This window comes from Flavobacterium sp. MFBS3-15, assembly GCF_026107645.2.
GTDB lineage: Bacteria > Bacteroidota > Bacteroidia > Flavobacteriales > Flavobacteriaceae > Flavobacterium.
In genome coordinates this window covers 1-57671 of record NZ_JAPCHV010000011.1, presented here as the reverse complement: position 1 = coordinate 57671, position 57671 = coordinate 1, and the positions used below count along the sequence as shown (strand labels likewise).

The following is a 57671-nucleotide window of genomic DNA, read 5'->3' as shown; positions in this document are numbered from 1 at the left end:
ATACGCTCCTGCTTTTTGTCGCGCTCAAAGGTCAGTACGCCTTTACCCACACCCTGCCAGATCAGTTCCTTTTTGGAAGCGTCAATAAGGTCAATGAAAAGCGTCCCTTCGGTAGAGGTGCTCACTGAGTTGTAGTTGCCGCCCCAGCCCCAGGGTCCGCCCCAGCCCCAGCCGGGACCCCAGCCCCAATAACCGCCACCCCATTGGTTCACGTTTACTTCCTTATTGGCTTTGGTAAAGATATTTACCAGCAATGCAGGCTTGTCGCTTTTGGTAAAGCCTTTTTCCTGCATTTCGGTCTCAATGGCACGCATGATCCGTTTCTTGTCGAGGTCGGATATTTCAGCCTTATCGATCCCGTCTTTCAAGAAGCCATAGGTTTTGTATTGATCGAAGTTTACGGCCTCGTCATAATCCGACGAAACCCGCACCGAGCTGCACGATACCGTCATCGCGGTAATAAATAGCAACGATAGGAATTTTACTGTTTTCATGATTGAAAGGAGTTAATGATTCATAGCAATGCATCGTAACGCCGTAACCCGCTTTCCTTAGGAATACCGTTTAGAGTAAGGTATCGTCCACTTTATTCGGGAGAGTGACTTTTAGCAGCGGCTGCGCTTCCATGGCACGTTTTATGGCGAAAATCGCCTCGTCGTTCCTCGCCCAACTGCGCCTTGCAATACCGTTGTTCACATCCCAGAAAAGCATTGATTCCAAGCGCCTTGATGCATCTGATGAACCATCAAGAACCATACCAAAGCCCCCATTGATAACCTCACCCCAGCCTACGCCTCCGCCGTTGTGGATACTCACCCACGTAGCGCCACGGAAGCTGTCGCCAATAACATTGTGTATCGCCATGTCGGCTGTAAAGCGCGAACCGTCGTAAATGTTGGACGTCTCGCGGTACGGCGAGTCGGTACCTGAAACGTCGTGGTGGTCACGCCCCAATACTACCGGGCCTATTTCACCTTTGGCAATGGCCTCATTGAACGCCCTTGCAATGTTGATGCGCCCTTCGGCATCGGCATAAAGTATGCGCGCCTGCGAACCTACCACCAACCTGTTTTCCTGCGCGCCGCGTATCCATTTTATATTATCCTGCATTTGCTGCTTAATCTCATCAGGTGCGGTTTTGGCCATTTCTTCCAGAATATTTGCTGCAATAGCATCGGTCTTTGCTAAGTCTTCCGGCTTGCCGGAAGCGCATACCCATCGGAACGGCCCAAACCCATAGTCGAAGCACATCGGACCCATGATGTCCTGCACGTAGCTCGGATATTTGAAGTCGATGCCGTTGGCCGCCATTACATCAGCGCCGGCACGGGAGGCTTCCAAAAGGAAGGCGTTGCCGTAATCGAAGAAATAGGTTCCTTTAGCCGTATGCCTGTTGATGGCATCGGCCTGCCTGCGCAGCGATGCGTGTACTTTTTCCTTAAACAGTTCCGGGTTCTCGGCCATCATTGTGTTGGATTCCTCCAAAGACAATCCCACAGGATAGTAGCCACCCGCCCACGGGTTGTGTAGCGAAGTCTGGTCACTACCCAGGTCGATATAAATATTTTGCTTGTCGAATTCTTCCCAAACGTCCACCACGTTGCCCTGGTAGGCGATGGACACCACTTCCTTATTGGCTTTCGCCGAACGGACGCGCTTTACGAGTTCGTTGATGTCGGTTACCACTTCATCTACCCATCCCTGCGAATGGCGCGTGTGTACGGCTTTGGGATTCACCTCGGCACACACGGTAATGCAGCCCGCAATATTGCCCGCCTTGGGCTGTGCGCCACTCATCCCGCCAAGTCCGGAGGTTACGAACACCTTGCCATCCAGCCCTTCGCCGTTTTTGGATATTTTGCGGCCACCATTTAGTACCGTAATTGTTGTACCGTGCACAATACCCTGCGGCCCGATGTACATATAGCTTCCCGCGGTCATCTGCCCGTACTGCGTTACACCGAGTGCGTTAAATTTCTCCCAGTCATCCGGTTTTGAGTAGTTGGGTATCATCATGCCGTTGGTCACCACTACCCTTGGCGCATCCTTGTGTGACGGGAACAGCCCCATAGGGTGTCCGGAGTACATTACCAATGTTTGCTCATCGGTCATTTCACTCAGATATTTCATAGTAAGACGGTACTGTGCCCAGTTGGAGAACACCGCGCCGTTGCCACCGTAGGTTATAAGTTCGTGTGGGTGTTGCGCCACTGCATAGTCCAGATTGTTTTGGATCATGAGCATGATGGCTTTGGCCTGCTCGCTTTTTCCGGGATATTCGGAAATTGGCCTTGCGTACATCCTGTAATCCGGGCGTAGACGGTACATATAAATGCGTCCGTAGGTTTCCAGTTCGTGGCTGAATTCCTTTACCAGTTGGGCATGGTGCTGTGGCTCGAAGTAACGCAACGCATTACGGAGCGCGAGTTTCTTTTCTTCGGCAGAAAGTATCTCTTTGCGCTTGGGCGCGTGGTTGATGTCCGCTTCGTAAAGCTTAGGCTGTGGCAGAACGGAAGGGATGCCTTCCTGTATTTGTTCGTGAAATGTCATGATTTGTTGTTTGTCGTTTGGTCGTTATTTTGTGTCACCCTGAGCGCAGTCGAAGGGCATTGTACTTCTCGACAGCGCTCGAAGTGACATGCCATACATAAACTTGAAACTGCAACTATGACTGAAAACTATTTTCTATTAGTTCCTGTTCGTTTGTCAAATCCGTAAGGGCAATGGCGGCACCCGCTTTTGCAGCAGTAGCCGCGTTTGAGGTGGTAGGCCTCGGTAAACACTTTGTAACCTTCGGGGGTTAGGTAGTAATCTTCGCCTTCGGTTAATTTATTTCCAAAATTTTGCCCTGTCATACGCGCAAATTTAGGAACTTTAGATTTATGGCTGGCTTAAATCTAAGGTAACTATACTAATTTATACAAATTCCCGGGTGTGCTCAAAAAAGGAGATTTTCTTAAAACCCAAAGTACGATTTGAATTTATTATAAACAATGCTTTTTTTATCAAAAAAATCGCCAAGTTCCTCAAAAGAACTAAATTTATGTACTTCATCTTTTATATATAAAGATTCATCATATTGTGACCCTTTCGGACATTCCTCGTGGGTTAAAATAATATTACTGTCATGCAACCATACCTTTATCATGCCTGTTGTTTCATTTGATTCATTCTCATAAATATACTCGCATGTATGACCAGAAAGAATTTGTGCTATAAATTTTTCTTTATTCATTTCCTATGTTACGTTAGATCTTTTCAAACGTTTTACCAAAATTCAGTAACTTATTTAAGACGGGATTAATAAACATCATTCTAGAACAATAATTTCCCCCTTTAATTAAATTATTCAAAATTTGACCCTGTCACATGTGTAAATTTAAGAACTTTACATTAATGATCGTCGTCACCACCAAATATTTAATCCCGAAAGGTTACGCTGCTATGGCGCTGTTCCCCTTCATTTTGGTTCATGACCAAAAGATGAAAGAAAACAAAGTGCTAATTAACCACGAGCGCATCCATCTCCGACAACAGGTCGAACTGCTCATCCTTCCTTTTTACCTTTGGTATGTAACAGAATACCTTATCAATCGTCTACGGTATAAAGATGCAAAATCCGCCTACCGCAACATCAGTTTCGAGCGGGAGGCATACAGCAACGAAGGAAACAGCAACTACTTAACCAACAGGACATTGTGGCATTTCGCGAAATACCTATACAGGAAATAATTATTCATTATAAAATCGAATGGTTTAAAGCAAATAATATAAATTTGTTGTAACAAACCATAAAACAAAGCAATCATGATGAATTTTCCGGCCATTCTGGTGGCAACAATTGTAACCCTGCCAATAGGCTTTATATGGTATAATAAAAATGTTTTCGGTACCATATGGATGCGCGAAACAGGAATTACAGAAGAAAGCGCACGCAAAGCCAATATGCTCAAAGTATTTGGGCTCACACTCATTTTTTCGTTCATGCTGGCGTTTATATTGCCTACACTCGTTATCCACCAGATAGGTGCATTGCAGCTTACCGGCGGTGACCTTGCAAAAGTTAAACCCTCATATACCGCTTTCATGGCTGATTACGCCCATAATTTCCGCACCTTTAAGCATGGTGCCCTGCACGGGTTTATGGCAGGGCTGTTTATCATACTGCCGTCAATTGGAATCAATGCCCAATTTGAGGGCAAAAGCTGGAAATACATTTTAATCAACGCCGGATACTTTATCGTATGCCTGACAATAATGGGCGGCATACTTTGCGCATGGGAATAAACATATCATTATGTAAAAGCAACACGGCTCCCCGAGGTTTCAGCATTTTTGGGGGCTTTTGTGAAACTACAATTTTGGATCAAAACTTTTCTTTTACCATTTTTAGTACTGCGGCAGCACTCCCCGCAACATGGGATACAATTGCCGAAGAAAATGCGTTTCTTAAGCGCAATTACCTGTGCGTACTTGAAAAGTCGGCTCCCGAAAACATGGAGTGCCACTTCGTTGGGCTCTTGAAGGATGGCAAACTCTGCGGCATTGCCCTGGTACAATACATCAATCTTAGCCGTGTAAATACGTTTGTGGAGGAAAAGAAAAGTTTCTGCCTGAAAGATTATATTTTCAGGCAATTCTCCTCACACATACTGGTCATCGGCAACAATACGCTGACAGGACAAAATGCCTACCTGCTTACTGATGCCATTCCTGAAACAGCAGCGTTATCCCTATTACAGAGGTCACTGCAGCATATCGCCCGCGACTATCGCAAAAAGTGCGTGTACATGCACGTGCTTGCCATAAAGGATTTCAACCGTGAAGAGTTGCCCGATTTCAAAGCCGCAGGATTTAAGGGGTATTACCAGTTCTGCACACAGCCTAATATGATCTTTTCCATAAAGGAAAATTGGGGCAGCATTGAGGACTACCTCGCCGACCTGAATACCAAATATCGCACCCAGTACAACCGCGCCCGCAAAAAAGCGGAGGGCATCGAAAAGCGGAAACTGACTTTAGAAAATATCCGTGAGCAGCAGGACCGCATCCACGAGCTGTACCTTACCGTTGCCGGGAATGCCTCTTTCAATACTTTCCACTTGCCGAAAGACCACTTTGAAGCTTTTAAAGAACATTTGAAAGATGATTTTCTATTCTACGGGTACTTTCTTGACGGCAAACTGGTAGGGTTTAACACGCTCATCAAAAACGGCCCTGACATGGACACCTATTTTTTGGGTTACGATGACGCTATCCAAAAGGAGAAAATGCTGTACCTGAACATGCTGTACGACATGGTGAGCTATGCCATCAAAAAAGGATTTAAGCAAGTTGTTTTTGCCCGATCGGCCATGGAGATTAAGAGTTCGGTTGGAGCCAAAGCCGAGGAAGTATACGGCATGATAAAGCACACTAACCCATTATTGAACGCGTTCATGTCGAAACTATTCCCGTACTTCGACCCAAAAGTGGAATGGAAAGAACGAAGCCCGTTTAAATAACGTAAGATAGACGCTTTACCTGCATAATATAATTCTATGTCAGCAACCAGACGGGGGCAATCCGTCTCTACAAAAAAGCTGTCTGACACACTTACCATAATTACGGCACCGCCACCTTCATCTGCCTGTGAAGCATTTTTATTTCCAGCCGCTCTTCCTCGCCGCAGTATTCGCCGTCAATCTGGAAACATACGGGAACGTTGGTTGTAATAAGCGCTTCTTCGGTTGAGATAATTTCCACATCTTCCTCGCTGTCCAAAGGTATGTTGCCGGTAATTATTTTGCCTATAAGGAAAACATCCATGCTTTTTAGAATAACGATCTCAAATTTGCCATCGTCCATTTTCCCGACAGGGTTAATAGTCACCCCGGTGCCGTATCGTTGCGTATTGGCAATCACCACCATACGCGCTTCGGTTTCTATTGTTTTACCATTAGCCTGTATCTTTGCATGAAAGGGCGGTTCAAGTCCTGTAAGTGTGTTGATAGCCTGTAATGCGTAGCCAAGCTTCCCCCGAATGTTGCTTCCCTCATAATTGCGTATCAATTCAGCATTTACACCAATATCACTTAAGTGCAGGCTTTTTTTGCCATTAATACATACCATATCCATTTCCATAACATTACCGTGAAATGCGATCCTGAGTGTTTCCTGGATATCGCTGGGCAACTCTAAATCCACGGAAAGTCCATTAGCCGATCCGGCAGGCAGCACTCCAATTATTACGTTAAGATTCTCTACTGCCTCAGCAACCATTTTTATGGTGCCATCGCCTCCCACTACAAGAATACGCTCCGGTTTATGCTCCTTATACAGCGAACGGATGGCACTTTCATCCTCTTTTCCCGTAGTTTCAAATTCAATCAGCTTAATACCTTCACCTGCAGCATATTCTAGTGATGCATTGACTATTTCGGCCTTATCATTTCCACCTGCAATGGGATTAACAATCAATAAACATTTCTTTAGGGCATCCATCCTGAATTTTTGATTAAATTTAAAGAAATGGAATCGGTAAACTCTTATCAAACTTATAAATTTTCATGAAGCCAGTTTTAAAACTCTACAGAGGCTATGCCAATGAGCAGGAACTCATCGTTTTTGGACATATTTTCCGGCCAAATACGGCAGGCAACTATGAATTTGAGAAGAAACGTTTTAAGAATGCGAAATCAATTATCCGGATGTTCCGCATCAAGACAATACCTAATGCCGATGTATACCTGGACCACAATGGGATGAAAATTCATACGAAAGCTTTGGACGATGGCTATTTTAAATTCTGTATTCCCCTTAATAAGGAATTAAGCCACGGATGGACAGACTATTATGTAAGCATTTTCCATGATGGGGAAGAAATAAGGGAGAAAGGTACTTACATCCGGCCTTTTGAGGGCAATTTGGGCTTCATTTCAGACATAGATGATACTTTCCTTGTTTCGCATACCCGAAATGCCTTTAAGAAGCTATATATCCTTTTATGGAAAAACATCAACAAGCGCAAAATATACGATGACGTTGTACCGCACTATCAGGCACTGAGTACTGCCGGACGAAATACCAAAGAAGAGACCAATGCATTTTTCTATGTGTCCAGCAGCGAATGGAACCTGTACAGCTTCATTGTCAAGTTTACCGAAAAGCACGAGTTGCCCCGCGGTGTCCTTTTGCTGAAAGACATCAAAACCAGCCTCATGGATTTTTTTGTTACCGGGCGTGGCAACCACAACCATAAATTCGACAAGATAAAGCATATACTTGAGTTTTATCCACACCTGCAGTACACCCTGCTAGGAGATGACTCACAACATGATCCTTACCTTTATGAGGCCGTATGCAAGATTTTTCCCGTTACTTTAAAGGCTGTATATATCCGGCAGACGGGCAGGCATAAAAAGGGTAAAGCACTGAAGGCCCTCAAAAATATCGAGTCCATGGGAGTTGCAGTCTGTTATTTTAAAGACAGCAGCGAGGCAATTGAACATTCTAAAAGCATTGGTTTGATAGCATAATAGGTGCAAAACGTTAACTTTAAGATAGTTTTATATATAATACCTTACAGAATGGTTAATTTTAAGCTGCATTAATAACCACAAAGTAAATAACATGAAGAAAGTAATTATTATGGCAGGATTGTCAATCGTACTTTTGGCCTCCTGCAAAAAGAAAGAAGAGACGGTTCCTGTAACTCCTCCGCCTGTTGAAAACCCGGCTCCGGAACCTACGCCGCAACCACAAACCAACAACACTACAACCACAACAACCACGACAGTTGAAAAGGAACCGGATGGAACCTCAATCAGCGTTGGCCAGGATGGGGTAAGCATTAAAAGCAAGGATGGTGAAAAACAAAATAATGTGACTATCACCAACAAAAAGAAAGAAGTAGAGATTAAGACTCAGAATTAAACAAAAAGTCTCCGCCGCGGCGGAGACTTTTATTTTATGCATTTTCCATTTCTTCCTGTACTATTTCCCATTCTTCCATCAGGGCGTCGAGGTCTTTCTTTTTCTTTTCATAAGCAGAAAAGAATGAAGCATCTCCCATAAGCTTTTCAGGATGCTCTGCCAGTGCGCGGTCGTCCTTTTGTATTTCCTTTTCAAGTTCCTGTATCTGGCCTTCTATTTTTGAAAGGCGGTTTTGCAGGGTCTTGTTCTTTTTTTGGTCTTCGTAGGATACCGGTTGCTTTGGCGCAACCTTAGTAGTCTCCTTTACTACCGGATCCTTTTTCTCCACCTCGCGCATATTTTGCAGGTTGCGCTGCTCCAGATAAAAATTGATATCACCCAAATACTCCCTTATCTTTTGGTCCTTAAATTCATAAACCGTGTTGGCCATGCCCTGAAGAAAATCCCTGTCGTGCGATACAAGCAGCAACGTGCCTTCAAACTTTTGCAGGGCGACTTTCAGAACATTCTTAGACTTGATGTCGAGGTGGTTGGTAGGTTCGTCCATTACCAGCACATTTATCGGTTGCAGTAGGAGTTTACATAATGCAAGCCTGTTTCTCTCACCCCCGGAAAGCACCTTTACCTTTTTCTCTACATCATCCCCACGGAATAGGAAAGCACCCAACATGTCACGCACTTTCATGCGGTTAGTATCTGTAGCGGCATTCTCCATGGTTTCGAGCAGGGTAATTTCGCCATTCAGGTATTCTGCCTGGTTTTGTGCAAAGTAGCCCAGCTGGACGTTATGGCCCAATTTTATAGTCCCTTCATAGTCGATATCTTTGGTAATTGCTTTTATCAGAGTCGATTTACCCTGACCATTCTGCCCAACGAAAGCGATCTTACTGCCGCGCTCTACGAGCAGGTTTATGTCTTTCAGGATGGTTTTATCACCATATTTTTTCGTCACGTGTTCAGCTTCAACAACAACACGGCCCGGTGTTATGGAAACAGGAAATGAAATGCTCATCACCGAATTATCGTCCTCATCCACCTCAATGCGCTCCACTTTATCAAGCTTTTTGATGAGCGACTGCGCCATAGAGGCCTTGGATGCTTTGGCCCTGAATTTTTCAATGAGCTTCTCAGTCTGTTCTATTTTCTTCTCCTGGTTTTTTTGGGTAGCCAGCTGTTTCTCCCTTATCTCGTGACGAAGGTCGAGGTATTGCGTGTAAGGTTTGTTGAAATCGTATATTTTGCCGAGCGAAATTTCAATTGTACGGTTGGTCACATTGTCCAGGAACATTTTGTCGTGCGAAACGATAATCACTACACCCGGATAGTTCCTCAGGAAAGATTCGAGCCAGATGATACTTTCGATGTCAAGGTGGTTGGTAGGCTCATCCAGCAGCAACACATCATTGTTTTGAAGCAGAAGCTTAGCCAGCTCTATGCGCATGCGCCATCCGCCCGAAAAGGTATCGGTTAGCTTAATAAAATCCTCCCGTTTGAAGCCCAGGCCTAACAATATCTTTTCGGTATCTCCTACATAGTTGTAACCGCCCAGGATTTCATAATGATGCGTATGGTCGCTTAGGTCTTCTATGAGCTTTGAGTATGATTCACTCTCATAGTCGGTACGCGTCGCCAATTGATGGTTGATGTCGTCGATTTTCTTCTCGGAAGCTTTAATCTCCTCGAATGCCTGATAGGCTTCATCAAGCACAGTACGCCCTTTTACAAAATCGATATCCTGTCGAAGGAAGCCAATCCTAACTTCCTTCTCGGTGGCTATAACTCCTGAATCAGGTGCAATGTCTCCGGAAAGGATCTTCAGCATGGTCGACTTACCCGCGCCATTCTTGCCTACAAGGCCTACCCTGTCGCCGGCACCGAGCCTGAAAGTTACTTCCTCAAACAAATAAGTCCCGCCAAAGGACACCGATAAATTATGTATGTTCAGCATTATATGTCTGCAATTTTGCGCAAAGGTAGCATTTAGAAACCGGATTACATAAACCGCTCCAGATTTACTTCCTTCCTCACAGGATTCCCGGAAATAATAGAGTCAAATAATTCTTTTGCCATAGGCGGACCCAGCATTACACCGCGTGTACCAAGCCCATTAAGCAGATGTACATTCTTATGATTCGGATGTGTGCCTAGGAGGGGTTTGCGGTCTTTCGTAGTTGGCCTAATGCCTGCCAATTGGTTTACTACTTGGTAATCGCAGGTTATAATCTCCTCCAGCCTGGAGCAAAGTTCAGTACGAGCCGCTTCGGTAGGTATATTGGTTTTGTCTTCCCATTCATAAGTGGCCCCTACCTTGAAAAGGGTATTGCCTAATGGCAGGATAAAGACATCCGCTTTGATGATGACGTCCAGTTCGAGTCCCGGCGCTTCAATAATGAGCATTTCGCCCTTTGTGCCGTTGAGTGGCAAATTAGTGAAGAAGGGATTTTTCTTTATACCGAAACCTTCGGCAAAAATGATGTTCGTGGCCATTACACCTTTATACTCTAAGTAATCATCATGAAGCACTAGGGCATCATGATTGAATTTTTCCTCAATAAGGCTGTCGCTCTGCCTAAGGAAGTTATGGTAACCCGAAACTAACGCTGCCGTATCCAGGTAGCCGGTATGCATCACCTCGCCAAAGCCATATGGAGAAGGCAGGCACGGATAATTTTTGTGAATGATGTTAAGCGAAAGGAACTGATCCAATCCCGGCTTATCTGCTGCGGCAAACCAGTTGTTTTGCTCTTCTACAGAGGCAAACTTCCTGTAGATTGGCATATGCACATCAAACCTGATTTTCAATCGCTCTTCAATAGATTTATAAAACGGCTTGATGAATGCCATGTGAGCGACTGCATCCTGGGGCATATTGAGCCTTTTCAGGATAACAGGATTGTACAATCCACCGGCTACAAGCGAGGAATTCTGCGAATCATCAGAAACCACAGTAAAGGTCTTGCCTGCCCGGAAAGCTGTCTCCGCAAAACTTATCCCCGCGATGCCGCCACCTACAATAATAAAATCTTTCATGGGGTAAAAATAAAAAACTCTTACCACAAGGGTAAGAGTTTTTGTTATTTTGGACGAATGAGATTAGTAATTCCACATATCCTGCTCGAAGTTACGTATCTTATCCTTGATACGCTCTGCTTCAAGAAGCTGCATTTGGGAGTTATCTTTCTGATAATCTTCAACAAGCCTGTCACCGTAAACATTCTCCTCTTTATAGATCACACCACTAAAGCGACGTGAATTCAAAAGGTGGTCGAAGGTGATTGGCATAGCCGAGTTCCTTTCGTTGAACGCTTTAGCTTTGTGAAGTACATCGCGTGCCGCAGGGAAATACACCCATGTGTTAGCGAAATATTCAGGCTCAACATCAGGCTTGCCTACAGTAAATACATCCGGAAGCATTGGTGAAATACCAAGCATCCTGTACTTCAATTCGCCCTGGCGCTTGTCAAAATACCACAAGCCTACAACTTCATAACCGGCAACGTGGTACGCTTTAAGGTCAGTCCTTGTAATGTACTGCTCAGAAATTGTCTTCTTTCCTGACCTGTAAGCGGCCATGTCAGTACTCATTTCTTCCTTACCGGCATCTGTGGTGTCGATTGAAGAAAGTGAAGCTTCGATATCCTTGAAGGTTTTTTTGGTAGTAAAATAGCTGTCGTCATAAACTTCAGTAATCTTACCATCACGTATAGCCTCGATCAGCACATCATAAAGTGGTTTCCTGTCCGGGCCTAAATTGCCTTCAACAGGGAAATACATTGGGAAGTTCACCCTTTGGTCAAGGTCAATGCGTTCCCAAACCTTCCTTGCAAGCAACACATCCCTGTCACCTACATAGCCATAGGGAAGCGGATTGTCATTATCCAACGAATCCTGTGCAGCTGTTTTTTTACCAATCTCTGCCGGAGTTTTTGCATTCAGAATATTAGACTGTGCAAAAGCTGCCGTAGATACCATGGTAAAGAAAACCATTAATGATAAAATCCTCCTACTCATTGTCTATACTTTTAGTATGTTATTTTGTAAATTACTGAACTTCGTAAGTACAAGTTGAAACTCTTTTCACAGGAAGGTCAATACCTACGAACCTTGCCTTGATTTCAGAGATAACAACTACATCACCCCTGCTTGCCTTTGCGATGGCAGCTTTTGCCTTCGCATCCATTTTGTTACCTGAAACAACGATGGTTGGTGATCCAGGAACTTTAAGGTTGAATTGTGTAACGTTTACTGTTACAGGGAAATCGAAATCTTCCATCTCAGCAGAAATTGTACACACTTCAAGGTTCGATTTAGGACCTTTTGCAGCAACCTCATTCCTGATTTTACCTGTTGGTGCAGGAAGGCCTTTGATACGAAATACTTTCTTATCGCTGACATTCTTACCATCAGGAAGTTTACCAGTTACGTTAACCACTACTTCATTTCCTGATTGTGGACTTAGCATGTATTGACCCGGCTTACCGGCAGACCTCATGCCCGGAGCAGAAGCAGTAACGTTATTAGCAGCAATACCTGCAAATGAAACTGAAATAGGGTTATCTACTCCACGGTACACAACATTCATCTTGTCAGCTGAGATAGTCGCAGAGTTTGGTCTCGGTACTACTACATATTTTCCTTCAAATTGTAACGGCACTTTTTTACCATCTTCAAGGAAAACGAATTCACCTTTAATTGCCTGTTCTCCAATAGCACCGGCAGTCATGTTGATTGTTGCCTGACCATTCTCAATTTTACCAGGACCTTTAAAGTCAACGGGCTGTGTATTTGAGTCATAACGTCCTAAAACAACTTTACCTGTAACTGTTTCGCCCTGGAAGTAAGCGTTCTTGTCAAGAACTACTAACGCAGTGTAGTTTTTCATTGACATTGATTCCACCGCAGCTTTACCAAGAGCGATGTTGTACACGTTAGCTTCAATTGTTTTGATGTTATTCTGCATTGCAGAAAGTTTAGTCAAAGATGCGATTGAAGGGAAACCTTTGTAGTGATAATCAAGATATTTCTTTTTAACACCTTCTCCATCAGTAACATCAGCAGTATTGAACCTTGAATCAAGCTCCTTATTAATAGCAACGTATTTAACATCATTACCAATAACAGCCTTCATATCAGCTTTATACTTCTCAATCCTGGCCACAATTTCCTTACCTTTTGGTGAATAACCATCACCTTCAAACCAGCCTTCGTCAATTTTATCACCTTTATCCATTGCTTCGTAAGGAAGCTTTCCATTCTCTTCCTTTTCAATATCCTTAGTGATGTCGCCTTTAAGGCCTTCAATATAAGTGAAAAATTCAGCAGAAATACCTTTTACCTTATCAGACAGCTGTTTCGCTGCTGTAAAAGTAGGGTTCTCTGCAGCCTTTGCAGAAAGCGCTTGGTATAGCATATCATTGCTTGCCGTAGCATCTTTATTTGAAGACTCAAATTGCTCGTTCATAAGGCCGAAGGCCGATAGTACCTCTTTTGACATATTCAATGCCAACATTGCGATGAAAACCAGGTACATGAGGTTAATCATCTTCTGCCTTGGGGTTAATTTTCCTCCTGCCATTTCTAATTAGTCTGTTTTCTTTTAGTTAAAATAAAATTGATTGCTAATTAGATTAGCCCCTGTTACCCATTGCAGAAAGCATACCACCGTAAACATTGTTTAGTGAAGCAATGTTTTGTGTCATGGCGCTCATCTGCTCTTTTAGTTTAGCAGCGTTATCAGCGATTTCCTTGTTAGCTTCAGCATTACGTGAAGCACTTTCAAGCTGTACTTTGTAAAGGCTGTTTAGTGATTCCATCTGTGCAGCAGCCTGAGACATTTCTTCGCTGTATTTTTTCTGAGAAGCGATAGAGTCAACAGTTGGAGAGATACCTTTAGCAGCTGATTCAAAGTTCTTAATGCTGTTTCCAAGGCTTTCCATAAGCGCTCCGTCAATTTTAGCTTCTTTCAAAAGGTTGTCAAGTTTCTGAGAAAGTAGTCCCTGAGCTTCTTTAGGATCTTCTTTCTTTAGCTCTTTTTTCTTGGCTTCGCCACCTGCAAGCTCAGGATAAACCAGAGACCAGTCCAACTCCTTCTCAACAGGATCGAAAGCAGAAAGACCAAAAATCAAAGCTTCAGTCGTAAGACCAACGATAAGCATCAGACTTGCTCCCGGCCAGTGCATCAGCTTGAAAAGAGCTCCGATGATTACAACTGCCGCTCCCATACCATAGGCAAAATTCATAACTTTTTTAGGTAGTGCCATAATAAAAATAATTTTTAGTTTTTAGTTAAGTTAAATTTAAAATATTCGAAAAGAAAATGTTGGTTACTTATTGATTCGCTGTACTCTCCGTACCCATATAATCCTGACAAGTCCTGAATCCTATGTAGCTCCTCGCAGAGTCGGCATATTCCCAGTCCCTTGTACTCACCTGAAGGAAGTAGCCTACATCCTTCCATGACCCTCCACGGATTACTTTACGATTATTTGTCTGGTCAGGAACGTTAGGGTTCATTGTAGACACATACTCATAGGATGCAGCGTCATATGATGAATCCGTCCACTCAGAAACGTTACCCGCCATATTATAGAGATTAAAGTCATTTGGCTCGAATGATTGTGCCTCTACCGTATAAAGAGCACCGTCTGCTGCATAGTCACCCCTGTTAGGCTTAAAGTTAGCAAGGAAACACCCTGTATCATTTTTAGCATACGGACCACCCCATGGGAATGTCGCAGACTCAAGGCCACCCCTAGCGGCATATTCCCATTCAGCCTCAGTAGGAAGACGGAACTTGTTTACAAACTGCCTGCCTTTTTGCTTTTGATAAGCATTCTTATTTAGATGCCTCCACGCACAGAAAGCTTTCGCTTTTTTCCATGAAACACCCACTACAGGATATTCACCATATGCATCATGCCAAAAATAATCATTGTGCATTGGCTCATTATACGAGTAAGCAAAATCTTTGATCCAAGCCGTAGTATCCGGATAGATCGCTATCGGCTCCGACTTGATATACTGCCTCCTTTTTTCCCTTGAACTAACCGAAGTCGACCTGTCATTAGCGGCTTTCTCAATATCCATCCACTTGTAACGGAAAACAAGCTTAGACACATCTATAGTCCTTACACCATTATACGATTCAGATTCAGGAAGATACATAGAATCCATCACCTCTACATAATCCGCATCCGGATATTTGTATGGATCCTGGATCAGTTTTGGCTTATGGTTAAGCCTCCTGCCTGCATAAAGGTCATCAGGATTTGTTGGGTCCGGAAGGTCCCAATAGTTCTCTTTCATGTATGTCTCGTAAGGAGTCAGTTCCTCCCCTTCGTCAGCACCTTTAAATGCATATTCGCCTATACCGCCGCTACCGGGAGTAGCGCCCATCTCGTCTGCTTGAATAGCAAGCCTGGTCCTGATAGTCGAATCTTTAACCCATTCTACGAACTGACGGTATTCACTGTTTGTAATCTCTGTTTCGTCCATGTAAAAAGAACGCACAGTTACAGTTTTAGTCGGCGCATCCTGCACATTCGCCAAGTCATCATCCGACTTACCCATAATGAAAGCGCCGCCAGGAACCAAAGTCATACCATAAGGCTTTTCCGGCCTCCACTTCTTTCCTCTAACACCTACCAGTTCCCCCCGGTCACTGGAACCACAGCTGATTAAAAATGATAAAGTTGCTGTTAATGCAATGAACTTCTTCATAGATTTGGGTTGTTTTTGTAATTCTATTTTTAAGGGCGTAAACCTATTTATTTATTTTCAAAAAAACAATTTTTTTAATAAAAAAACCGTGTCAAAAAGCAAACATTTCAATTGTTAGCGATAAAGCAGTCTTTTTTGTAACAAAAACGTTAAATTATGTTTTTTCTTTGAGCTTTCCATAATCTTTCAGGAAACTCGTTATTGCAGGCACTAATGTAATCATTATAGCTACATGGTAATAACGTATTCCTTTTTAATTTATTGTCAACACCCGATACAAATGGGACATCAATCCACCATCGGTCAGTTTTGTCACTCTTATAAAACACGAGCTCCTCGCCTTCCATCGGCACTATATATTTCAGGTATTGCTCCTTGCTCCCAAACGGATATTCGTTCGAACGATAATGCATGCCCTCAATAAAGTACCATACCACCTGCGCTATAAGCGCTGCCTCCTGCCGGGTGTCCTCCTGATTGAAAATACCAAAGGAACTTACCTTGTCACTTATCCCGGCGTAGCGCGCTAAAGTACAAATTTCTTTGCCATCAAAACCATTTGGTATAAATTTAACAATATTGCCTGAATCTGCTGATTTAACTGCCGTCATATCAACACAAACCACATCAGCATCCCTGAAGACAGGCTCTGCGATTGATGGATCTTTACTAATCTCGCCCAGCCTGTAGGCATCAAAATAGAGCTTTTCAATAAGATCAATCTCTTCTTGAGAATTATAATAGGTCTGGAAACCAATATTACTATAGTTGAACAGGTTATTAGGCTCATCCACGATGATTTTTGTAAGGTATGACCTTGCCGACATCGGCTCATCTTCTTTCCCAAAATCAAACCTGCTGTCAATAGCTACCAGGTTCACCATCTGCTCCAGCTTGTCGTAAGCACGGTACATACCGTAAGCCAAATCCTGCGAGCCACCTATAACGATTGGGACCACCTTGTCTTTAATGAGCACTTCTAAAATGCTTTTCACAGCATAATAGGTATCCTGTGGGGTCTCGCCCGAAGGAATATTTCCAAAGTCGATAATTGCCTTGTCCCAATTGCCCGGAAAAAGACTGTACAGTTCTTTCCTTATATAATTAAGGTGTACATGGCCTTTTTTATCATTCATACCCCTGTTATCCGGCACGCCAATAATCGCAATGGCGGCATTTTCCGTTTCGGGAAAAACCTCTTCGGTATGCATCACAACTTTCCTACCCAACGACTGCGAAGGCAATTCACCTACAAACTCGACAAGTGCATGATCCAGTGGTTCTAAATATTCAAAAGGCATGGTTGGTTATTTCTTTTTTGCGGTTGTCTTTTTTGCCGGTGCTTTCTTTGGGGCAGTTTTCTTCGCAGGGGCTTTGGCCTCGATCATTGCTTTTACCTGGTCGAGTGTCAGTGCGGCCGCATCAACATCTTTGCCCAACTCTATCTTGGTTTTTCCTTTAAGGATAACTGAACGGCCCCAGCGCGCCTTCTCTACTTTTATACCTTCTGCTTCCCAGTTGTGAAGCACTTTATCCTGGTCTTTCTGGATTTTATCTTCAATCAGGTTAACGATATCATCCTGCGAAAGGCGGTCAAAATTATATTTTTTGTTTACGTTGATAAACATCCCGTTCCATTTGATGAATGGCCCAAAGCGACCAACACCTTTTTGAACCGGCTGGCCTTCATATACACCTATAGGAGCGTCGGCCTGCTCTTTTTCAGAAATGAGCTCCTGTGCCCTTTCGAAAGTAACATCCAACGGATCCTCTCCTTTTGGCAATGAAATAAATGTTTTGCCAAAGCGCACATACGGACCAAAACGCCCGTTATTCACTTCAACCTCTTCTCCTTTGTAAGTACCAAGGCTCTTTGGCAGCATGAAAAGCGCCAATGCCTGGTCTAAAGTAATCGTAGTAATGTTTTGGTCAGGCATCAGGCTGGCGAACTGCTTGTTCTCATCCTCAGCATCACCTATCTGCGCCATAGCACCAAACCTTCCGAGGCGCACACTTACCGGTTTACCTGTTTTAGGATCGGTACCCAATATCCTTTCGCCCGATTCTCTTTCGGCATTTTTTTCCACGTCCTGTACTGTCGGATGGAAATGTCCGTAGAAATCATTCATCATTTTCGTCCAGTCCTCATTGCCCGAAGCGATCTCGTCAAAATCCTGCTCTACCTTAGCGGTAAAATTATAGTCGAGAATCGTTTCAAAATGGTTTACAAGAAAGTCATTTACAATGATTCCAATATCTGTAGGGACTAACTTCCCTTTATCCGAACCGTAGTTTTCTGTCAGTTCCTGGCTTGAAACCTGCGAACCTTTCAGCATCATTTGCGTATATTTACGCTCCTGCCCTTCAAAACTCCCTTTTTCAACATAATTCCTGTTGATGATGGTAGAAATGGTCGGCGCATATGTAGATGGACGGCCGATACCAAGCTCCTCCAGCTTCTTAACCAATGCCGCCTCAGTATAGCGCGCCGGTGGACGGGAGAAACGCTCGGTAGCGGTTATGTAATTGTTATTTAACCTTTCGTTTACTTTTAGTGCAGGTAGCATTCCTTCCTGTTCTGCATCTTCATCATCACTGCCTTCAAGGTACACTTTGAGAAAACCTTCAAACAAAAGCACCTCTCCTGACGCTGTAAATAATTCTTTATGGTTATTGGCCTCAATCTTTACATTGGTACGCTCCAATTCGGCATCGCTCATTTGTGAAGCAACGGTACGTTTCCAGATCAGGTCATACAGCCTTGCCTGGTCGCGGTCGATGTTTACCGTGTGACGCGACATATCGGTCGGCCGGATTGCTTCGTGTGCTTCCTGCGCCCCCTTGCTCTTAGTTGCGTAGGTTCGCGGCTTGCTGAACTCCTTGCCATAAGACCTGGTTATTTCATCCTGCGCTGCCGCCATGGCTTCCTGCGAAAGGTTCACACTGTCGGTCCTCATGTAGGTTATAAGCCCTGCTTCATATAGGCGCTGCGCCAGCATCATGGTAACACCCACCGGGAAGTACAATTTCCTCGATGCTTCCTGTTGCAGCGTAGACGTAGTAAACGGCGCTGCGGGCGATTTTTTTGCCGGTTTTGTTTCAAGGTCCGACACCTTATATATAGTACCTATATTTTTATTCAAAAAGTCCTGAGCCTCCTGCTTAGTCGAAAAGTTCTTCGGAAGCCTTGCCTTAAAAGATTTTCCGGCTTCGTTCACGAATTCAGCAGTCACGCTGTACGTACCTTCCGAATTGAAATTCTGTATTTCACGCTCCCGCTCTACGATAAGACGCACCGATACCGACTGCACCCTTCCGGCTGACAGCCCGCTTTTCACCTTCTTCCAAAGTACCGGCGAAAGCTCGTAGCCCACCAGCCTGTCCAACACGCGTCGTGCCTGCTGGGCATTTACCAAATCATAGTTGATTCCCCTTGGGTTCTCGATCGCCTTTTGGATTGCTGTCTTGGTGATCTCATGGAAAACGATGCGCTTGGTCTTGGCCTTGTCCAGTTTAAGTTCTTCCGCAAGGTGCCATGCGATCGCCTCACCCTCGCGGTCCTCATCGGAAGCCAGCCAAACCATTTCGGCCGACTTAGACAGATCCCTGAGCTTTTTAACCAAAGCCTTCTTGTCGGAAGATACTTCATATTTCGGCTTGAAGCCATTCGCTACGTCCACCCCTATCTCCTTGCTGGGAAGGTCGGCGATGTGCCCGTAACTGGACTCTACCTGAAAGTCTTTTCCTAAAAATTTCTCTATGGTTTTTGCCTTTGCAGGCGACTCAACGATCACTAAATTCTTTGCCATACCATGTTTCTTTGGGGGCAAAAGTATTGGTTTTTTTTAAATAGTAAGATTTTTAGGGAATTTAAAGGTGTTTTTTTATGATAACACACCTGATTTTTAATGACCCCCTTGAGGATAAAAAGTGCCACACGTGAGTAAAGTCAGGGAAAGAGTTTAATTTTTCTAATCTTGATTTTTAAATAACCTGTCCGGTAATTTTAACTTTCGGCTTAAACCCAAAATCAATCTGCCAACTTGTCATAATAATTAATAAAGTGCTATCTTTGCCCTTCTAAAAAGCACTACAGGAGTGATGGAAAAGATAATTGAAGAAAATAAGCAGGGCCAAAGCCTTGTTTTGGAGCAGAAGGAAGGAAACACCAAAAAGCTTTTCATAGAGAGCTATGGCTGCCAGATGAACTTCTCGGACAGCGAGATCGTAGCCTCAATCCTTGCCAATGAAGGATTTAACACCACCCAGAATATAGAGGAGGCCGACCTTGTATTGGTCAATACCTGCTCGATTCGCGACAAGGCGGAGCAGACTGTGCGCAAAAGGCTCGAAAAATACAATGCCGTAAAAAAGATCAACCCCGGAATGAAGGTGGGTGTACTGGGCTGTATGGCCGAACGCCTCAAAAGCCAGTTCCTGGAAGAAGAAAAAATAGTAGACATGGTGGTAGGCCCGGATGCCTACAAGGACATCCCCAACCTGCTGAAGGAAGTTGACGAAGGCCGCGATGCCATCAACGTTATTCTTTCCAAAGAGGAGACGTATGGCGATATTGCTCCGGTACGCCTCAACAGCAACGGCGTTACCGCATTCGTATCGATAACCCGTGGGTGCGACAATATGTGTACCTTCTGCGTGGTGCCTTTCACCCGTGGGCGCGAGCGCAGCCGCGAGCCGCAAAGCATCATGGAGGAGATACAGGACCTCTGGAACAGGGGCTTTAAGGAAATAACGCTCCTTGGGCAGAATGTAGACAGCTACCTTTGGTATGGCGGCGGCCTGAAGAAGGATTTCGTAAAGGCATCTGAAATGCAGAAGGTCACTGCGGTCGATTTTGCACAGCTGCTCGACATGGCTGCCACTGCCTTCCCGAAAATGCGTTTCCGTTTCTCGACCTCCAATCCGCAGGACATGCACCTGGAGGTGATTGAGGTAATGGCGAAACACCATAATATATGTAAGTACATCCACCTGCCGGTACAAAGCGGCAGCACACGCATACTAAAGGAAATGAACCGCCAGCACACCCGCGAGGAATACATGGAACTGGTGGACAACATTTACCGCATCATACCGGAAATATCACTGTCGCAGGACATGATTGCCGGCTTCCCTACCGAAACCGAAGAAGACCACCGGGATACGCTGAGCCTCATGGAGCACTGCAAGTACGACTTCGGGTTCATGTTCGCCTACTCTGAACGCCCGGGTACACTGGCCGCACGCAAAATGGAAGACGACGTGCCTGACGAAGTAAAAAACCGCAGGCTGGTAGAGATCATCAACCTGCAGCAGTCGATGGCGTTGGGACGCACACAGCGTTTTGTAGGCCAGATCGTGGAAGTACTCGTTGAGAAAGAATCGAAGCGTTCCGACCAGCACTGGAGCGGGCGCAACTCGCAAAACACCGTAGTGGTATTCCCGAAAGGCGACTACAAGCCCGGCGACTTTGTGAATGTGTTGGTAAGCGAGTGTACCTCGGCGACCCTTATTGGTGAGGCAGTGGGATATTCAATGATGCAGTAATTTTTTGCCACGAATTTCATAGATTGCTAAAGCAATTAATAGCGAGATGAAAGTTTTTTGCCACGAATTACACGAATTTTCACTAATTTTTAGTTGAATGCTGAATAACGAAATTACAGTCATACAGAAAGAAGAGTATTATAAAATAATAGGGATTTGTATGGAAGTCCACAGGCATCTTCGTGGCGGATTGCTTGAGGTGGTTTATAAGGATGCTCTTGAATATGAATTCACAAAGAACAACATTCCTTTTGAAAGGGAAAAAGAATATTTTATTGAATATAAAGATGTCATTTTACCTCATAAATTTTATGCAGATTTCGTGGTCTATGATGACATAATTTTAGAGGTGAAAGCTGTTACAACGATAGTCGACGCTCATGTAGCCCAAACATTAAATTATATTAGGCTGATAAATGGATGTCTTGGCATTATTGTCAACTTTAATGGCAAATCCCTTGAACATAAAAGAATAGTCCGATAAACGCGATCACTAATTTGTGAAAATTCGTGTAATTCGTGGCAGAAAGAAAGCGGCAAAGAAAAATGGAAAGCGTACAAGCGATAAAACAACGATTTGAAATTATAGGGAATGACCCCAGGCTGAACCGTGCGGTGGAGAAAGCGATACAGGTGGCCCCTACCGACATATCGGTACTGGTAACAGGTGAGAGCGGTGTGGGTAAGGAAAGCATCCCTAAAATAATACATGCACTGTCGCACAGGAAGCATGGCAAATACATAGCCGTAAACTGCGGCGCGATACCGGAAGGCACCATCGACAGCGAACTTTTCGGGCACGAAAAAGGAGCGTTTACAGGCGCGACGGCCACGCGTGAGGGCTATTTTGAAGTAGCCGACGGCGGCACCATCTTTCTTGATGAAGTGGGCGAACTGCCGCTCACCACACAGGTAAGGCTGCTGCGTGTGCTGGAAAACGGCGAATTCATTAAGGTAGGTTCGTCACAGGTGCAGAAGACCAATGTGCGCATTGTGGCGGCAACCAACGTGAACATGTTCGATGCCATTGCGAAAGGCAGGTTCCGTGAGGACCTGTACTACCGCCTCAGCACCGTAGAGATACTGCTGCCGCCATTGCGCGACAGGCAGGAAGACATCCACCTGCTGTTCCGCAAGTTCTCATCGGACTTTGCACACAAATACAAGATGCCGCCCATCAAGCTGGACGATAATGCTGTACAATTGCTGCAAAATTACCGCTGGAGCGGAAATATCCGGCAGCTGCGCAATGTGGCGGAGCAAATCTCCGTTTTAGAGACAAACCGTAACATCTCATTAAGCACGCTGCGACACTACTTACCTGAAGCCGGCACCAACCTGCCTGCTGTAGTAAAGGGGCAAAAGGCCGAAAGCGACTTTAGCAATGAAAGGGAGATATTATATAAGGTGCTGTTTGACATGAAGAGCGACCTGAACGACCTGAAGAAGCTTACAATGGAGCTGATGCAGAACGGCAATACCAACAAGGTGCACGAATCGAATAAAGGGCTGATACAAAAGATATACGGCAACGGTTCTGAAACCCACAGCGACTTTGAAGAACTGTCGAGGCCGGAAGTATTTGCGCCGCAAAAGCCCCAAAGGCCGGAACCTGTAGTGGAACACCACGAGGATGAAGAAGACAATTACCTGTTTGCCGAAACCGTAGAGGAAGAAGAAACCCTGCGCCTCGACGAGAAGGAGATAGAACTCATCAAAAAAGCGCTGGAACGCAACAAAGGCAAGCGCAAGGCCGCTGCCGATGAGCTGGGCATATCCGAAAGGACGCTGTACCGCAAAATAAAACAATTTGACCTATAAGCCGATCAAATGAAAAAGATACAATTACTGCTTGCATTTGCCTTTATTTTTACCCTGAGCGGATGCAGTATTTATAATTTTACCGGCACCGGCCAAATTGATGCCAAGACATTCCAGGTGAATTATTTCCAGAACAATGCCGACCTTGTTGAGCCGGGCATTGAGCGCGACTTTACCCAAAGATTGCAGAACCTGATACAGAACCAGACCAACCTGAGCCTGACCAACACCGGCGGCGACCTGGTGTATGAAGGCGAGATTGTAGAATACCGCGTTACCCCAATGACGGCTACAGCCAACCAGAGGGCATCGCAAAACAGGCTGACCATATCGGTAATGGTGCGTTTTACCAATAAGAAAAAAGAGGCTGACGACTTTGAGAAGCGCTTCAGTTTTTATTATGATTATTCCGGAGACGGGCTGCCTACCGGACAGATAAAGTCAGCCGCCCTTGAGGAAATATTTGAGCGGATTACGCAGGACATATTTAACGAGTCATTGGCGAAATGGTAATTTTGGCGCATGGTTGTTGGTTGTCAGTTGACAGACTGCTCTTTATGACGACCAACAACCATCAACCGAAAACCATCAACCGACAACTATAAATTGAACACGAAAGACTACATACACCTTTTAAACAGGCCTTACTCGCTTAACGAAAAGCAGACGGGTGAGCTGGAGCGGATACTGAGTGAGTTCCCGTTCCTGCAGAGCGCACGTGCCATTTATTTAAAAGGCCTGTATAACCAGGACAGCTTTCGTTATAATACCGAACTGAAGAAAACGGCGGCCTATACCACTGACCGGTCGGTGCTGTTTGATTTCATCACCTCGGAACAGTTCCAGAGCGTGCAGAAAAAATTGTACGACGAGCAGCGGGAGGCAGTTTCACAAATAAGCGTGACTGACACTGAAGTAGTGGCGGTGCCTGCTGTTGCCGACAAGCTGGAAGAATCGATAAAAAAGCTGGTTGCGGAAGCGGAACCTGAAATTATTCCTGAGCCTGAAATCCCGGACGAACTGCTTCCCGAAATGAGCATTGTAAAAGATGCCGAACCCATCGCCCCGACAGGGTCACCAGAACAGCATGAGGCTGCTGTAGATATTGTCGAAGCCGGAACACAGCTTAATATAGGAAAACCACTTGAGTTTGATGAGGGTGAAAAGCACTCTTTTGCCGAATGGCTGCAACTATCAAAGCTTACTCCTATTAAACGGGAAGATATACCTTCGGTGTCGGAAAACTCCGGGACCGGAGATACTCCGCTGGCAAAAAAACTGGACCTTATTGATAAATTCATAGAGAACAATCCTAAAATTGCCCCTGCAAAGGCAATCCCTGCACCCGTTAATATTGAGCGCAGCGTAGAGGACAACTCAAGCCTGATGACCGAAACGCTTGCAAGGGTTTACCTGGAACAAAAAAAATATGCAAAAGCGATACAGGCTTATGAAATTTTAATTTTGAAATATCCGGAAAAAAGTGTTTTCTTTGCAGACCGTATTTCGGACATAAAGACATTACAACAAAATAACAATTAATAAAGATGGTTAACTTTTCAATTTTTCTGGTACTTATCACAATTGTGAGCTTCCTTTTGGTAGTAGTGATCATGGTACAAAATCCAAAAGGCGGCGGCCTTTCTTCTACACTTGGCGGAACTCAGATGATGGGTGGCGTACAGAAAACTACTGATTTCCTTGACAAAAGCACCTGGACATTGGGCACGATCCTTATCGCGCTTATATTGCTTTCCAGCCTTAGCTTCTCTTCAGGGTTTTCAGGTGATGAGCAATTGATCGACGAGAGCGCTGTACCAGCCAAAACTGCCGCTCCTGCTACAGGAACTCCGGCAGCGCCTGCCGCACAGCCACAGGGAACTACAGCCCCGGCTACACAACCTGCGAATTAATTTCATAATAAAACCATAAAAAATGCCGGCACCTTTACGCCGGCATTTTTTGTATCTGCAAATTTGTCAGCCTTAATGCGACTGGCACAATTTCTGAAAAAAACAAGTCAAATTTTAATAACAAACATAAAAACAGAGAATAATATGGCTTTAAACATCAAACCTCTTCATGACCGGGTTCTGGTAGAACCGGTTGCTGCAGAAACGCAAACTGCTTCCGGAATTTTTATTCCTGATACCGCAAAAGAAAAACCGCAAAAAGGTATCGTAGTGGCCGTGGGCAATGGTACTAAAGACCATGACATGACCGTAAAAGTTGGCGATACCGTACTGTATGGCAAATATGCCGGTACGGAATTGAAATTTGAAGGTAAAGATTACCTTATCATGAAAGAAGAAGAAATTTTCGCAGTGATCTAAGAGTTTATTATTTAAACACATATTCAAATTCAAAACAAAATGGCAAAAGAAATAAAATTCGATATTGAAGCACGCGACGGTTTAAAACGTGGTGTTGATGCATTGGCAAATGCAGTAAAAGTAACGCTTGGGCCTAAAGGCCGTAATGTAATCATCAGCAAATCATTTGGCGGGCCTACTGTAACCAAAGACGGTGTATCGGTAGCCAAAGAGATTGAGCTGGCTGACACCCTTGAGAACATGGGTGCGCAAATGGTTAAAGAGGTGGCCTCCAAAACCAACGACCTGGCCGGTGACGGTACTACAACTGCAACGGTATTGGCCCAGGCCATCGTAAAAGAAGGCCTTAAGAACGTAGCGGCAGGCGCCAACCCAATGGACCTGAAACGAGGCATTGACAAAGCGGTTGAGGCTATTGTTGGCGATTTGTCACAACAGGCTAAAGTTGTTGGCTCTGATAGCGAAAAGATCAAGCAGATCGCTTCAATATCAGCAAATAACGATGAAACCATAGGCGAACTTATCGCAACTGCTTTTGATAAAGTAGGCAAGGAAGGCGTTATCACTGTGGAAGAAGCCAAAGGGACTGACACATATGTTGATGTTGTGGAAGGCATGCAGTTTGACCGCGGTTACCTGTCTCCATATTTTGTGACTAATTCTGAGAAAATGGAAGCCGAACTTGACAGGCCATACATTTTACTATATGACAAGAAAGTATCGTCGATGAAGGAGCTTCTTCCTGTACTGGAGCCGGTGGCACAGTCAGGCAAGCCCCTATTGATCATCGCCGAGGATGTGGACGGCGAGGCCCTTGCTACCCTTGTGGTAAACAAGCTTCGCGGTGCGCTTAAGATTGCTGCTGTTAAGGCCCCGGGCTTTGGTGACAGGAGGAAAGCGCTTTTGGAAGACATCGCTATCCTTACAGGCGGTACCGTAATTGCTGAAGAGCGCGGCTACACACTTGAGAACGCTACCCTTGACATGCTGGGAACTTGCGAAAAAGTAGTTATCGACAAAGACAACACTACAATAGTGAATGGTGCAGGCGAACCGGACATGATCAAGAACCGCGTAAACCAGATAAAAGCACAGATAGAAACTACAACTTCTGACTATGACAGGGAGAAGCTTCAGGAGCGCCTTGCCAAACTGGCCGGCGGTGTTGCCGTACTATACGTTGGTGCAGCATCTGAAGTAGAAATGAAAGAGAAGAAAGACCGTGTGGATGACGCACTGCACGCAACAAGGGCCGCCGTTGAAGAAGGCATCGTGGCCGGTGGTGGTGTGGCGCTGCTAAGGGCCAAATCTGTCCTGGCAGGCATCAACGCTGAAAATGCGGATGAAGCTACGGGAATCCAGATCGTATCCCGTGCTATTGAGTCTCCACTAAGGACCATTGTTGAGAATGCCGGCCTTGAAGGATCGGTAGTAGTGGCAAAAGTTGCTGAAGGTTCAGGCGATTTTGGCTACAACGCCAAGACTGATGAGTATGTAGACATGCTTGCGGCAGGTATCATCGACCCTAAGAAAGTGACCCGCGTGGCGCTTGAGAATGCAGCTTCGGTTGCGGGGATGATCCTAACGACCGAGTGTGCGCTTATCGACATTAAAGAAGAAGGAGCCGGCGGCGGAATGCCAATGGGCGGCGGAATGCCGGGAATGATGTAATAATCATTTACCTGACATAACCTAAAAGGAGCGTTTTATGACGCTCCTTTTTTTATGTTAATTTTCACATAATCAGTAAATAATTTTTACTAATCTTGCGTTTAAGGAGTAGCATTTTATGCCAATTCCACAACCAACAACCAACACTTATGACACGAATACTACCTGCCTTAATCTGCCTGCTTGTTTTCGGCTACAGCCAAAAAACCACAGCCCAGCAAAACAAAAAAGAACAGATTGCAAAATACCTCACTGATTATTTTTTCCTTGAAAGGGAGAATATCCACGTGCACCTGAACAAAAATGTATTCATGACCAATGAGCAGGTATGGTTCAAGGGGTATGTTTTCCACCGCAAGAAAAACATCCCTTTTTTTTCTACAGTAAACATTTATGCATCTTTGATTGATTCGGAAGGAAAGATTTTGGAAACGCAGCTTGTATATGGCAACATCGGCAGCTTTTCAGGAAGCTTTAAGCTGGGGAACCAGTTTAAATCCGGGAAATACTACCTGCAATTCTACACCAACTGGATGAATAACTTCCTTGAGGACGAATCGTCGGTGTATGAGATTGCTGTGATTAATGAGAACCAGGGCGCCGGTACTGCCCTGGCCAAAGCCGACCCGTCAAAAATAAACATTATTTTAAAGCCCGAAGGAGGCATACTGGTGAGCGGTATCCAAAACACCATAGGCATCAGCATAACCAATTGTAACAATGGCCTGCTTCCTGTTTCTGTTGCTGACATTACGGACACATCAGGCAAGCCCGTCATGAAAGTCCAGATAAACAAAAAAGGGTACGGAAAATTTGTCCTGCCTGCAAACGCAACGGGTTATAAAGCTGTCGTATCCGTTGATGGCATAAAACATGAGCAGGCATTGCCTCTGCCATCGCCTACTGGTATCGCGCTGGATGTAAACAATATGCCCGATAAAACCCTCATAAAGTTACGTACCAACGCTGCTACAGCCGGCGCTTTGGCAGGCAGGCCGGTATTTATAACAGTACACCAGGATGATAATGCAACCATATATGAAATTGTTTTTAAAGACGGAACCACCGAACAAAGCATCGTTATTCCCACGAGTGAGTTGTTTGAAGGCTTAAATACCATCCGAATATTGGATAGCGAACTGAAGCAAATGGCTGAACGCCTCATTTACAAATACCCTACACAGGGCATTTCGGCTTCATTGACACTATCGAAAAACAGCACCGACAATCTGGAGTTTACAGGAAATGCCGGCTACCCTAACATGAGCCTAAGCATCTCGGCCCTTCCTGAAAATACAATGAGCCTGGATGAGTCCAATGACATTTACAGCTCCTTACGCCTAATGCCTTACATAAAGGGCCACAAAGGTGCCTCCGGGCGTTATTATTTTGAAAATATCTCTAAAATAAAAATGTATGAGCTGGATTTGTACCTGATGAACCAGGGAAGCAAATATGACTGGAATATCATAAAGACAAATCCTCCGGGGAGCAGCTTTTCGTTTGATATGGGGCTTGCCCTGAAAGGTACTGTACCCAAAAGTGCAGGCGACACCAAATCTTCAAATGTACGCTTATATTCACTCACTTCAGGCATCGATGAGATGACTGAGGTAGACGACAAACGGGATTTTCATTTCAACAATATTATAATTTCCGATTCTTCATACGTAAATTTTACTTTGGTTAAAAAAGGACAGAAACCAAAAGAACTCACTCTTGCCCCACAAATACTTAATGGAAATAAAATGTATAACAAACCCTTCAGGCCGGATCCGAAATATTATCTGTCGGATGAGGGCCAAAACCGCGCTGCCATTCCCGGATTTTACGGAGAAACCACTGTACTCAAGGAAGTAACCATTGAAGCTTCCTCATTGAAATATGCCAAAAACCTTGGCAACTCAAATTTGCGGGCTTACAAAATTTCAGACACCCAGGCTGCTATGTACCAAAACCTGCTTAACTATATTAAAACCTTCGGTGGCTTTAATGTAAGCGACAATAATGGACAGATACGCATTACAACACGCACCGTAAACACTATAAACGGTGCAGCCAGCGGCCCGATATTTTATATCGACAATATGCAGCAAATGGATTACAGTCTGATGAGCATGATACAAATGAGCGAGGTAGATGAAATTTATATGAGTCCGCATGCCATTGTGCCTTCAGTAAGAAACTACATAGGTGTTATTAAAGTTTACCTGAAAAAAGGAGCTAAGGGAGTCGCCAGGAATACAACTCCGGATATAATCATTAAAAATGGCTTCAGCAAGGTTGAGCCATTTGAAAATGTACGTTATGTATCTACATCTGATGCCGGCTTTGAAAACTTTGGTGTCATTGGCTGGGAACCATTGTTAATGGCTGATGAGAAAGGAAGCTTCAGCTTTTCTGTTGCCAAAACAGGAATAAAGGAAATGAAAGTTATTATAGAAGGCTTTAGCGCTGACGGCAAACTTATCTCTGAAACCAAAACAATACCAGCACACTAATTGAAGGATACCTGGTATTGCGCTACTACTGCGCCCCTGCTGCTTATTTTATCTCCGGCAGTGTTATAGACTGGCCTGTCCTGATAAGAAATCGTTAGTTTCGATGTATGCCCTGCCAGGAGCCAGTTGACCCCGGCATCCAGATACGCCATGCCATCATTCAGGCGCTCATAATTGGCATACTGCAACGATGCATAAGGCATGAGCGTAGTATTCCCGATAAGATTGTCCCTGAATTTATAACCTGCCTGCAGGCATACTATTTCACCTGTACCAAACATAGGGAAAGCAGTTCCCCCGCCATTGAGTATACCCGGATTGTCATTACCGTTGGCTGGGTTCATGGGGCCACCGTTCCTAAGGTAGTTTTTCCCATAGTCAGAATAGGTAAAGCTGCCGTAAAGGCTAATCGCCTGTCCTTTATCACCCATCGGGGCATCATAATACACGTCAGCCGCAAGGTGAAGCATAGTACTGTAAACAGTATCCGTAACCACCTCATCCAGCCTCCACATGGCATCTTTCTGATAAATGAATCCTGCGCCTATATTAAACACTTTCTTCTTACCGTGATAGGTACCAGTTGCATAAGGTGTCTGGTTCGATTCCTGGTCCCTGAACTGGTAAGAGAAGTAGCCGCTATATTGCATCTCCGGCGGCTTTGCAGAAAACATTGCATTCTGGCCGATAGCTGTATCAGGATCATAACCTGCCGACTCCTGAATCGCCATAGGCTGCACCATCTGAATTCGATAGTCCAGCTTACCCAGTTTTCCTTTGGCAAATACCGAAAGCTTACGCAGGAACTGGTCAGTGGCATCGGCAGTTGTTTGTTGGTAAATGGGTGCATCCAATCCTAAAATACTTCCGGCAGAAGGCGATGCAAAACGTGTAAGCCCGCTCCATCCTGAAAGCCCCGCACCTAATGAGAGCCTTGTCCTGTCTATGGCATATTCGCCATAAGCGTCGTGAACAAAAAAGCCCTGCTTCCTGTCGGAGATATTACTGAAGTTGTTTTCCCCAAACTGGCTGTACGCAAACACCCTGTCAGTCAATTGCCCGTACAGCTGCACGCGGTACCGACGGATACCGATATCGGTGCCTCCGCTTTTTTCCGTACCGTAAATTGTAGTCCCCGGATTATAATTGGCATTCCTGAGCCATAATTGTGCAAGGAAGGTAAGCTTAACATAATTGCTGCCGTCATCATTCAGGTATAGCTTGCGGTCCTTAAAAAAACTATTTTCAGGTTTTGCGGTCTGTTCCTGCGCAATAGCTATATTGGACAATGTTAATACAGATAATACGGCAACGAAATTCGTTAGCAATTTGGCCATTATGATAGTTTGAAGGTGATTCTTGCAAATTTACCTTTCTAAGTCACAAACAACAACTTTAGCCAATACATTAACGAAAAAAAATACCCCGAACTATCGTCCGGGGTACATTTATACTGCAGGGTATTATCCTTTGTCATATTTACAGCAATGATGCAGCTTGTTATAATCTTCATCGGTTGCCTTTACCTTATCGGTATCGTGGCCTGACTTTGCAACGGCCGCGCGCACATCGTCGAGGCTGCATTTTGTTTCGTCGATAATAAGGTGAAGGTCCTGGTGGTCTTGGTGCCAAACCGCTGATTTTACACCCTTAACGGTGTACGCGGCCTTCTCGATGCGTTTTTTACATTGGTCGCAATTGCCCTTGACTTCAATTTCGGCCTTGGCATTTTTGTTCTTTTTTTCCTGTGCCTGAAGGGATACACCCATGAAAAGCACCAGCATTACTAAAACGAGTTTTTTCATATAAATAGTTGTTAGAGGTTCTTACATTATAATTAATTGATCTTGAAACGCAATCCGGCATAGTACATCTGCCCGAATATCGGCGCATAGATAATGGAACTGTCAAAATACGGGCCAAAAGGGTCATCATTACCGATAATTGCTTTTTTCTGCTGGTAATTACCAAGATTTTCGGCACCTACATACATCTCAAATACGCTCGAGAAGCTGCGCGTAACCTGTGCATTCATCAGCGAGAAGGACGGCGAATAGTATCCCATCCGGTACTCTCCAGGGTTAGATGCTGTATTCGGTAAGCGCTGTTTGCCCATCCAGTTGTAGGTAAAGTCGAACTTCCATTGGCGGCCGCCTTCTTTCACGTGGGTCTCATAGGCAACGTTGGTAAAGAACCTGTGCTTGGCCTGCAATGGCCTTTCCTGTGTCCCGACTGAAGCATAATCGGTCTGGATGTCGTAATATTTGTAAGCCGTACGGATGTTGAAGTGGTGCGTGATTTCGTAGTTTAGTTCCACCTGAAGGCTGTTGGCGAACGACTTGCCATCAAGATTGTAGAAATTTACTTCCTGCGGCGAACCGAATACATCTACTACCACCTGGTTTTGGAAATCGGTACGGTAGAAGTCTACCACAAATTCCGCATTTTTATTGAATAACGGGAAGCTCTGGATGAAGCTTACACCATAGTTCCATGCAATTTCAGGGTCAAGGCCGTACAGCTTGCCTCCTGTACCCAAAATATTCATTGAACGGGAACTGCCAAAGAACGCCTGGTTTTCGGCAAAAATGTTCGCCGCCCTTTTACCCCTTCCGGCAGACGCCCTGAAGGTACCTCCCTCCCATGGATTGTAACGCAGGTGCATACGCGGCGTGAAGAACGAGCCGAGGCGGTTATGAACATCAAAACGCCCACCCAGGATAATGCTGAAATCGTTGGCATTGTCGTAGTTATACTCAAAAAAAGCCCCAACGGAATTATCTCTCCTGCTAAAGTCGGTTACATTTACAAATTCTCCATAGCTGTCATAAGTAAAGTTAAGCCCGGTAGTGAATTTGTTCATGGTGTTATCAATGATCGAGCTGAACACGAGGTTCGAGTATACACTCTTTTGGTCGATATCATAGGTTTTGAATCCAAAGTAGGATTCCTGATTGTGCCAGTTGAACGAGGTTTGAAGGCCAATGCTTTGGAAAGGCATATCCGGAAATACGTAGCCCAGCTTGGCCGAGGCGTCCACTTTGTCAGTATTGATTTCAGACCCCCAGTGGTTGGTTGTGAATTTATCACGATCCGGGTCAAAATCCACTTCGCCTGCCTGCCTCTCGTCCCGCATATACCGCAGGTTGATGAAACTCACCCAGCCCTTTTCGGCATCATTGTACTGCCAGCGGTTCATCACATTGATTTGCTTTGCAAGCGGGTTGTCCAGAAAACCGTCATCGTTCATGTCGTTCTTGCCAACACGGGCATTGCCGTGCACAAACAGGCTGCTGCTCCATTTATCAGAAAATTTCTTATTGAAATGGGTATTCAATTCAAAGCGGCTGTCGGTTGAGCCATAAGCATTAAGAAAGAACGGGATGTCGTCGGCAGGCTTAATGAGGTCATAATTGATTTGGCCTGAAATACTTTCGTACCCATTGACAACCGGCCCTGCGCCCTTGGTTATCTGGATACTGTTGACCCATGTGCCAGGCACAAATGAAAGCCCATAGGCCTGCGATGCACCACGTACTGACGGGATATTTTCCTCGGCTATTAACAGGTACGGGCTGGTAAGCCCGAGCATCTTTATCTGGCGGCTGCCGGTAAGGGCATCGGAAAAGCTGGCATCAATGGAAGGATTGGTCTCGAAGCTTTCGGCAATGTTGCAGCAGGCAGCCTTCAGTAGCTCCTTATGGCTCATAGTCGATACATTAGTAGTCTGAACGCGCGAATGCTCGAGACTCCTGCGGGTTTTTTCTACCACAACTTCATTAAGCTGCTGACCTTCGTCAGGAGTCATTTTGTGGAACACCTGTCTTGGAGCAGGTACACTCAGGGTATCCGTCTTATAACCAATGTAGCTGATGATAAGCTTATCGGTTTCGGTTGAGTAGCGCAACGAAAATGTGCCGTCCTCTGAAGTTACTGTCGACAAAATATCGTCCTGTGGCTGCAGCCAATAAACGGACGCTCCCGGCATGGGCTGGCTATTTTCGTCGACCACAGTACCGGTTAGGTTTACCTGTGCCTGCATGTATCCGGCAGCCATCAGGAATATATAGATGAATAAATTACGCATAAAAAAAGTTTAATGTTAATACTTAAGATTACTCCGAAGATCCGGAGGTTGTAAAAACATTGAACTTTAGGCGTAGAAAATATATTGGCAATAAAGCCTGTAGAGCGGTGGCGCATTGGATTCGCAGTAAAAAGACGGGGTGTCTTTTATAACAGGAAGCGTAGCTGCGCTGTAAAGGGTTTGCGGGTTCCACTCCTCTGCCAGGCAGAAAGCCCCCAAATCGAGCTGGAGTGATTTTGTAATTACATTGTCAGACTTGGTATCCTTAAGCTTAACCAGGTCGTCTTTGCAGCATTTTTTATGGGAGTCTTTTTCTACGCCACAGGCATGAGCTTTCTTCTCACTCTTGTGGCCGTTGCACGATTCGGCTTTCTTATAAGCAAAAGCAACGGAAGATATTCTGCCATGGCAATAATGTACATTGAGCGCCAGCCCCATACTGGATACCAATATGAGCATTGTGAGAAGCGCGCTTATGTACTTTTTTATTTGCATACGAGGCAAAATTATGCATTTATGTTGATAACGTGAAATTTGGAAGAAAATTATTTCATCCGCTTCTGGTAAAAAAACGCAGGAAGCAACAACAGCAGCAGCAACGGCTGTATCAGGAAACGCCGTACATAGAAAATCAGCAGCAGGTTGGGTTTTTCGGCATTTAGGCCGATAAATAAAACCGTGCACAGCACTGCAAAGAGCACACCATATAATATTGCGGCAAGCCGAATAATCGCCTTGTCCTTAAATGCAAGCCAGATAACGCCCAGCGATAATAATGTATTCAGCCCATACCGGAAAGCCAATCCAAGGAAAAGCTTCAGGCTATCATAGTCCGGAAGTTCTTTACCCTCCCGCTTAAAGAACGGCAGCAGGGGATCGTAAAACAATGTTTCTTCGTAAAAGCGTACAAGAACCAGCAGTACAAACAACCCGAATGCCCCTAAAAGGGCATTTACGTTTTTAACCTTGATTACAGACAACTTCATTACCCAGGCAACCCAAAGCACAACCACCACCCCGTAAATGAACAACGGGAAGATAATATCGTGCAGTAACGGTCCCTTTTCCTTATAATAGTAAAGCCCGACACCCAACAACCCTACCCTGATTATATTAAGGATATGCAATAGCGCTATACCCATTAGTATGTAAAGCGAGGTTCGCCTGAATGTGGTAGAGAAGGCGATAATAAATGCGGCGAATAAAGCTATTACGCTTACCGCGTTGCAACCCTCAACGATACGCGCAACCCGTTTATCATTCACATAAAACATCCAGGCAGCCTGCCCGGGATGCTTTTTGATATGCGACTCCTCCCCTATCAGGTTAACAAATGCCGATGCCTGCTCCGCAACAAGTGTAGTCATCCCGTCGGGCTCAAACGCTTCGGCATCATACCGGCTGAGATATGCCCAATACAGTACCGAAAGCAGCAGGTAGCTGCCTGCAAACTTTATGAGAAACAGAAAAAGAGGCCTGTTGTTCCGGAGGACGCCCATTGGCAGTTTAGTTTTTAACAAAAATATGGAAAACCGAACAACTTTAATGGATACTTTTGCCTTACTAAAGATTTTAACGCCATGACATTTGAAGAACTGAAACCAAAGGTGACCGATATATTGCACCACACTGATACCCTTCGTGATGAAAAGCTATTACAGCTGTGCCATCTTTTAAAAGAACACATCGACCATTATGACTGGGTGGGCTTTTACTTCCGTAACGGTGAAAAGGAAGAGCTTATCCTGGGGCCGTATGCAGGGGAACCGACCGACCATACTGTCATCCCATTCGGAAAAGGCATCTGCGGACAGGTAGCGGTATCGAATCAAAATTTTGTAGTACCGGACGTGAGTGCACAGGATAATTACATTGCATGCAGCATTTCGGTTAAGTCGGAAATCGTGGTGCCGCTTTTCGTGAATGGCGAAACCATCGGCCAGATTGATATCGACTCAGGCGTGCTGGATCCGTTTACAGACCTGGACGAAAGGTTCCTGGAGTTTGTGAACCAAGAAGTAGCGAAGCTATTTTGATTTGTTTAAAGTTTTTTTGAAAGTTCAGCCCGGCAATACAACGGCAACTTATTGAGCATGAGTGGCAACCTGAAACCTGAAACCTGAAACTTTTATAACAATTCAACCCTTGCACGTGTAAATATTTTGATTACCTTTGCACCCAATCGGGAAAGACCCGAATACATAATAATCATTTTAGTAATATTAGCATGTACTTAACTAAAGAAGTAAAAGCAGAAATTTTCGCCAAGCACGGCGGAGCAGAAGCTAACACAGGTTCAGCCGAGGGACAAATCGCGCTGTTCACATTCAGGATTAACCACCTAACAGGCCACCTTAAGAAAAACCGCCACGACTACAACACAGAGCGTTCGCTTGTGAAGCTGGTAGGTAAAAGGAGGAGCCTGCTTGACTACCTGAAAAAGAAAGATATCAACAGGTATCGCGAGATTATCAAAGAACTAAACATCAGGAAATAATCGAAATGAGAAGAGGTGCCCGCGCGCCTCTTTTTGTTTTTTACATATTGCGCAGAAAAAGTTTTGGTTTTTCATTGGGTTCCATACAACTACAACAACAACACAACAACTAAACCCATTGTTTAATCAAAAGAATTAAATTTTATGATCCCTAACGTAATTAAAGAGATCATCGATCTGGGAGATGGACGAAGCATCTCGATCGAGACAGGCAAACTTGCCAAACAAGCCGATGGTTCGGTAGTAGTACAAATGGGCAATGCGATGCTGCTTGCTACTGTGGTTTCTGCCCGCACAGCAAGCCCCGGCATCGACTTTTTGCCTTTGACACTGGACTACCGTGAAAAATTTGCAGCCGCAGGACGTTTTCCCGGCGGCTTCTTTAAGCGCGAGGCAAGGCCAAGCGACGGTGAGATCCTTACCATGCGCCTTGTAGACCGCGTATTGCGTCCGCTTTTCCCTAAAGATTATCATGCCGAAACGCAGGTAATGATCCAGCTTATGTCGCACGATGACGACGTTATGCCCGATGCGCTTGCCGGACTGGCTGCTTCTGCGGCCCTGGCACTTTCCGATATTCCTTTTGCAACACTTATCTCTGAAGTTCGTGTAGCGAGGATCAACGGAGAGTTCATCATTAACCCGAGCAAAGCCCAGCTTGAAGAGTCTGACATCGACATGATGATCGGCGCTTCTATGGACTCTATCGCGATGGTGGAAGGCGAAATGAAGGAGATATCTGAACTGGAAATGATCGAGGCCATTAAATTTGCCCACGAAGCCATTAAAGTACAGATTGCCGCACAGGAAAGGCTTCAGGCAGCTGCAGGCAAAAAAGAAGTAAGGACTTATGAAGAAGAGCGCAACGACGATGCTATCCTTGCCAAAGTAAAAGAACTTGCTTACGATAAGTACTTTGCAATTGCCAGCGAAGGCTCTGCAAAGCACGAGCGTTCTGAGAAATTTGCTGCTGTAAAGGAAGAAGTAAAGGCATTGTTTACTGAAGATGAGCTGCTTGAAAACGGCGACCTTATCAGCAAATACCTTTCTAAAGTCAACAAAGAAGCTGTACGTAACGTTATCCTTGATAAAGGCACACGCCTTGACGGAAGGAAAACCAACGAAATACGCCCGATATGGTGTGAGGTGGATTACCTTCCTTCAACACACGGTTCTTCCCTTTTCACAAGGGGTGAAACACAGGCGCTTGCTACAGTAACGCTTGGTACATCACGTGAGGCGAACATTATTGACCGCCCTACAGAACAAGGCGAGGAGCGTTTTTACCTGCACTACAACTTCCCCCCGTTCTCTACGGGTGAAGCAAAACCGCTTCGCGGAACATCGAGGCGTGAAGTAGGGCACGGTAACCTTGCACAGCGTGCACTTAAAAACATGATTCCTGCTGAGACGCCATATACCGTACGTGTAGTATCTGAAGTACTGGAATCGAACGGTTCCTCTTCAATGGCTACCGTATGTGCCGGTACACTGGCGCTAATGGATGCAGGTATCAAAATGACAAGGCCGGTATCGGGTATTGCCATGGGACTTATCTCTGACGATGCTACAGGCCGTTGGGCTGTGCTTTCAGACATCCTTGGTGACGAAGACCACCTTGGCGACATGGACTTTAAAGTAACCGGTACATCAGAAGGTATCACTGCATGCCAGATGGACATCAAGATCGAAGGACTTAAATATGAAATCATGGAGCAGGCCCTTAACCAGGCCCGTGAAGGCCGCCTTCACATCCTTGGCAAGCTGACAGAAGTGCTTGACACACCAAGGGAAGATGTGAAACGCCACGCTCCTAAGATCATTAAAGTTACCATTCCGGGTGCGTTTATCGGCGCGCTTATCGGTCCGGGCGGAAAAGTTATCCAGGAACTACAGAAGGCCTCAGGCACAACCATCGTTATCAACGAGGTGGACGAGCAGGGCGAAGTGGAAATCCTTGGTACAAGCCCGGAAGGAATCCAGATGGTACTGAACAAAATCGACTCAATCATATTCAAGCCGCAGGTTGGCGAAACCTACAGCGTAAAAGTGATCAAGCTGCTTGATTTCGGCGCGGTAGTGGAATATATGGATGCTCCTGGCAACGAAGTATTGCTTCACGTAAGCGAACTTGACTGGGCGCGCACCGAGAACGTAACCGACGTGGTGAACATGGGCGACGTGTTTGATGTGAAGTACATCGGCATCGACCCTAAGACACGCAAGGAGAAAGTATCAAGGAAAGCGCTTTTGCCAAGGCCTCCAAGGGATGAGAATGCTCCACAGCGTGAAAACCGCGGGCCTCGCGAAGGCAGCGACCGTGGCGGACGCGATAACCGTGGCGGCGGACGCGATAATCGTGGAAGGGACGACAGGAACTCCCGCGACCGTGGCCCAAGGGAAGAAAGAAGGAACGATGGCCCACGCGAGCCACGTAACGAAGATAATGGCGGAGAGCCACAAGAATCTTAATTACTTTTTAAGGTTAATTCAGGAAGAACCCTGCCGTTTTAGAATGGCAGGGTTTTTTTGGTTTCATACGCAACCTTTCAGTTATTAATCCATCTACTACAAAAACCACTACCATGAAAAAAACGCTATTACTTGCCGCCCTAGCTATTGCCGGAGTATTTACAGGCTGTTCCGATGACAATGCAACAACAAATAATGCCCAGGACACTTCCCTAGAATTAGTAAAAACAATTAAATATATTCCTACCAAAGAAGCCTATGACAACAATGTTGAAGGCAGCAAAAAAAATGTACAATACTTTGAAGGACATAAAGTGGTAGCCGATACTACGTTTGACATATCCGGAAATATAGCTATGCGCATAGCTCATACATACGCAACTAACACACATATCTCGGAAATATGGGTAAACGAAAGTCTTTGGAGTAAGACTACCGAAATTTTTGATGCTGAAAGCCGCATCATTGAGAGTCAAAATATATTTTATGCATCAGGAACGTTAAACGCGGGCTCAAGTATAAAGAAATATGTTTATAACACTGGCAGTATTACGCAGACCCCGTACGACCCTGACACTAACCAACCCATGACTCAATACACGCAGACTATCCCCGTTAACTCCCTTGGGCACATCCAATATGATGGAATGATCTATCAAAATGACAAACTGGAGCAATGGGATTTTGTCGCTACCGAGGAATCATCGACAGTGAATTTTGAATATTACGGCATTACCATGCCAGCCAATCAGTTAAAAACTATCAATGAGCTCAACAACCTTTTTTTTATTTCGGATGACTCCCGTATTAATATTACCGAAAACAACAATTATTATTTAAAACGATATGTCGTGACAACTACTCCAACACCTTCCACAAGTTATATAACCTTTGAAAACAGCTTCAATGATTCAGGTTATATAACATATTCAAAAGCCGAAGGGACAATATTTGAAAATATGCGTGACAGCGAAACTTTTTATTATTACGAGTAAGAAAAGAATAAGAATTCAGGAAGAACCCTGTCGCTGTAAAGTGGCAGGTTTTTTTGGTTTAAATCTCAATACAAATTTTGTACATTTGATAAAAATATTTGCCATGAAAATTCAATATATATCAGATAGCCATGGGAATACGACTGCGGTTGTAATACCAATTGATGAATGGAACCAAATCAAATCAAAACATAAGGATTTGGAAGAAACAGAAGATGATTACGAACTTCCTGATGCCGCCAAAGCAATCCTTGACGAACGCATCGCTTCCGAAAATAAGGCCGACTTCATATCTGTAGAGGATGCCCACGCCCAATTGAGGAAAAAATATGGGCTATAAAGTACGATTGTCTCCAAAGGCTTATGCCGATATTGCAGACGCTTTTGACTACTATAAAGAAAGCATCCAAACTTTACTGAATTTGGACAATGAACTCAATGAAGCCTATAGGACTATCAGTCTTACCCCCAATTTCAGGATACGCTACAAAAACATTACCGGCTACCCTCTAAAGCGTTTTCCTTTTTTGTTGCTGTACGAAGTTGACGATTTTGAAGAAACAATTTATATTTATTCAGTTTTCAATACTTATTTGAATCCAAAAAAATATCCGGGAAGATAATTCAGAAAGAACCCTGCCGCCGTAAAGTGGCAGGGTTTTTTGGTTATATATTTACCCATTAAACAAGTTATTCCGTTTAATATCCTTCCCCTTCCTTATCTGCCACGCGTGCCAGGCACTGGGTACATCGTGCGCCCACTTGGGTAAAAATAGGATAATAAGGTAAACATCGATGTGCGAAATGATGCCAAAAATCACTGCCAAAGCCAATGGTATCCCGCCATGCCCAAACCCAATGATGGAGATGAATGCAATGAACAGGGTAATGCCCCATAGCTTGGATAACAGTGCATGCGTGCAGGTTTCCTTCCCGAATTTGGCAATGCTCAGCACATAGGTAAGCCCTTCCATGGCGAAGATGGTAATGATGGCATACTTATTTTCGATAATGATCTCCGGGTTCAGGAGCCAGCTGCACCATCCGGCACAGACCCAGAACACAAGGTCGGTCTGGCTGTCCATGCGGCGCAGCTTTTCGGTGGAGACACCCGACTTGCGGGCTATGATGCCATCGAATATATCAGACAATATGCCTAACAGCAGCAATATCATAAGCACAATCCTTGCTGATGTGCCGTAAAAGTACGTTATGCCTATCATTAACGGTCCAAGCACGAAGCGGAAGGCGATGAGTAAAAGTGGTATGTTTTTCATGGTATTATTTTTTTAAAGTTTTATTGGGTATGAGTGTTACGTTCCGTCACCCTCTCCTTCGGAGAGGGCCGGGGTGAGGACTATGCAGTATGAGTGAAGCTATTTCCCTTTTTAGAGAGGTTAGGGTATTTTTTTACTCCTTAAAATTCCAGTTAAAAAAAGGCAGTATCCTTTTGCTGTTCTTATTGATGAGGCCGATCTGGATGCCTTTGAGCTTTTTGGCATTATTGAAAAGGCCAATCTGTACCCCTTTAAAATAGTCGGCTTTGCCATAAGTACCGTTGAGCACGCCTATCTGCACGCCTTTAAATTTATCATAGTCGTTATTGAAAGCCACTTGCAGGCCGCTCCCATCGTGCACCGATGTTACCATAGGAGACAGCATTACCCCATTGCTGTATACGGAACTGACACCGCCTATGGCAACCATCAGGCCGTTGTTCCTGTAGGAGCTGTTGTAAAACCCGGCTACCGAAAGCCCGTTGGTCCGCCGCAACGATTGTACGAATGCCGAAAGCGTTACCCCATTAACATCGGCAAAGGCATTGGTTCCGCACGACAGGTTGAGCCCGTTGATGACTTCATTGGGAATTTTCTTTTCAAATTCCGGGATTTCCGATTCATCTCTTGGATAACGCACCCTGTCGATAGGGAAAATAAACGTAAAGAATAGCACCGCCTGCGATATGGGCTCAATGCGGATGCCGTTTGACCGAACACTCACATAGTCGGAGTCCATGTAGGTATCCGACCCCACGCCGAAGGAAATGCCATAGATGTCGCTGTCGCCCGTGGTAAACAGGCCAACAGGGAACCGTGTTTTGCGGTGCTGCACTTCCTGTGCCTTCACCGGGGAATAAATAAGGAATAGCATAAGCATAAACAAAAGTGGTTTCATGGTTACTATAGATTTATTGTCGGTATACGATTCCGAAACTCAGGCTGTGGGAGCCGAAATCTTTTTGTACATAGTTGCTGAACATCCCGTAAGGGGTGTAATTGTAATTGAGGTACAGGCCCAGGTGAGGATATCCAAACCGGATACCCTGACCGATATGGAATGTGCTTAAAGCCTTAATATACCAGTCATTGGTGCTGTCCTCAAAATCTCGGGGGTTGGTTTTATGCATATAACGGCTACGCTTGTCATCATACACAAAAAAGGCATACCCGAAAGTGGACAGCCATTGTATTTCAATCCTGTTGCCTACGGCGTAATCCTTTGCTAAACGGATGCCTAACATTCCGGAAACACCTTTCGCTTTTACCCGATAAATGCTATCGGGTGCGGTATAATCAAATTCCTGCCTGTCCGTAGGAATATAAATGCTCGCGCCAATATCGAACATGCCCCTGCAATTGGTGACCCCGCTGCGGTTCCATATACCGAATTCCGGCGACGGCCCTATTTTGCCGGCCATGCTGCCAAACGGAAACCTGATACCGGCTTCGAAAATGAGTTGGTCGCAGCTTTGCCCGTATGCCATAACACTGCTAAATAACATTATTAATATCTTCTTCATGATAGCTTGCTTTAAATCTGAATCAAAACTATTGTGATGGCCGCAATTCAAATTGTGGTAATGAATTAATAAAAAACCTACATTTGTGAAAATCGCAAAAATGGACAACCAGGATATTTTGCTAAAAGCCATACGCAGAAAAGTGGACAAATCGGCCTCTGTCATCGATGAGATTGCTGCCGTGCTGAACATCAGCTATGATGCCGCCCACCGCAGGGTATCACAGAAGAGCAAGTTCTCAATAGAAGAAGCAGTGCTGTTGTGCCGGCATTATTCACTTTCGATGGATGGACTCTTTGCTGGCGAGAAAAAGGTGATTGTAGAGAAAACCAGCGAAATACGCTCGATGGAGGATATGGCTGCGTACTTCAGGCAGTCAGCAGAGAACATCAGCAGCTTTTTAGATTATCCGGAAGCAAAGATGTACTATTCGGCAAAGGACATCCCATTATTCTACACCATTGGCGGCACATTGTTGTCTAAATTCAAGCTGTATGTGTGGCTAAACCTGCTGGCAGGAACGCAAAACCAGGATAGCTTTGAGAATTTTACTATCGACCAATCACTTTTGGAACATAGTACAAAGTTGAAGCAGGTATATGACAGCGTAGAGGTACACGAGATATGGAATGACACCACCATCAACAGCAGCCTGCAACAGATTTATTACCTCTACCAGTCAGGGCTGCTCACTTTGGCGAATGCCCAACTGTTATGCGCCGACCTGAAAGCCATATTGCAAACCGCCGAAGACAGGTGCTGCAACGGCACATCGCGCTTTCATCTGTACTATAATGAGCTGCTCATCCTGAATAACAACGTGCTCCTCTCCGCATCGGAAAAACAGTCGCTGTTCGTACCCTATACCATGCTTGGGTATTTCATTACCAACGATGTCAATACCTGTGGTAATGCACTTGATTTTTTTAAGCACCAACTAAAGAATTCCAAGGCGCTGAACGAATCGGGTACGCGCGACCGGAAACTGTTCTTTAATAAAGCTCACCAAAAGATTGACCTTTATGTGCAACGGATGGAAGGCGAAGCCGGTATGATCTTTTAAAAATTTGCATCCTGCACGCAACCTTTTTGTTTTTCCGATACTATTGTATGCAGATATAGAGGAGAAAATTATTTTTGCTGCGCAAGCAACCTTTTGGCTAACATAAAGACTATCTAAAAAAGGACCGGCAATCCATAACTGCCCAACCGTAAAACCAACCTATTTGAACCAGGAACAACTCATAAAGGGCTGCATTAAGCACAATGCCGGCGCACAGGAAGAACTGTACCGCCGCTACAAGGACGTGCTTTTTACAGTGAGCCTGAAATATTGCAGGAATGAAGCAGAAGCAGAAGATAACCTGCATAATACGTTTATTGAAATTTTTACCACGATAAGCCGGTACAGGGGATTCGGGTCGTTTGAGGGCTGGATGAAGCGCATAGCCATAAATAAGGCCATTGACAGCTATAAGAAGGCCATACAGCTCTTACCGGTAAGGGAAGATTACAGTGCAGACACCGATGTAAGTGATACCGAAATGGACCTGCCGATGGATTACCTGCTTTCGCTAGTGCAACAACTGCCCGACAAATACAGGCTGGTATTCTCGCTCTATGAGCTGGATGATCATTCGCACAGTGAGATTGCAGCGATGCTCGACATCAGCGAAGGCACCTCCAAAAGCAACCTGCACCGTGCAAAGTCGATATTAAAAGAAAAAATAACCGGCAGGCAGCCAAACCCTAATTTTAATGTGAGTAATGGAAAATAAGAAAGACATAGGGAAAGCATTTCGCGACAAGCTGGACCGCCTCGATAGGACGGCGCCCCACAGCGGATGGAATGCAATTTCGGGAGAGCTGCAACAGATGAAAATGCAGTGCCGGTTTCCGTGGCGCAGGATAATTGGGCTGTCACTACTGGTACTACTGGTGGGATTGGTTGCAACCTATCCGCTATGGGAGGATAATCTTCCTCACATATATATGAGGATGCCGAAAGAACATGATACAAAAAAAGCAGCACCTGAAGAAGACAACACAGAGCTTATTGACAACAATGCTAAACCTGTAGTTACAGAACAGCCGGAAAGCAAACCACCTAAAAACGATGCAACCCGGAGTGTGAACAACATATCGTCTGAACCAACCCCTAATTTGCAGGACGTTTCCGGAAAAATGCAGAAAATCTCAACTCCTACCACTAACGAACCTTCTTCCGTCAAACCTCCGGCTACACGTTTAAACGCCGGCAAAAACAACAATTTACCGACCTCTGAAGCTAAAGCGTCCATTACCCCGGCAATACCTGTGGAAAAATCCATCATACAGAGTGACGATGCTATGGGCAAAGTTAAAATGCTTGACCTCAGCAAAGTGAGCTACGGTTCGGACAGCCTGAACATACGTAAAGATAAAAAACTGGACAGGAAAAGGATAGCCGACAGTCTGAACAAGCTGTACGGAAGGACAAAACCTGACAGGAAAAAGAAAAATACCGAATAATTGCCGTGCATATAATGCCGGCTGCTGATGTTTTCGTCCATATACCATTTTTTTAGTTGTGCAAGCCCCGGTCCCTGATCCCCCAAAGGCCGGGGCTTTTGTTAAATTTTATCCAAAATAAAAATCTTTGTAACTTTTTGCGTTTTCCTTACGTATAACTAATACATACTTAAACTCAGGAATCTTTACATGAGACAATTAAAAATCACAAAGCAGGTAACCAACAGGGAAACTGCATCGTTAGACAAGTACCTTCAGGAGATTGGAAAAGTGGATTTGATCACAGCGGATGAGGAGGTAGAATTAGCACAACGTATAAAAGCCGGAGACCAGAGAGCACTTGAGAAATTAACTAAAGCAAACCTTCGTTTCGTGGTATCGGTTGCAAAACAATACCAAAACCAGGGACTTACGCTTCCCGACCTTATCAACGAAGGAAACTTAGGACTTATAAAAGCCGCACAGCGTTTCGACGAGACACGCGGTTTTAAATTCATATCGTATGCCGTATGGTGGATTCGCCAGTCGATCCTTCAGGCGCTGGCCGAACAATCACGTATCGTTCGCCTGCCACTGAACAAGATTGGTTCCATCAACAAGATCAACAAAATGTACGCCCTGCTTGAGCAAAGCAATGAGCGTGCCCCTTCGGCAGAAGAAATAGCCAAGGAGCTTGACATGACGGTAAACGATGTTAAGGAAAGCATGAAGAATTCGGGCCGCCACCTTTCAATGGATGCGCCACTTGTAGAAGGTGAGGATTCCAACCTGTACGACGTACTTCGTTCGGGCGAGTCTCCAAACCCGGACAGGGAACTTATCCACGAATCGTTGCGTACAGAGATTGAGCGTGCACTGGAGACACTTACGCCACGCGAGGCTGATGTGGTAAGATTGTATTTCGGCCTGGGAGACCAGCACCCGATGACGCTGGAGGAAATAGGCGAAACTTTCGACCTTACCCGTGAGCGTGTACGCCAAATTAAGGAAAAGGCTATCAGGAGGTTAAAGCACACTTCCCGCAGCAAGATTCTTAAAACGTATCTGGGATAACTACCGGCAAGCAAAAAATACCGCCCAAAATTTTATATTTTAAATATAATTTGTATTTTGGCGGTATAATTACGCAATACACCGATATAACAATATATAACGCACCTACAGTTCAATAACTGTTCGTTTTTTGATTGATGATTGAACTCCGGCTGATTACCGGAGTTTTTTATTTTCATCAATTTTCTTTTCCCGCAATTTTAAAACATTGTTACTAACTCAAATTATTTAAACCGGAAAATCTTACAATAGTTAACGCAAGCATTATGCCAAAAATTGTATGATAATAAAAAATATTTGTAAGAAAAAGGCCGAAGGTTGCAGAGTCGTAAGGTGCAAAGCTTTAGCTGCCTGATCTCTATTCTTAATTATATCGCTTACTACTATTCAACTTTGTGACTTTGCGACTTTGCAACTCTGCAACTTAGGATTATCTTTGCCCCTCTAAACAACAACACACTAATGAAGAATACACTCATAGCACCTTCGGTGCTTTCGGCAGATTTTGCCAACCTGCAACGCGACATCGAAATGATTAACAGCAGCGAGGCGGATTGGTTTCACGTAGATATCATGGACGGCGTTTTTGTACCCAACATCTCCTTTGGGATGCCGGTACTCGAAGCCATTTCGCGCCACGCGAAAAAGACAGTTGACGTTCACCTGATGATCGTGAACCCTGACCAATACATCAAAACATTTGCACAGCTCGGAGCTAACAACCTTACTGTGCATTATGAAGCCTGCACCCACCTTCACCGTACATTGCAAGCTATAAAAGCCGAAGGCATGAAGGCCGGAGTGGCACTTAATCCGCATACCAACGTGGCCCTATTAGAAGACATCATCAACGATATCGACCTCATATGCCTGATGAGCGTTAACCCCGGATTTGGCGGTCAGTCGTTCATAGAGCGTACCTACAGCAAGGTAAAGCAACTGAAAGAGATCATCACACGCAACGGAGCTTCAACGTTGATAGAAATTGATGGCGGCGTGAGCGATAAGAACGCTGTACAGCTTGTTGAAGCAGGCGCCGATGTGCTTGTAGCCGGCAACTATGTATTCCGTGCTTCGGATCCTGTGGCAACTGTTGCAGGTTTGAAGAAACTGGCTTCTTTCTAAAGAAATACCGAATTATAAAGCAAAACCCCGAAAGTGATTTCGGGGTTTTATGATTTTGTACTGACAGGTCAGTCATTACGAGGAGGAACGACGAAGCCATCTTTCTTTTTCCATTATTATCTAATGAAAGATTGCCGCGCTCCGTTGCTCTGCGCTCGCAATGCCAGAAACGTATATTTTTGGAATAATTATTAAAAAGTAATATTCCCTGCCAGTTCCTTCAATGTCACTTCAGAAATTTTTGCCTGGTATTGTGCCGAGTTATTACGGGTTACAGCATTTACATAATTGAGCTGGGCGGTACGCACCTCAATTTGGGTAATGCTGCCTATGCGGTATTTTTCCATCGTAATGTCAAGATTTTGTTTTGCGATCTCAACATTATTTGCTTCAAGCTCCACCAGTTCCAGATTGGTCAGGTAGGTTTGGTAGGCGGAAATTAATTGCGAATTTATTGCCTGTGTCTGCTGTTCAATTATCACCTTGCTGTTATCAATTTGCAGGCGTGCCACATTCTCATTGCGCTTTTGCAAAAACCCATTGAAGATATTGATATTGGCCGATATGCCATAGCTCAAACCCCTGCCGCTGTTTTCGCGGGCAAATCCGAGGCTGTTTTCACTTTCAGTAAAAATATAGCCCGTACTTACAGCCACCTGCGGGTATCGAGCGGCCTTTACCTGCTTCAGATTAAGCTCGGCGACCCGCTTGTTGATGAGCGCCATTTGTATCTGCGGATTTTGCGATGATGCTGAAGACATCAGGTCTGCCAATTTGAGCTTATCATCTATTCCAACCGAATCTACTACCCGGAATTGCAATGTAAGGTCGCGTGCCAACAATTCATTCAGATAGGTTTTGGTATTTTCGTATAATTCCTTTTGCCGTAGGTAATTGGTAGTATCAGTATTGAGGTCAACTTTAGCGTTGAGGACTTCGAGCTTGGCAGCTTTACCTATCGTAAACCTGTTTTCTGCAAGCGTAACCCTCTGTTTTGAGATTACCACCGCTGTATCCAGTGCCTTCAGGGTCTGTTGTTGTTGTACAAGGTCGTAATAAGTAGTAAGCACATCACCAACACGGGTCATTATGGTAAACTTCAGTTCAGTACCCCCCAGCTTTTCCAACTCCTTAAGCTGGTCATAACGTGCAAACATACGGAAACCGTCAAATATGGTCCAGCCCAGGTTCACACCATACTGCATACTGTTGTTCCGGGCGTTGTCAAGCTCCTGTACGGTACCGTCGGCACGCACCTGTCGTGAGTTCTGTATATTGTTATTCTGGCTGAAAGTACCCGAAAGCGTAGGCATGATACCGGCATTGGCAAGGCTCACATTGTTCTCGTCTATCTTCAGGTCGTTGGCCGCCAGCTTTATGTCGTAATTGTTCTTCAGTGCTTCAGCTATGGCGCCTTCGGCGGTAAGCAACGGATATTCTGGCTTCACAATGCTATCCTGTGCCCATGCTGCAAGGCAGGAAAAACTCAGTGCTATGTAGATGAAAAACTTCATTAGTCTTCAAGATTATCAAATTCGGGGCGGTGTTTTTTTTGGCGCGACCACATATAGTATATTCCAGGGATAACAAACAGTGTGAGTATCAGCGAGAAAATGGTACCGCCCACTATTACCACACCCATTCCTATACGGCTGGTAGATGCCGCACCCAAAGACATTGCGATAGGCAATGCCCCAAGCGCTATGGCAAGGCTGGTCATCAATATCGGGCGCAGGCGCGATTCCGCAGCCTCCAATATGGCCTCATATTTTTCTTTCCCTTCCTCTCGGAGCTGGTTGGCAAATTCCACAATCAGGATACCGTTTTTCGTTACCAGACCTATAAGCATGATGGTACCGATCTGGCTGAAGATGTTCCATGTTTGCCCAAACAACCATAATGACAACAATGCCCCGGCTACTGCCATAGGTACCGTAAGTATGATGATGAACGGATCGATAAAGCTTTCAAACTGGCCTGCCAATATCAGGTATATAAGCAATAGCGCCAAACCAAAAGCAAACAGCGTATTGCTCGAACTCTCCACATAATCGCGTGACTCGCCTCCAAGGTCGGTCGTAAAAGTATCGTCAAGGACTTTCTCTTTGGCACGTTCCATGGCATCGATGCCATCGCTGATGCTCATGCCGGGCGACAGGCCTGCCGATACGGTTGCCGACATATACCTGTTATTATGATATAATTGCGGAGGGCTGCTTTCCTCCTTAACTGTCACAAGGTTATCTAACTGGATAAGCTGTCCTGTGTTGCTTTTAACGAATATTGAGGTAAGATCCAGCGGTGCATCGCGATCCTCCTTATCAAACTGGCCCATTACCTGGTACTGCTTGCCATTCATCATAAAGTAGCCAAAGCGCTGTCCGCTTAATGAAAGCTGCAGTGTTTGCGCCACATCAAGTAGTGAAACCCCAAGACTTTGGGCCTTTTCACGGTCTATAGTCACATTGATTTCGGGCTTGTTGAACTTCAGGTTTACATCAGTCATGGAGAATGTCGGGTCCTTGCTCACCTCATCCATGAATTCCGGTATTTTTTCCCGCAATTTCTCGAAATTCGGCGCCTGTATGATGTATTGTATCGGGAATCCTCCCCTGCGGTTCACTGCAATGGTTGGCTGTTCTGAGACCGATGTACGGGCTTCAGCATAACGCTTGGTCCATTTGGTAAGGTCGGCAGCGATATCCTTTTGCGAACGTTCCCTCTCATCCGGCTGTACCAAAGCAATCCTTATCCGCCCACTGTTTACCGATGCCGATCCCCAGCCCGGAGAAGTTATTACAAGGCTGGCTTTCTTCTCGGGTATTGAGTCGGCAATCAGGCGCTCCATTTCCTGCATGAAACGGTCCATATAATCATAGGACGCACCTTCAGGAGCCGTAATGTTCATTCCTATAAAGCTGCGGTCATCGTAGGGAGCGGTCTCCTTTTGAAGTGTCGAAAAGAATAATGCAATGAGGCCAATGCAAACGAAAAGTATCGGGAAGCTGAGCCATTTACGCTTCATGAAATTGGTTAGCGCACGTGCATACCCTTTGTTCATTTTTTCAAAATAAGGCTCAGTAAATTCGTAGAACCTCGACTTTTTATGAACCCCTTTAATCAGGTACGCGTTAAGCATCGGTGTAAGGGTAAGCGACACAAATGCCGATACCAGCACCGCCGCCGCGATGACGACCCCAAATTCCCGGAACAGCCGCCCGACGAAGCCTTCCAAAAATATCACTGGAAGGAATACCGCAGCCAGCGTTACCGATATGGAGATTACCGCAAAGAAAATCTCGTTGGCTCCTTTCATTGCTGCCTCAATCGGGGTCATCCCCTCCTCTACTTTTTTGAAAATATTTTCGGTTACCACGATACCGTCATCCACTACAAGCCCTGTTGCCAGAACGATGGCCAACAATGTGAGCACGTTAATGGAAAAGCCGAAAATATACATGATGAAGAAAGTCGCTATAAGAGATACAGGGATATCCAATAGCGGACGCAATGCAATGGCCCAGTCGCGGAAAAACAGGTAAATGATAAGTGTTACCAAAAGGATGGAAATGCCCAGTGTTTCCACCACCTCATGCACTGATTTTTTGATGAAAACCGTATTATCGATAACCACGTTGAGCTTCAGATCGGCCGGAAGCTCGTTCTTCATCTGTTCATATTGCTCGTAGAAGGCATCGGCGATCTCAATGTAATTGGTTCCCGGCTGCGGTATGATGGCGAGCCCAACAAGCTGCTGCCCGTCGTTGGTCATTTTGGTCTCGAGGTTTTCAGGCCCGAGTTCTGCATGGCCCACATCGCTCAGCTTAACGATTTTTTCGCCATCCGATTTGATGATGATGTTATTGAATTCCTCTGCCGTAGACAGGTTACCCATTGTCTTTACGGTAAGCTCAGTATTGGCCCCTGTCAGTTTTCCCGACGGCAGTTCGACATTCTGGCTGGACAATGCCGTACGGACATCAGAAACCGTAATGCCATAGGACGTCAGCTTAGATGGCTCAATCCACAGCCTCATGGCGTAGCGCTTTTGGCCCCATATCTGCACACTGCTCACCCCCGGAATGGTTTGGAGCCTTTCGGCAATTACATTCTCCGCATAATCGCTTAGTTCCAGCGGGTCGCGGGAGGCGCTCTGAACGGTCATGGTTACAATAGGCTCAGAATCGGCATCGGCTTTAGAGACTACCGGTGGCGCATCAATGTCCTGCGGGAGGCTGCGGACTGCTTGCGATACTTTGTCTCGAACGTCGTTGGCGGCCTCCTCAAGGTTTTTCTCCAGTTCAAATTCTATGGTAATGTTACTCGACCCCTGGTTGCTGGACGATGTAATGTTGCGTATCCCATCGATGGAGTTGATCGCTTTTTCGAGAGGTTCGGTAATTTGCGATTCGATGATGTCGGCATTAGCGCCTGTATAGCTTGTGCGCACCGATATGGTGGCCGGGTCGATGGACGGAAATTCACGTACTCCCAAAAAAGTATAGCCTATTACCCCAAACAGGATAATGGCAATGTTCATCACAATAGTGAGTACCGGCCTTTTTATGCTTAGCGTAGAAAGGCTCATGGTTTCGCAGCTTTAATTACCTTAACTTTTACAGGCGCATCCTTTTTCAGTGTCAGCACACCTGTTGTGAGCACGGTATCGCCCGGCTTGAGCCCGGAAAGCACCACAACATCCTTTTCGGTACGCGTAGTTGTTTCTACCCTAACCTCATCGGCTTTTCCGTTGCGCGATACAAATACCTTTTTACCACCCTGTACCGGGACAATGGCCTCGGTAGGAATGATATAGGCATCTTCAATTTTTTCCAGAGGCAATTCCACATTGGCAAAAGTCCCCGGAATGAATTTTCCCTGCTCATTATCTGCCACCGCCCGTATGCGTAGCGTGCGTGTAGCTTCCTCTACAGCCGGCTCGAGTGCATAAATAGTCGCTTTATATTTTTCCTTCGTCCCCGGAATGGTAAAGTTAACCACAGTGTTTGCCTTTACCTGCGATGCATATTTTTCAGGTATGGAGAAAGTGATTTTTATCTTACTGCTGTTTACCAGCCTGGCAATTAAAATGTCCGGCGTTACATAAGTCCCCGGCGATATGCTCCTCAAGCCTATTGTGCCTGAGAATGGCGCCCTTATTGATGTCTTGGCTATTTGTGCATTGATTAGCTGCGTTTGTGCCTGTGCGGTTTTATAGTCGGCTGTGGCAATGTCATATTCTTCGCGGCTGATGGCTTCTTTATCAAAAAGCAGCCTGGCACGCCTGGCATTTTCGGAAGCCAGGTTTTGGCGGGTTTGTGCCTGGCCCAGCTGTGCCCTGAGCTCTACGTCGTTAATCTTTACCAACACTTGCCCCTGTGCTACTTTTTTACCTTCCTCAAAATATATCTTTTCTGCTATTCCGGACACCTCACTACTCAATTCTACCTGCTCATTAGCTTCAATGGAACCTGAAAGTGAAAGGATGTTGGAAAAGGGTTCGGGCTTTACCACAATACCGTCTACAGCCATAGGAGGCTTTTTGCCATCTCCCCCACCGGAGGCATCGGTTTTTTTGGCATTGTTTTCAGAAATACGGTAGTAAATCAGGGCGGCTACCCCTAAAACGATAAGGGTGTAAACAAAATATTTTATCTTCATTGCAACAGTTAAGATATAGGCAAACGCAAAGCTAATGTAATATCCTATGATACAGTTGAAATTAACACTTTTTTAGGGGTATGTTTTCCTACAATTAACGTTAATCTTTGTCCGAATATATGAATCAGGATATCCGTTAACAGGAAAATACCCATTTATAGGTATTTCGCACTATTTAATAAACATCTATTTTCGCATCAAACCTGATCAGGTTTCAAACCAACCAATTTTTTTTGAGTAGAAAACCCCGCCATTTACAGCGGGGTTCTCGTTTTATTGGTTAATTGATTTTTATGATGAATGAGGGTCCTGACAGGGGAATTTTCCACACCCTACAGGATGATTTTAGGGTATATCCGGGGGGATATTTAGCACCCGTCAGTATGATTTTTGGGAACTCATCACTAAAACAGGATGTGCACAATTTTTTCTATAACAACTACAATTATTTTTGCCATGATTTTTAAAAATTGATTGATGATTGATAAAGCAAAATTGCAACATAGCCAAATCAAAAAATTGTAAAATTGGGACAGGCATAAATTTTCCAATTTACTACTCCTCAAAGTTCCAGTACAGCGACTCGTTCCCTAAATTGGTCAGCTTGGAAAGCAGGGTTTTGGGCGACTGCATGGTAACCGACTTGAAGTGCTTGATGTAGTGCGCCTGGTCGTAGTAATAGTTGAACAGCGCCACATCGGTCAGCGTGGCATCCTCACCGGCCTGTTGGGCATAGTTGAGCGCATTGCGGAACATCACCATCTTCTTGTATTCCTCTACCGAGCAGCACAGGTGTTTCCTGAAAAGCCTGAGCAGCATTTTGCGGTTTACGCCAATCGCTTCCGAAAGCTCCTCTACCTTTATGGTACCGTTGGAGTTGAGTATCTCCTGCACCGCCCGCTTTACGGCAGCCTCTTCAAAACCGCAGTAAGCCTCGCTGAAAAAACCATCCAGCAGTGCAGCCCCGGCCCGGGCATCACCAAGTTTTGTGATTTGGCCGACCACATCCAATAACGGCTTCCCGAAATAGTCAAAAGGCCCAAACGAAGGCTCAAAGGCCTCGCTTAACGGCTTGTTCAAAAAGTGGTTCAGCCCCAGCGGGTTAAAGACAATCCCTATTTTGGTAAAACGCCCCTCAATATCAACCGAAAAGCTCTGGTTGGTATTTATGGAGTAGTAGCAGCCTATACCCTCCTGCGCCGCCGGCCTTACAATGGAAGCGTTCTCCGTGAAGCGGACATCCGAATTCTTATAAATAGTAATGGCATGCATGTAATTGGGATAAAAAGTGAATTTGCTGTCGAAAGCTTCGTCATCAGACGAATGGAAATAGTAGTAGGCAATGTGCTTTGCCACAACCTTATCCGCAGGCTTTACCGTTGTGAAATTCCCTTTCGTGTCCAAGTCTTATCGTTTGCTATAAATATAGAAATAAATCACAAGAAGAAACCTTATACATAATTATTTCTTAGGTAATATGTACCTTGGAACTATAGTTTTAAACAGTGGAATGTTCTTGACAAATAAAACTTTTTATGTAATTTATGCTTGTGCTACATTAAAGGAATTTTGCATCAAACATAAAGTCTTCGATTTTATATAAACCAGATTGAATAATTCTATTTTTGAAGCCTGATTGTTTAATTATCTTTTTAATCTCTAAATAAACATCTTTCGGTATCCTTGGATCAACCACAATCTCTTGAAAACATTTATTTGGGTCAATTGGATAAGGATAGACCTTGTCAGAAGTTTGACATTGATCATTATGATAAACAATTCTTATTTCTCTTTCATGAGTAAACGCCAGACGCTTAAGCATTAGCGTTGAGGCTTGACCTTTACCACTTTGATCAATGAGTAATTCGCTGGCATTATCTCTTAACATAGTAACTAAATCCTGCTTTTTTAGATACTTAACCTTACCTATAAATGAGCAAAGATTGTATGGTCCACCATTATAGGGATTAATAGCATTTCGCTGAATAGTAAAAAGAGGCTCAAAAACATTCCTAATGGTAGACTTCACTTTTATTCCAATATTATCAACAATCAAATTTTGGTTTGAATCTTTTATATGTTGCGAATAGATTCTCCACATTGCATCACTTTCCTTTTTATAACTCCAACATTGTCCAAAATATTGATCTCTTGAACCGATTGTGAAGGTTTGACCCGTTGGAAGCCGACCAGTTGAATTTAATATAAAATTTTCAAATGGATCTTCCCACAAGGAAGTTTTTACTAAAACATTAGAATTGTTTTTCATCATATCCATAAATCTGCTTAATGGATAAATCCTATATATGTTTAAATCTAGATCTTTAATCTCTAAATTAATAAAGTTATTTGTCATAATCTAAGTATTGAATTTTTTAAAAATTGTTTTAGTTAAATCTAATAAAAACAACAATAATATATTAAAATAATAAAAAATAATTTTTAGTCTAAACTAAATTTATAATTTTACACAACGAATTATACTTTTAGCTGATGAGAATTTTTACACAGGTGTTTATTTTATTTATTTCAATTTCGTTTTATACCCAAACCGGCACAATTTCGGGAACGGTAAGCGATGCATCGGGTGGTGTTCCCGCAGCCCAGATTATCCTCTCCCCTGCCGGCATAAGCATTGCAGCCGATAATGATGGCCGTTATACCATTGCCGATGTGCCTTACGGCACTTACGAAATCATCTTCACTGCGGTGGGCCTGGAGACCGTACGGAAGAAAATAACCCTATCGCAGCCGGAAACCGTTATCGATATTAAAATGAATGAAGAAAGCACCTCGCTCGAGGAAGTGGTGGTAACCGGCACCATGAAGGAAGTCAGCCGCAGCGAAAGCCCCATACCGGTGGAGATCATCACGCCCAAGCTGTTCAAAAAGAACCCTACCGCCAGCCTGTTCGAAGCCATGGGGATGGTCAACGGCGTGCAACCGCAGCTGAACTGCAATGTGTGCAACACGGGCGACATCCACATCAACGGGATGGAAGGCCCGTACACCATGATACTGATCGACGGCATGCCGATAGTGAGCGCGCTCTCCACAGTCTACGGCCTGAGCGGCATTCCCAACAGCATCGTGGAGCGCATCGAGGTGGTAAAAGGCCCGGCATCGTCGCTGTACGGGTCGGAGGCAATGGGCGGCATCATCAACGTAATTACCAAAACACCTGCAAAAGCCCCGGTAATTTCGGCAGACACTTTTGTAACCAGCTGGGGCGAGCTGAGCATGGATGGCGCTGTGAAGTTCAATGTCGGCAAAGCCTCGTCACTACTGGGTGTCAACTATTTCAATTACAACCACAGGGCCGACAAGAACGGCGACAACTTTACCGATGTGACCCAGCAGAACCGCGTTTCCATTTTCAATAAATGGAATTTTGAAAGGCCGGAGGGACGCATCCTGAGCCTTGCCGGGCGCTATGTGTACGAAGACCGCTGGGGTGGCGAACTCAACTGGAGCACCAAATGGCGGGGCAGCGACACCATTTACGGTGAAAGCATTTACACGCGGCGGGCTGAGCTTATCGGGCTGTATCAACTCCCTTTTGCCGAACGCATCTTCACCCAGTTCTCCTACAACTGGCACGACCAGAATTCGTATTACGGATTTACACCCTACATGGCCACCCAACAGGTCGCTTTTGTGCAAACGTACTGGGACAAACAGTTTGGCGAGGAGCATACCTTCCTGCTCGGGGCAGCACTGCGCTATACCGAATATGACGATAATACCCCCGCCACCGCAACGGCCGATGGTACCGGTAACAATCCGCAGCGCACCCCCCTGCCGGGGCTTTTCATACAGGACGAATGGAGGCTGAACGACAAGCATAAGCTATTGGGCGGCTACCGCTTTGATTATGACAAAAACCACGGCGGAGTGCATTCACCGAGGGTGGCTTACAAGTTTTCGCCGAATGTGAATAACACGATACGTGCGAGTTTCGGCACCGGTTTCAGGGTGGTGAACCTTTTTACCGAGGACCATGCCGCACTCACCGGGGCACGCGATGTGGTGATTGCCGAAGCCCTGAAGCCGGAGCGTTCCTACAACGGCAACCTCAACTATGTACTGAAGATCCCTACGGAGGATTTTTTCCTGGGATTTGACATTACAGGCTTCTACTCATATTTTACCAATAAGATCGTGGGCGACTTTGATACCGATCCCAACAAGATCATTTACGACAACCTGCGCGGGCATGCCATATCGCAGGGCGTGTCGCTGAATACCGACCTCACGTTTACCTTTCCGCTAAAGATCATGGCAGGGGTATCGTACATGGATGTATTCCAGATGGAAGACACGGGTACCGGGCTTGAAAGGTCGCAACAGCTGCACGCGCCCAAATGGTCGGGGAACTTTGTAGGCACCTATACCTTCCCGAAAGACGTGAGCATCGACCTGACCGGCAACTGGTACGGGCCCATGCGCCTGCCCATATTACCCAACGACTACCGACCGGAATACTCGCCGTGGTTCCTGATAGCCAACGCGCAGGTAACTAAAAAGTTTGAGTACGGGCTGGAATTTTACGGAGGGGTGAAAAACCTGTTCGACTTCGTGCCGGGCGATCCCATCATGCGCCCCTTCGACCCGTTCGACAAGTATGTGGATGACGCTGTGAACAACCCCAACGGTTACACGTTTGACCCAAGCTACAATTATGCGTCAATGCAGGGCAGGCGGGTGTTTTTGGGGGTACGGTATAACTTTTTTTAATTGATTATTTTTTATTGTCTATTTATTATTGATTAGCTATGACACAAAGAGGCGCAAAGTTTCGCAAAGAGAAAAGTACCTCAGAGGCTTTGTGTATCTTTGGGGCTGCTTTGCGTATTCTATGACTTAAACAAGTTTAATTTCATATTTTTTACTAGCTCTTAAGCAGCATATTTCATCAGATCTACATAAGGTGTTTCACGTTTCACCACAGCAAAAATTCTTGC

The 57671-nt window shown here is 44.9% G+C and carries 52 protein-coding genes (1 of these 52 running past the window's edge); 26 read left to right on the top strand and 26 right to left on the bottom strand.

From position 1 onward, the window contains the following. The 4 genes from OGH69_RS11075 to OGH69_RS11060 all read right to left on the bottom strand — a co-directional run. A protein-coding gene (locus tag OGH69_RS11075; protein ID WP_265174534.1) for a DUF4136 domain-containing protein crosses the window boundary here: on the bottom strand, window positions 1-494 show its 5' portion. Its footprint begins 55 nt before the window's first position; 494 of the gene's 549 nt are visible here — the first part of the coding sequence; its start codon is at window positions 492-494; the stop codon falls past the left edge of the window. Between the two features lie 70 nt (window positions 495-564). Further along, on the bottom strand, window positions 565-2550 hold the full coding sequence (locus OGH69_RS11070) for a urocanate hydratase (RefSeq protein WP_265174533.1): 1986 nt from the start codon (window positions 2548-2550) through the stop codon (window positions 565-567). Window positions 2551-2678: 128 nt separating this feature from the next. Continuing rightward, the gene (locus OGH69_RS11065) at window positions 2679-2855 is read right to left on the bottom strand and encodes a C1orf53 family protein (RefSeq protein ID WP_265174532.1); all 177 of its coding nucleotides are present in this window, start codon (window positions 2853-2855) and stop codon (window positions 2679-2681) included. Between the two features lie 101 nt (window positions 2856-2956). After that, window positions 2957-3235, bottom strand: coding sequence for a hypothetical protein (locus tag OGH69_RS11060; RefSeq protein WP_265174531.1), 279 nt, complete (start codon window positions 3233-3235; stop codon window positions 2957-2959). 161 nt (window positions 3236-3396) lie between these two features. Here OGH69_RS11060 and OGH69_RS11055 point away from each other — a divergent pair, with 161 nt between their 5' ends. The 3 genes from OGH69_RS11055 (at window position 3397) to OGH69_RS11045 (ending at window position 5504) form a co-directional block, all read left to right on the top strand. Then, a complete protein-coding gene (locus tag OGH69_RS11055) occupies window positions 3397-3732 on the top strand; it encodes a hypothetical protein (protein ID WP_372339337.1) in 336 nt (111 codons plus the stop codon). Between the two features lie 75 nt (window positions 3733-3807). Beyond that, window positions 3808-4287: a DUF1761 domain-containing protein gene (locus OGH69_RS11050; RefSeq protein WP_306354382.1), complete on the top strand. Its 480-nt coding sequence runs from the start codon at window positions 3808-3810 to the stop codon at window positions 4285-4287. Between the two features lie 74 nt (window positions 4288-4361). After that, entirely contained in the window at window positions 4362-5504 is a 1143-nt protein-coding gene (locus OGH69_RS11045; RefSeq protein WP_265174530.1) for a GNAT family N-acetyltransferase, read from the top strand. A 100-nt stretch (window positions 5505-5604) separates the two neighbouring features. Here OGH69_RS11045 and OGH69_RS11040 read toward each other — a convergent pair whose 3' ends face one another. Beyond that, window positions 5605-6483 carry a diacylglycerol/lipid kinase family protein gene (locus OGH69_RS11040; RefSeq protein ID WP_265174529.1) on the bottom strand — a complete coding sequence of 293 codons (879 nt, stop codon included), beginning with the start codon at window positions 6481-6483 and terminating at the stop codon, window positions 5605-5607. 65 nt (window positions 6484-6548) lie between these two features. Between OGH69_RS11040 and OGH69_RS11035 the strand changes: the two genes are divergently transcribed. Together OGH69_RS11035 and OGH69_RS11030 are read left to right on the top strand one after the other, a co-directional pair. After that, complete coding sequence (locus OGH69_RS11035; protein WP_265174528.1) at window positions 6549-7517, top strand: App1 family protein; 969 nt, start codon at window positions 6549-6551, stop codon at window positions 7515-7517. Between the two features lie 94 nt (window positions 7518-7611). Next, on the top strand, window positions 7612-7914 hold the full coding sequence (locus OGH69_RS11030) for a hypothetical protein (protein WP_265174527.1): 303 nt from the start codon (window positions 7612-7614) through the stop codon (window positions 7912-7914). A gap of 34 nt (window positions 7915-7948) precedes the next feature. Here the strand turns inward: OGH69_RS11030 and abc-f are convergent, their stop codons facing one another. From abc-f to topA, 8 genes are all read right to left on the bottom strand, one after another. Beyond that, window positions 7949-9862, bottom strand: coding sequence for a ribosomal protection-like ABC-F family protein (gene abc-f, locus OGH69_RS11025; protein WP_265174526.1), 1914 nt, complete (start codon window positions 9860-9862; stop codon window positions 7949-7951). 44 nt (window positions 9863-9906) lie between these two features. Then, a complete protein-coding gene (locus OGH69_RS11020; RefSeq protein ID WP_265174525.1) occupies window positions 9907-10944 on the bottom strand; it encodes an NAD(P)/FAD-dependent oxidoreductase in 1038 nt (345 codons plus the stop codon). Between the two features lie 63 nt (window positions 10945-11007). Further along, window positions 11008-11925 (bottom strand): type IX secretion system ring subunit PorN/GldN, encoded by a 918-nt coding sequence (gldN, locus tag OGH69_RS11015; RefSeq protein ID WP_265174524.1) that lies wholly within the window; start codon window positions 11923-11925, stop codon window positions 11008-11010. A gap of 31 nt (window positions 11926-11956) precedes the next feature. Beyond that, the gene (gene gldM / locus OGH69_RS11010) at window positions 11957-13489 is read right to left on the bottom strand and encodes a type IX secretion system motor protein PorM/GldM (RefSeq protein WP_265174523.1); all 1533 of its coding nucleotides are present in this window, start codon (window positions 13487-13489) and stop codon (window positions 11957-11959) included. A 52-nt stretch (window positions 13490-13541) separates the two neighbouring features. Next, window positions 13542-14177, bottom strand: a complete 636-nt coding sequence (gene gldL, locus OGH69_RS11005) for a type IX secretion system motor protein PorL/GldL (protein WP_265174617.1) — start codon at window positions 14175-14177, stop codon at window positions 13542-13544. A gap of 64 nt (window positions 14178-14241) precedes the next feature. Beyond that, entirely contained in the window at window positions 14242-15633 is a 1392-nt protein-coding gene (gldK, locus tag OGH69_RS11000) for a T9SS ring complex lipoprotein PorK/GldK (protein WP_265174522.1), read from the bottom strand. Window positions 15634-15782: 149 nt separating this feature from the next. Then, the gene (locus tag OGH69_RS10995; protein ID WP_265174521.1) at window positions 15783-16934 is read right to left on the bottom strand and encodes a formimidoylglutamase; all 1152 of its coding nucleotides are present in this window, start codon (window positions 16932-16934) and stop codon (window positions 15783-15785) included. A 6-nt stretch (window positions 16935-16940) separates the two neighbouring features. Beyond that, a complete protein-coding gene (topA, locus tag OGH69_RS10990; protein WP_265174520.1) occupies window positions 16941-19442 on the bottom strand; it encodes a type I DNA topoisomerase in 2502 nt (833 codons plus the stop codon). 292 nt (window positions 19443-19734) lie between these two features. Between topA and miaB the strand changes: the two genes are divergently transcribed. The 9 genes from miaB to OGH69_RS10945 all read left to right on the top strand — a co-directional run bounded on the left by miaB (window position 19735) and on the right by OGH69_RS10945 (window position 29506). After that, window positions 19735-21180, top strand: a complete 1446-nt coding sequence (miaB, locus tag OGH69_RS10985) for a tRNA (N6-isopentenyl adenosine(37)-C2)-methylthiotransferase MiaB (protein WP_265174519.1) — start codon at window positions 19735-19737, stop codon at window positions 21178-21180. 97 nt (window positions 21181-21277) lie between these two features. Beyond that, window positions 21278-21664 carry a GxxExxY protein gene (locus tag OGH69_RS10980; protein ID WP_265174518.1) on the top strand — a complete coding sequence of 129 codons (387 nt, stop codon included), beginning with the start codon at window positions 21278-21280 and terminating at the stop codon, window positions 21662-21664. 62 nt (window positions 21665-21726) lie between these two features. Further along, entirely contained in the window at window positions 21727-23001 is a 1275-nt protein-coding gene (locus tag OGH69_RS10975; protein ID WP_265174517.1) for a sigma-54 interaction domain-containing protein, read from the top strand. A gap of 9 nt (window positions 23002-23010) precedes the next feature. Further along, window positions 23011-23514, top strand: a complete 504-nt coding sequence (locus tag OGH69_RS10970) for an LptE family protein (RefSeq protein ID WP_265174516.1) — start codon at window positions 23011-23013, stop codon at window positions 23512-23514. A gap of 93 nt (window positions 23515-23607) precedes the next feature. Then, window positions 23608-24543, top strand: coding sequence for a tetratricopeptide repeat protein (locus tag OGH69_RS10965; protein WP_265174515.1), 936 nt, complete (start codon window positions 23608-23610; stop codon window positions 24541-24543). 5 nt (window positions 24544-24548) lie between these two features. Next, window positions 24549-24914 carry a preprotein translocase subunit SecG gene (secG, locus tag OGH69_RS10960; RefSeq protein WP_265174514.1) on the top strand — a complete coding sequence of 122 codons (366 nt, stop codon included), beginning with the start codon at window positions 24549-24551 and terminating at the stop codon, window positions 24912-24914. Window positions 24915-25058: 144 nt separating this feature from the next. Beyond that, window positions 25059-25334, top strand: a complete 276-nt coding sequence (groES, locus tag OGH69_RS10955) for a co-chaperone GroES (RefSeq protein WP_265174513.1) — start codon at window positions 25059-25061, stop codon at window positions 25332-25334. Window positions 25335-25373: 39 nt separating this feature from the next. After that, window positions 25374-27005, top strand: coding sequence for a chaperonin GroEL (gene groL, locus OGH69_RS10950; RefSeq protein ID WP_265174512.1), 1632 nt, complete (start codon window positions 25374-25376; stop codon window positions 27003-27005). A 149-nt stretch (window positions 27006-27154) separates the two neighbouring features. Further along, window positions 27155-29506 carry a hypothetical protein gene (locus OGH69_RS10945; protein WP_265174511.1) on the top strand — a complete coding sequence of 784 codons (2352 nt, stop codon included), beginning with the start codon at window positions 27155-27157 and terminating at the stop codon, window positions 29504-29506. Here the strand turns inward: OGH69_RS10945 and OGH69_RS10940 are convergent. The 5 genes from OGH69_RS10940 to xrtF all read right to left on the bottom strand — a co-directional run bounded on the left by OGH69_RS10940 (window position 29503) and on the right by xrtF (window position 35092). Continuing rightward, complete coding sequence (locus tag OGH69_RS10940; RefSeq protein WP_265174510.1) at window positions 29503-30843, bottom strand: hypothetical protein; 1341 nt, start codon at window positions 30841-30843, stop codon at window positions 29503-29505. The two genes, OGH69_RS10945 and OGH69_RS10940, sit on opposite strands and share 4 nt — an antisense overlap. Before the next feature lie 126 nt (window positions 30844-30969). After that, entirely contained in the window at window positions 30970-31311 is a 342-nt protein-coding gene (locus OGH69_RS10935) for a heavy-metal-associated domain-containing protein (RefSeq protein WP_265174509.1), read from the bottom strand. Between the two features lie 32 nt (window positions 31312-31343). Beyond that, the gene (locus OGH69_RS10930) at window positions 31344-33593 is read right to left on the bottom strand and encodes a TonB-dependent receptor (protein ID WP_265174508.1); all 2250 of its coding nucleotides are present in this window, start codon (window positions 33591-33593) and stop codon (window positions 31344-31346) included. Between the two features lie 66 nt (window positions 33594-33659). Further along, the gene (locus tag OGH69_RS10925; RefSeq protein ID WP_265174507.1) at window positions 33660-34088 is read right to left on the bottom strand and encodes an HYC_CC_PP family protein; all 429 of its coding nucleotides are present in this window, start codon (window positions 34086-34088) and stop codon (window positions 33660-33662) included. Between the two features lie 50 nt (window positions 34089-34138). Further along, complete coding sequence (gene xrtF / locus OGH69_RS10920) at window positions 34139-35092, bottom strand: exosortase family protein XrtF (protein WP_265174506.1); 954 nt, start codon at window positions 35090-35092, stop codon at window positions 34139-34141. An 81-nt stretch (window positions 35093-35173) separates the two neighbouring features. Between xrtF and OGH69_RS10915 the strand changes: the two genes are divergently transcribed. The 6 genes from OGH69_RS10915 (at window position 35174) to OGH69_RS10890 (ending at window position 40180) form a co-directional block, all read left to right on the top strand. Continuing rightward, a complete protein-coding gene (locus OGH69_RS10915) occupies window positions 35174-35629 on the top strand; it encodes a GAF domain-containing protein (protein ID WP_265174505.1) in 456 nt (151 codons plus the stop codon). A 191-nt stretch (window positions 35630-35820) separates the two neighbouring features. Continuing rightward, entirely contained in the window at window positions 35821-36090 is a 270-nt protein-coding gene (gene rpsO, locus OGH69_RS10910) for a 30S ribosomal protein S15 (RefSeq protein ID WP_108779671.1), read from the top strand. A gap of 144 nt (window positions 36091-36234) precedes the next feature. Continuing rightward, window positions 36235-38562 carry a polyribonucleotide nucleotidyltransferase gene (locus tag OGH69_RS10905; RefSeq protein ID WP_265174504.1) on the top strand — a complete coding sequence of 776 codons (2328 nt, stop codon included), beginning with the start codon at window positions 36235-36237 and terminating at the stop codon, window positions 38560-38562. A 113-nt stretch (window positions 38563-38675) separates the two neighbouring features. Next, on the top strand, window positions 38676-39557 hold the full coding sequence (locus OGH69_RS10900) for a hypothetical protein (RefSeq protein ID WP_265174503.1): 882 nt from the start codon (window positions 38676-38678) through the stop codon (window positions 39555-39557). Between the two features lie 103 nt (window positions 39558-39660). Further along, a complete protein-coding gene (locus tag OGH69_RS10895; RefSeq protein ID WP_265174502.1) occupies window positions 39661-39897 on the top strand; it encodes a hypothetical protein in 237 nt (78 codons plus the stop codon). Then, complete coding sequence (locus tag OGH69_RS10890) at window positions 39887-40180, top strand: type II toxin-antitoxin system RelE/ParE family toxin (RefSeq protein WP_265174501.1); 294 nt, start codon at window positions 39887-39889, stop codon at window positions 40178-40180. Before OGH69_RS10895 ends, OGH69_RS10890 begins: the two co-directional genes overlap by 11 nt. Before the next feature lie 51 nt (window positions 40181-40231). Here OGH69_RS10890 and OGH69_RS10885 read toward each other — a convergent pair whose 3' ends face one another. The 3 genes from OGH69_RS10885 to OGH69_RS10875 all read right to left on the bottom strand — a co-directional run bounded on the left by OGH69_RS10885 (window position 40232) and on the right by OGH69_RS10875 (window position 42357). Then, window positions 40232-40834, bottom strand: a complete 603-nt coding sequence (locus OGH69_RS10885; protein ID WP_265174500.1) for a CDP-alcohol phosphatidyltransferase family protein — start codon at window positions 40832-40834, stop codon at window positions 40232-40234. A gap of 133 nt (window positions 40835-40967) precedes the next feature. After that, window positions 40968-41732, bottom strand: a complete 765-nt coding sequence (locus OGH69_RS10880) for an LA_2272 family surface repeat-containing protein (protein WP_265174499.1) — start codon at window positions 41730-41732, stop codon at window positions 40968-40970. A gap of 13 nt (window positions 41733-41745) precedes the next feature. Further along, window positions 41746-42357, bottom strand: a complete 612-nt coding sequence (locus tag OGH69_RS10875) for a hypothetical protein (protein ID WP_265174498.1) — start codon at window positions 42355-42357, stop codon at window positions 41746-41748. An 85-nt stretch (window positions 42358-42442) separates the two neighbouring features. On the opposite strand from OGH69_RS10875, the gene OGH69_RS10870 reads away from it, so the two are divergent. From OGH69_RS10870 to rpe, 5 genes are all read left to right on the top strand, one after another. Then, window positions 42443-43420: a hypothetical protein gene (locus OGH69_RS10870; RefSeq protein ID WP_265174497.1), complete on the top strand. Its 978-nt coding sequence runs from the start codon at window positions 42443-42445 to the stop codon at window positions 43418-43420. 163 nt (window positions 43421-43583) lie between these two features. Then, a complete protein-coding gene (locus OGH69_RS10865) occupies window positions 43584-44135 on the top strand; it encodes an RNA polymerase sigma factor (protein ID WP_265174496.1) in 552 nt (183 codons plus the stop codon). Continuing rightward, window positions 44125-44868: a hypothetical protein gene (locus OGH69_RS10860; RefSeq protein ID WP_265174495.1), complete on the top strand. Its 744-nt coding sequence runs from the start codon at window positions 44125-44127 to the stop codon at window positions 44866-44868. Before OGH69_RS10865 ends, OGH69_RS10860 begins: the two co-directional genes overlap by 11 nt. A gap of 189 nt (window positions 44869-45057) precedes the next feature. Next, window positions 45058-45921 carry a sigma-70 family RNA polymerase sigma factor gene (locus OGH69_RS10855; protein WP_020212501.1) on the top strand — a complete coding sequence of 288 codons (864 nt, stop codon included), beginning with the start codon at window positions 45058-45060 and terminating at the stop codon, window positions 45919-45921. Between the two features lie 462 nt (window positions 45922-46383). Further along, window positions 46384-47046: a ribulose-phosphate 3-epimerase gene (gene rpe / locus OGH69_RS10850; protein WP_265174494.1), complete on the top strand. Its 663-nt coding sequence runs from the start codon at window positions 46384-46386 to the stop codon at window positions 47044-47046. 191 nt (window positions 47047-47237) lie between these two features. Here the strand turns inward: rpe and OGH69_RS10845 are convergent, their stop codons facing one another. The 5 genes from OGH69_RS10845 to OGH69_RS10825 all read right to left on the bottom strand — a co-directional run bounded on the left by OGH69_RS10845 (window position 47238) and on the right by OGH69_RS10825 (window position 55063). After that, window positions 47238-48560, bottom strand: a complete 1323-nt coding sequence (locus OGH69_RS10845) for a TolC family protein (protein ID WP_265174493.1) — start codon at window positions 48558-48560, stop codon at window positions 47238-47240. Then, on the bottom strand, window positions 48560-51634 hold the full coding sequence (locus OGH69_RS10840; protein ID WP_265174492.1) for an efflux RND transporter permease subunit: 3075 nt from the start codon (window positions 51632-51634) through the stop codon (window positions 48560-48562). Before OGH69_RS10840 ends, OGH69_RS10845 begins: the two co-directional genes overlap by 1 nt. Then, window positions 51631-52707 (bottom strand): efflux RND transporter periplasmic adaptor subunit, encoded by a 1077-nt coding sequence (locus OGH69_RS10835; protein WP_265174490.1) that lies wholly within the window; start codon window positions 52705-52707, stop codon window positions 51631-51633. The genes OGH69_RS10840 and OGH69_RS10835 overlap by 4 nt, the downstream gene beginning before the upstream one ends. A gap of 555 nt (window positions 52708-53262) precedes the next feature. Next, a complete protein-coding gene (locus OGH69_RS10830; RefSeq protein ID WP_265174489.1) occupies window positions 53263-54111 on the bottom strand; it encodes a helix-turn-helix transcriptional regulator in 849 nt (282 codons plus the stop codon). 154 nt (window positions 54112-54265) lie between these two features. Continuing rightward, window positions 54266-55063 (bottom strand): hypothetical protein, encoded by a 798-nt coding sequence (locus tag OGH69_RS10825; protein WP_265174488.1) that lies wholly within the window; start codon window positions 55061-55063, stop codon window positions 54266-54268. 137 nt (window positions 55064-55200) lie between these two features. On the opposite strand from OGH69_RS10825, the gene OGH69_RS10820 reads away from it, so the two are divergent. Further along, entirely contained in the window at window positions 55201-57444 is a 2244-nt protein-coding gene (locus OGH69_RS10820; protein WP_265174487.1) for a TonB-dependent receptor, read from the top strand. Window positions 57445-57671: the final 227 nt, after the last annotated feature.

What these genes read in the sequence shown, in the direction of transcription:
- rpe (WP_265174494.1), top strand. Translation starts at nt 46,384, where the DNA reads ATGAAGAATACACTCATAGCACCTTCGGTGCTTTCGGCAGATTTTGCC.
- OGH69_RS10905 (WP_265174504.1), top strand. Translation starts at nt 36,235, where the DNA reads ATGATCCCTAACGTAATTAAAGAGATCATCGATCTGGGAGATGGACGA.
- OGH69_RS10845 (WP_265174493.1), bottom strand. Translation starts at nt 48,560, where the DNA reads ATGAAGTTTTTCATCTACATAGCACTGAGTTTTTCCTGCCTTGCAGCA.
- OGH69_RS10970 (WP_265174516.1), top strand. Translation starts at nt 23,011, where the DNA reads ATGAAAAAGATACAATTACTGCTTGCATTTGCCTTTATTTTTACCCTG.
- OGH69_RS10995 (WP_265174521.1), bottom strand. Translation starts at nt 16,934, where the DNA reads ATGCCTTTTGAATATTTAGAACCACTGGATCATGCACTTGTCGAGTTT.
- OGH69_RS11060 (WP_265174531.1), bottom strand. Translation starts at nt 3,235, where the DNA reads ATGAATAAAGAAAAATTTATAGCACAAATTCTTTCTGGTCATACATGC.
- OGH69_RS11030 (WP_265174527.1), top strand. Translation starts at nt 7,612, where the DNA reads ATGAAGAAAGTAATTATTATGGCAGGATTGTCAATCGTACTTTTGGCC.
- abc-f (WP_265174526.1), bottom strand. Translation starts at nt 9,862, where the DNA reads ATGCTGAACATACATAATTTATCGGTGTCCTTTGGCGGGACTTATTTG.
- OGH69_RS10930 (WP_265174508.1), bottom strand. Translation starts at nt 33,593, where the DNA reads ATGCGTAATTTATTCATCTATATATTCCTGATGGCTGCCGGATACATG.
- OGH69_RS10825 (WP_265174488.1), bottom strand. Translation starts at nt 55,063, where the DNA reads ATGACAAATAACTTTATTAATTTAGAGATTAAAGATCTAGATTTAAAC.
- groES (WP_265174513.1), top strand. Translation starts at nt 25,059, where the DNA reads ATGGCTTTAAACATCAAACCTCTTCATGACCGGGTTCTGGTAGAACCG.
- OGH69_RS11020 (WP_265174525.1), bottom strand. Translation starts at nt 10,944, where the DNA reads ATGAAAGATTTTATTATTGTAGGTGGCGGCATCGCGGGGATAAGTTTT.
- rpsO (WP_108779671.1), top strand. Translation starts at nt 35,821, where the DNA reads ATGTACTTAACTAAAGAAGTAAAAGCAGAAATTTTCGCCAAGCACGGC.
- OGH69_RS10885 (WP_265174500.1), bottom strand. Translation starts at nt 40,834, where the DNA reads ATGAAAAACATACCACTTTTACTCATCGCCTTCCGCTTCGTGCTTGGA.
- secG (WP_265174514.1), top strand. Translation starts at nt 24,549, where the DNA reads ATGGTTAACTTTTCAATTTTTCTGGTACTTATCACAATTGTGAGCTTC.
- OGH69_RS10940 (WP_265174510.1), bottom strand. Translation starts at nt 30,843, where the DNA reads ATGGCCAAATTGCTAACGAATTTCGTTGCCGTATTATCTGTATTAACA.
- OGH69_RS10895 (WP_265174502.1), top strand. Translation starts at nt 39,661, where the DNA reads ATGAAAATTCAATATATATCAGATAGCCATGGGAATACGACTGCGGTT.
- gldM (WP_265174523.1), bottom strand. Translation starts at nt 13,489, where the DNA reads ATGGCAGGAGGAAAATTAACCCCAAGGCAGAAGATGATTAACCTCATG.
- gldK (WP_265174522.1), bottom strand. Translation starts at nt 15,633, where the DNA reads ATGAAGAAGTTCATTGCATTAACAGCAACTTTATCATTTTTAATCAGC.
- topA (WP_265174520.1), bottom strand. Translation starts at nt 19,442, where the DNA reads ATGGCAAAGAATTTAGTGATCGTTGAGTCGCCTGCAAAGGCAAAAACC.
- OGH69_RS10880 (WP_265174499.1), bottom strand. Translation starts at nt 41,732, where the DNA reads ATGAAACCACTTTTGTTTATGCTTATGCTATTCCTTATTTATTCCCCG.
- OGH69_RS11035 (WP_265174528.1), top strand. Translation starts at nt 6,549, where the DNA reads ATGAAGCCAGTTTTAAAACTCTACAGAGGCTATGCCAATGAGCAGGAA.
- OGH69_RS11065 (WP_265174532.1), bottom strand. Translation starts at nt 2,855, where the DNA reads ATGACAGGGCAAAATTTTGGAAATAAATTAACCGAAGGCGAAGATTAC.
- OGH69_RS10900 (WP_265174503.1), top strand. Translation starts at nt 38,676, where the DNA reads ATGAAAAAAACGCTATTACTTGCCGCCCTAGCTATTGCCGGAGTATTT.
- OGH69_RS10915 (WP_265174505.1), top strand. Translation starts at nt 35,174, where the DNA reads ATGACATTTGAAGAACTGAAACCAAAGGTGACCGATATATTGCACCAC.
- OGH69_RS10935 (WP_265174509.1), bottom strand. Translation starts at nt 31,311, where the DNA reads ATGAAAAAACTCGTTTTAGTAATGCTGGTGCTTTTCATGGGTGTATCC.
- OGH69_RS10875 (WP_265174498.1), bottom strand. Translation starts at nt 42,357, where the DNA reads ATGAAGAAGATATTAATAATGTTATTTAGCAGTGTTATGGCATACGGG.
- OGH69_RS10945 (WP_265174511.1), top strand. Translation starts at nt 27,155, where the DNA reads ATGACACGAATACTACCTGCCTTAATCTGCCTGCTTGTTTTCGGCTAC.
- miaB (WP_265174519.1), top strand. Translation starts at nt 19,735, where the DNA reads ATGGAAAAGATAATTGAAGAAAATAAGCAGGGCCAAAGCCTTGTTTTG.
- gldN (WP_265174524.1), bottom strand. Translation starts at nt 11,925, where the DNA reads ATGAGTAGGAGGATTTTATCATTAATGGTTTTCTTTACCATGGTATCT.
- OGH69_RS10855 (WP_020212501.1), top strand. Translation starts at nt 45,058, where the DNA reads ATGAGACAATTAAAAATCACAAAGCAGGTAACCAACAGGGAAACTGCA.
- groL (WP_265174512.1), top strand. Translation starts at nt 25,374, where the DNA reads ATGGCAAAAGAAATAAAATTCGATATTGAAGCACGCGACGGTTTAAAA.
- OGH69_RS11070 (WP_265174533.1), bottom strand. Translation starts at nt 2,550, where the DNA reads ATGACATTTCACGAACAAATACAGGAAGGCATCCCTTCCGTTCTGCCA.
- OGH69_RS11050 (WP_306354382.1), top strand. Translation starts at nt 3,808, where the DNA reads ATGATGAATTTTCCGGCCATTCTGGTGGCAACAATTGTAACCCTGCCA.
- OGH69_RS10835 (WP_265174490.1), bottom strand. Translation starts at nt 52,707, where the DNA reads ATGAAGATAAAATATTTTGTTTACACCCTTATCGTTTTAGGGGTAGCC.
- xrtF (WP_265174506.1), bottom strand. Translation starts at nt 35,092, where the DNA reads ATGGGCGTCCTCCGGAACAACAGGCCTCTTTTTCTGTTTCTCATAAAG.
- OGH69_RS10925 (WP_265174507.1), bottom strand. Translation starts at nt 34,088, where the DNA reads ATGCAAATAAAAAAGTACATAAGCGCGCTTCTCACAATGCTCATATTG.
- OGH69_RS10860 (WP_265174495.1), top strand. Translation starts at nt 44,125, where the DNA reads ATGGAAAATAAGAAAGACATAGGGAAAGCATTTCGCGACAAGCTGGAC.
- OGH69_RS11040 (WP_265174529.1), bottom strand. Translation starts at nt 6,483, where the DNA reads ATGGATGCCCTAAAGAAATGTTTATTGATTGTTAATCCCATTGCAGGT.
- OGH69_RS10980 (WP_265174518.1), top strand. Translation starts at nt 21,278, where the DNA reads ATGCTGAATAACGAAATTACAGTCATACAGAAAGAAGAGTATTATAAA.
- OGH69_RS10840 (WP_265174492.1), bottom strand. Translation starts at nt 51,634, where the DNA reads ATGAGCCTTTCTACGCTAAGCATAAAAAGGCCGGTACTCACTATTGTG.
- OGH69_RS10890 (WP_265174501.1), top strand. Translation starts at nt 39,887, where the DNA reads ATGGGCTATAAAGTACGATTGTCTCCAAAGGCTTATGCCGATATTGCA.
- OGH69_RS11055 (WP_372339337.1), top strand. Translation starts at nt 3,397, where the DNA reads ATGATCGTCGTCACCACCAAATATTTAATCCCGAAAGGTTACGCTGCT.
- OGH69_RS10975 (WP_265174517.1), top strand. Translation starts at nt 21,727, where the DNA reads ATGGAAAGCGTACAAGCGATAAAACAACGATTTGAAATTATAGGGAAT.
- OGH69_RS10820 (WP_265174487.1), top strand. Translation starts at nt 55,201, where the DNA reads ATGAGAATTTTTACACAGGTGTTTATTTTATTTATTTCAATTTCGTTT.